Raw genomic sequence first — 57671 nt, 5'->3', positions numbered from 1 at the left:
CGGCGGTCGCCGCGACCTGAAGCGTCAGGTCTTGGCGCGGTCGGCGATGTCGAAGCGCAGGCCGCTGGAGCCTTCGCCCCGTCCAGGCTGCTTTCGCCGTCCCATCCACAGATAGGGCGTCCCGTCGAGGCCACGGGCGAACTGCCAACTGCGCGTGACCCGGGCGCCGGCGCGAGGGATCTCCTCCTCGTGCACGTCCAGCCGGCGGCCAGGCTCGAGCATGAGACCGAGCGGCGGCGTCGCCTTGCCGTCCGGTCCGGGAAGAGCGCCGCGCCGGAGACGGTATGACCTGGGCGCGACCTGGGCGGGGGTCATCGGAATCCAGTAGTCCGGCGGTTCCGAACCCACCTTGTAGACCAGCGCCGAGGCGGCGCCGGCGTCCAGCCGGCCAGGCGCGGCGCCTTGCGGACGGCTCTGCCGGTAGGCTTCGTAGCGGTCCATGCGGCGGCCGGTTTCGCTTTGGACGACGCGCTCCACCGCCCAGGCCATGTTGGCCATCTCGTCGCGAAGAAACAGCACCTCTTCGACGGGCGCGCTCTCCATCGGCGACAGCAGGGTCGGCGCCAGAAAGAACAGGGGCTTTGCGACATCGGTCGCCTGCTGGGGCGACAGGCCGAACAGGTTCCAGCCGGCCGTCGCGCCGTCCAGCGCCGTATGATGGCGGATCTGGGTCGTCACGCCGAAGGTGTCGACGACGGTCAGCGCCTTGGGGGCGCAGACCGTTCCGGCATCCAGTTCCACGGGCATGACGAACCAGTCGTCGCTGCCGACCAGCGCGAACTCCAGCAGGGCGAGCATGGCCAGGTCGGTTTCGCCGGCCTTGACCTGGCCCCAGTCCACCTGGCCGTCCTCGAACTGCCAGTAGCGCGGAGCGGGCATGCCGCGATAGCTCACCGGCGCCGGAATGGCCTCGGCGACCACGGTCCTGCCGCCGCTCGCGCCGGGTTGCAGGCGAGCGTCGAACGCATGCCAGTCGAGGGCTCCGCCGGGATAGTCGCGGGCGGCCAGATCCACCCGGCCGGCGGACGTGGTCGCTGAGACCGCGAAGGCGTATTCCATCCGCTCCGGCCGCCAGGCGGGCGCGGCGCCGGCTTCGGTTTCGGCAAGGCCGCCTTGCCAGGCCAGCCAGGCTTCCGCGGCGGCGCGCAGGGCGGCGTCGTCGACGGCGCTCACGGCCAACGCGGCGGGAAGGGCGGGGGCTGACAGCTTCAGCGCGGCGCGCAGCTTGCGCCCGTCCGGCGTCCGGCCCGACATCAGGCGGGCGAACCGGCGGCTGGCGGCGTCTCGGCGGGGGCCGCCGGGGCCTTCTTCCAGCCGATAGGCCGCAGTCACGGCCGGACCGTACTTGCCAAGGCCGCGGCTGGAGAGGATCCGCAGGAAGTGAAGGCCGCTTTCGGCGGCCGCCCGCACGTCGTCGTCGGCCTGAGCCCGTTCGCGCTCGACCAGCGCCTCCAGCGGCGTGCGGACTCCGTCCAGCGGTTGCTCGGCGCCCAGTCGATAGGGGACCGGCTCGACGGGCGCGCCGTCCTGCAGGGTGACGACGCCGATCTCCTCGATCAGCTTCTCGCCGCTGAAGCTGACCTGCAGCCAGTCGGGAAAACTGCCCGCCGTGGCGTCGTTCCAGCCCCCGCCCTGGGCCCAGGCCGCGCCGGTCCGGTCGCCGTTGTTGGCGCCGGTGACCGGATACGCCGCGCTGTGGGTCGAGGAGGCGAACACTCGCCCGCCGTTGGCTGCCAGGGCGACGTTTCTGGACGCAACCGCATAGGACGGCGGCGGGTAGAGCTGGGTTTGCGGAACGACCTGCTTGGGCTGGCGCGGGCTCGACCACATCAGCCGGCATTCCGCGACGCTGACGCTGTCATAGTATTCAAGCCGTATGGCGTACTTGCGCCCGGCCTGCAGGGTGACCGTGCCGCTGTATTCGGTCGCCGCCTGGTTCATCCAGGCGTTGATGATCATCTTGCCGTCGATCCACAGGCGCACGCCGTCATCGCCTGTGACATGGAAGGTGCAGGGTTCGGAGAACCGGGGCGTGATCTCGCCCGTCCATCGGACCGAGAACCTGTCGGCGGGTATGGAGGGAAGGGGGGCGGCCGCCCCCCAGGCGAAATCCACCACGGGGTCGATCCGGGTCGCCGCGGTTCCCGTCAGGTCTACGCTCGGGAAGTATTCGGCGAACAGGCCCGAGCCCGGCGGGAACGCACGGGTCTTGCCGGCCGAACCCCAGGTCGAGAGGCCGCCGAACTGGGTGAAGGCCATGCCCCTGAGGGTGCGGCCCTCCAGTCCGATGAGCTTGGCGGGGATCTCCAGGCGGGTCCAGGTCCCTGGCGTCGGCAGGTCGCCCATCCGCCGGCGGCTCACCTGGCCCTCGACGCCCCACTCGATGCGGCTTTCGCCCCAGTAGGCGCGATGGTCCCAGGTCCCGTCGAACCCTTGCAGCATGATCTGCTTGGGCGGGTTCTTCGGATCGAGCCACACATGGACGAACAGGCTCTCACCCTCGTGGATCGGCAGGTGCTCGGCGCAATCCTCGAAATAGTGCTGCTTGACGCCGTCGGCGTTGGGGGTGCTGTGGACCTTGCCGCCGCCGGCCGGCGCGGTGGCGTCCATGGCCCATGACCAGCCGTCGCCGCGCGCCACGGCGCCGGCCGGCGCCGCGTCGCTCACCCAGGTGACGTCGCGGTCGGAGGGCTGGGCGATCGCCTGCATCGCCTCCAGTTCGACGATGCGGCTGAATTGTTCGAGCGCGCCTCGCACCACCACCCGCACACGATCGGTGCGGATCGGCGAGAACCGGGCTCGAACATGAACCTTGTTGTTGCCTCGAACCTGTCCGCCGGGGATCTGCGCCCAGGCCGCGCCGGTCCAGTATTCCAGGTCGAAGTCGGTCAGGCCGAACTTGGAGAAGGTGGTCGGAACGCGGTCCGGATCGTAGTCCGGCAGGAACCGGTCCAGTCGTCCGCAGTCCGCCTCGAAGCGGGCCAGGGCAGGCGAACCCGCGTCGGTCCCGAGGAACTCGCCAAACTGCCACTGGCGCGCCAGCAGCCACAACGGATCGTGGACAGCGGCGTTCAGTCCGCCGGTCATGTTGGGATCACGGCCGACCGGTTCGATGCGGGTCCAGGTGGTGATGGAGGGCATGGGGCTCGCCTTGGTCGCTTGGGTCAGGCCGGAACGGTCGCCGCTTGGGCGAAGTCGGTGGAGATGGCGTCGCCTTCGGCGTTGATCGCGAAGGCCAGCGCCGGCAGCAAATGGCCGGCCAGGCCCACCTTGGTGGTCTCGGCCGTTTGCAGCGCCGCCAGGTCGAGAACCCGTAGCTTCGCCAACTCCAGGGTCTCCAGCAGGATGGCCTCGAGGGTTTCGGGCCGCCAGGCGGCCTCGGCGTTGGGCGGGGTCGCCAGCAGCACGGCCTGGGGCGCGCGGGCGCCCGGCTGGTCGTAGTGGAAGGCCAGGCCGGTCGTTTCCTTGGCGTTGGGGATGGCTTCGACCCACTCGTCGACCATCAGGCCGCAGACCGGCGCCGGCCGTCCCGCGGCGTCCACGAACAGGCCGCTGGGGGCGGCCTGGGGCGAGACCCGGCCCGCCAGGTGAGCGACCAGGGACAGTCGGCCCGGCGAGGGCGCCGCGCCGGCGGGCAGCGGCAGCGCCGTCCAGCGGTCGTTCGGTACATGGGGCAGCTGACCGACCTCGAAGTGCAGGGCGACATCGCCGCGCAGGGCTTCGGCGAAGGTAAGGGTTTCGTCGAGCCGCCGGGCGCCGTCCCGCATCCGCGCCGCGCGCTGCACCCAGGTCACGGCGGGCAGGGGATCGGCTTTGCCCGTACCGCGCGCCTGGAGCTGGTGACTGGCGGCGAAGGTCCGTTCCAGCTCCGCGGCGTTGGGCGCGGACCAGCGGGGCAGGACCTTGAACGCATCCCCAAACAGGACCGCCAGCCGCGAGAGCTGATGGGCAGCCGTGTCCCGATCGGCGGCGGCGTCCAGCGCTTGCAACTGCGCCAGCCGCTTGCCGACCTCGGTTCCGACGCTTCTGGACTGTTCGAGCAGCGCGGCTCGCCCCTCGGCCAGACCTTCGAACGGCGCGGCGGGCGCGGCGCCGGCTATGCCGAAGGCCGCGAGCGCCAGCAGGGTCTCGCGCATCGCTTCCAGGTCCAGTGATCGCAGGTAGGCCAGGGTCTCCTCGGCGCTCGCGCCTTCGGCGGGCGGAGCGGGGATGCGGCTCGCCGCCGCCTTCAGCAGGGCCGCGGCGCCGTCGGCGCGTCGGCGCAGGTCGGCCACGTCGATCACGGCCGAGGACGTGGACTCGGCTTGGGCCAGGTCTGCGGCGGTCAGGGGGCGCGCGTTGACGAGCAGGTCGCGCACCGAGCGGACCGCCTCCAGAAATTCCGCGGCGCCCAGCCGGTCGGCGCTCCACGCCGGATCGCGCTCGAAGTCGAGGCGGACGCCGGCCGTGGCGGGAACGTCCGCGGGTCGCGCTGCGGCGAGCAGGTGATCGACCAGCCGTTGCTCAAGCTCCGAGAGCACGCCGCCGCCGCTCGCGTCGCTCATATGGACATAGTCCAGCGGCGCCAGCTTCAGCGCGGCCAGCGACAGCGTCACCGGCGGCTTCAGCGCCGCGCCGGTCGCGGTGTCGAAATACTCCCCACGGCAGAACACCCGGCTCGGGCTGCCAAGCAGGTGGCCCGCCCAGGCGTCCAATTGAGGTTCGGCGGCGGCGCGGGCCTGCGTGGGGGCGACCTCCCAGCCGGTCCGTTCGAGCGGCGCGCCGGCCAGCAGGACGAGCAGCCGATGCGTGGTCGCCACCCCGGTTCTTGGGGTGCGGATCACGTCGAAATCCGGGGGCGGAAGCTCGCCGCGTCCCACCGCCTCCAGGGCCGCGCCGGACCGCATTGGATTGCCCTGGACCACCTGGTGCACGCTCTCGGCCAGGATCAGGTCGCTGGCGGCGTCCATCAGGTCGGCCAGACCGTCCAGTTCGGCGGCGATGGCGCGCCAGGCGGCCGCATCCGCGCCGTTCTGGCTAGGCAGGCGGACGCCGGACAGTTCGGCGCCGAACGGGATGGTCTGCGGGTCCCAGCGGCCTTCGGCCTTGCCCGTCTTCCAGCGTTGAAGCAGCGCCAGTCCGTCGACGACCTTGCCGGCCGGCAGGGTCTCGTGGGCCTTGGCCCAGAGCGCGTCGTAGGCGGCGAGGCAAGTCTTGCTCGAGGTGTCGACCAGGGCCTGAGCCGAGGTGATGGCGTTCGCGGCGGTGGTTCGTTGGCCCTCCAGTCCGGCCTTGAGGCCCTGGGCCGTGTTCCCCGCCGTGATCGCCTGATTGAGCTGATTTGTCAGGTTCGTCAGAGCCGTCGCCCAGGTTTTCGCCTGCTCGACCAGCCCCGGCAGCGTCGGCGCTATCTGGCCGCGCTCGGCCTCCAGCGCCCAGATCTCCTGCTGTAGCGCATCGATCTCGGCGCTGTTGTCGATCGGCGGCTTGCCGTACGGGCGTTCATGGCGCTCGGCGTCCAGGAGGTCGCTGATGCTCGCCTGCATGGCCTCGATATCGGCCGCGATCGCCGCCAGCCGGTTGCGAACCCTGTCACGCGCCTCCGCCGCCAGCCGGGCGCTGGTGGTCGTTTGCGATAGGGCGGATTTGGGGTCGTTCTTCTGGGCGTTGGCCCGGGCGCCGGCGTCGATCAGGTCCTTGTTGGCCAGTACGGCCGCCGCGGCGCTCGCCAGTAGACCTCTCGCGGTATCCAGCGCCACGCGTGCGTCGGCCAACGCCTTTTCGGCCACGCGAACCGCTTCGGCTTCCGGCGCCTGGGAGGTGTCGCCCTGAAAACCCTCGAGTTCGCGGAACAGCCGGATGTATTTGTCGAGTTCCTGGCCGGGGTGGTTCTCGTGCAGGCCGCGCTCGAAACGATAACCCAGCAGCGCCGCCATCGGTTGGCCCTGGCGTACGCCGTCCAGCAGCCACAGCGCCGATCGCACCCGCGCCGACGACAGGTCCACGGCGAAGCTGTTCTCGGCCTTGTCCGCGTGGGCCAGATAGCCGCTGCGCAGGACCGCGGCGGTCGCCGCGTGGGCCAGCGACGGCGCCTGCACATAGCCCCCGTCCCGCCTGGGGGCGGCGGCGTCATCGGCGGCGAGGTTCTCGATCCAGCCGTAGCCGCCCAGGTGCACGCCCGCGGGCTTTGCCGCGCGCATCGCGGCCAGCCGGCTGCTCGCCAGCGAGGTTATCCAGGCGTCCAGCCGGTGCGAGGCCAGGTCGAAGGTCTCCGTCAGCGCGCCTTCGAGCGCCGGGGCGGGCCGCTTGGCCATGTGGCCGAGGCTTTGGCGGAACTCGGCCAGTTCCGGCAGGGCGTCGACGTTGGTGAGCGTCGCCAGGCGGTCCCAGGGCCTGGGGCGGTCGGCCTCCACGATTTCGGCCTCAAGGCGCGCATCGGCGGTCGCCTGGCCGGCGGCGACCAGAAGGCGGGTGGCGGCCGTATCGTATTCCGTCAGGGCGGCGTGGCGCAGCGCCAGCAGCAGCAGGTCGGACAACTGGCTCGGCGGCTGTTCGCCGGGCTCCTGCGACGGGGGGAAGACCGCTTGGCGAAGCTGCTCGGCGGTCAGGGAAAGCAGCCAATGCACGGCGGCGCCGGTGTCGGCCAGATTGCGGGAGCCGCGGTCGGCGCTGAACACGTCGCGCGCCAGCGTACCCGATGTGGCGTCGGCCAGTCGCGCGTGGCCCGGCAGGCCGTTCGCCTCCAGCAAGCCGCGCACCCGGCCGGCCTGCGCCTCGAGCTGCTCGATCTGAGGCGTCTGCCCCAACAGCTCCAGCAATCGTCGGCCGTACTGCCCGCCGATCAGGCTGCGCAGGTCGAAGCGGCTCGAGCGCGCTTCCATGCCCAGGATCTGCAGGAGGGTGTCGTTCTTGTCGCCGGGGGCTCCGATGTGCGGCGCGCGGGAGAGCACGGCCCGCCAGATCGACCTGGCGGTCCGCAGCAGCGGGGCAAGGTCGGGCGCCGGCTCGTTCGGCCGCATCGTCCACAGGTCCAGCGAGGTCGCCGGCAGCAGCCCGTAGGGTTGCCGGCCGATACGCAGGGCGGGCGCCGGGCCGCGTCCCCGGACGTGGTCGATGAAGTGCCGGCGAGCCTTGCCCCGGGCCGTTTCGGAGAGCGGTTGCGCCATGCCCTGTTCGAGGTAGTAGCCCCAGGTCGCGGGCCAGAGCGCCGCGTTCATCGCCTGGGCGTCGGCCTGCTCCTGGCCGTCGGCGCCCGCCACGCCGGCGAAGACATCGCGGCCGAGGCCCAGCAGGCTCGCGGCCGCCGCGCCGTCGCTTCCGTCCGTCGGCGTCGGGGCGGGCCCCACGTCGAGGCGAGCGGCGCCGTCGCGGCCCTGATCAGAGGTCGGGGTCCCGGTGGCGTTGCTGGCCGAGCCCTGGTCCAGGAAGGCGAGGCCGTCGGTGAAATGGTGGGCGTCCAGCAGGCCGCGCAGGCGCCCGGCCGAGGCCGCCGCGTCGCCGGTGGTCCGCACCCCGAACACCAGCAGGCGGTCGAGGCGCTCGGGCTCGTTCCGGGGCCATGGGGCCCGGATGGCCATTCCGCAGTCGAGCGCCGCCTGGAAGTCGACGAGCCAGCGGCTTCCGGCGTCGAGCAGCTCCTGGGCGCCGCTTTCCGGCGCGGGATCGGATGGCGCCTTGTCGGGGGCGGCCGCCACGGCCAGCGGTGCGCCGTCGGCGCCGCCCGGCGGTTTCACCGGGGCCGATTGGGCGACGATAACCCGCCTGCCGTCGCGATAGCCCACCGCCAGCCAGCGGTCCGGCAGGGCGGCCGCGTGTGGCGCTCGGGTCCATGACGCCGTGCGCGAGCCCGTCTTGGGGAACACCAGCGCCTTGGGCAGAGGGGCGTCTTCGGCCAGGGCGGCGGCGGGAGCATCGGCGGGGTTGCCGGGGGTGAGCGCTCGCGCGATCCAGGCCGCGCGGGGCTCGCCGAACCGCTGGGCCAGTTGCGCTCTGGCCGCCTCCAGCCGCGCGGTGTCGTCGCCGGCGCGCCAGGCATGCTCCCAGAAGTGCCTGCCCCACAGGTCTTCCTCGGGCGTCAGTTCCGGCTCATGCGTATCGACGTGGATGGTGTCGGGATAGACCCGCACCAGCAACTCGCGGCCCGCGCCAGCGGCCACGAACCGCGTCTCCAGGCGCACGGGAAGGAGCGCGATCGGGGTGTCCGTCGGCAGCGATCCGAAAATGGCCTGCGGCAGCGATGCGCGTTGCTCGGCGAGGCGCTGGTCCAGTTCGGCCTGGACCTGGACGATCCGCGCCTGAGCGCTCGTTAGGGCCGTGGCGGCCAGCTGGGCCTCGGCTCCGCGCTGCGCGGCGGCGGCGTCCGCCGTCTGGGATTGGCCGCGTGCTTCCGGCAGCGGCGCGGCGGCGCGGTCCAGTTCGGTGGCCCGGGCGCGGGCGGTCTGGGCTTCGACGCGCGTGGTCGCGACAAGCTGGGTGTTCGTGGCGATCCGCCGGTCGGCCTCGGCCAGCGCCTGGCTCGCGGCGTTGGCCTCGGCTTGCGCCTGTGCGGCCTGGGCGGGGATGGGCGCCAGCTGGGCGAGCCGCGCCTGCGCCGCCGCCAGCCGCGCGGCGGCGGCGTCGCGGGCCTGGGTGGCCGCGTTCACCTGCGCCTGCCAGGCCTCCATCACTTCGGCGTAGTCTATCCCGGTGTCCAAACCGGGCTTCCTGATCGGAGGCTTGGGTTTGGCGTTCTTGATCCGTGTCAGCTCGGCGCCGAGGCGCGAGGTCTCGGCCTGGTGCGCTGAAACCTCGGCCTGCACCCCCGGGATCTGGGCGGCCTGCTGGTTCAGCGCGGCGGCGCGCGCGGCCAGGGTGTTGTACCGGGCCGCCGCCTGGTCGCGGACGGGGCGGGCGGCGTCCAGATCCTGGACCGCGACGGCGGCCCGCCGATCCGCGGCGTCGGCCAGGCCGCGCGCCTGGACAGCCTGGGCGGCGACGGCCTCCAGCTCGGCGACGCGCTGGCGCAGCCGGGCCTGCTCGGTCTGGGCCGCGGCCAGGGCCTGGCCGGCGCCGACGGACCGGGTCGCCGCCTCTTCGGCCGAGCGCTTGGCGGCGGCCAGTTCGGCGGTGAGCCGAAGGATCTCTGCGTTCAGGTCCACGGTGTGCTTCTTCAATCTTTGGGCAAGGCGAGCATCGCCTCGGCATGGATGGCGATGCGGTAGGTGCGCTGCAGGGTGATGCGGGCCATGTGGCCGGCGTTCTTGCCCCAGGTGACCGGGGCTCGTTCCGGTCCGATGGACTTGCCGGCCAACGGGCCGGCGACGGGCGCGTGGGTCAGGGCGGCCAACGCCTCCGGTGTCGAGACCACATGACCCCAGGAGACGTCGCGCCAGGCCTTCAGGTCCGAAGCCGTCTGGGGCCCGGCGGCGGGGTCCAGCCCGAAACGCGGTGCGGCGGGTTGCTCCTGCAGCACGAAGTACCAGCCGCCCGCGTCCGTCCTGGCCTGGGTTTCGGTCAGGTCGAAGCCGACGAAGGCGATCTCGGGCTCCCTCGCGCCGGTGAAGCGCGGCAGTTTCACCTGGGCGGGCTGGTCCTGGGGGAAGGCTCCGTCGGGCAGGGCCTTCACCGCATAGATCAGCGCGTCCGGATAGCGTCGCAGAAGGTCGCCCCGGATCAGCAGGACGAGGTCGTCCTCGGCGTCGCCCACGCCCAGATGGCCGCCGAGTGCGCTGCCATCGGACCAGTCGTGGATGGGGGACAGGTCGGGTCCCGCGAACTCGGCGGCGCGAACGTCCCAGAACTGCCGGAAGTAGGTTCCACGCTGGTCGGTGGGATACTCGCGCCATAGCAGCTCCCGGGCGAACTCGTGGTTCAGCCCGACCATGAACGCCTCGATGAACCGCGGATTGGTCTTCAGCAGCGCCAGGGTGTTGGGCGGGGTGTTCTCCAGCCCCGGCAGCAGCATGTCGTGCATTTCCTGCAGCGCGCGATACATCGGCGTGGGGAAGTTCGGCGCGGCCATGACGGGGCTCAGAGGGGCGGCTGCGCCGGTCGCCGCCGCCCGGGCGGACTTGGCGACCGGAGCGTTGCGCACCCGCTCACCCACGGCCTCGGGAATGCGCTGGGCCGGATCCAGCCTCGCCTTGAGTTCGGCGGCGACGTGCTCAAGCGGCAGTTGGGCGGCCGTCCTGGTCTCGCCCGCGCCGCTGAGCTCGGCCAGCTTGGCCTGCTGGATGGCCGCGGCCTGGCCAAGCGCCGCCCCGCCGCTCGGATCCATCCGGGCGCTCTTGGCCGCCGCCGGAGCGTCGGCCATCGCGCCCAGGATCAGCATTTCGATAGTGGGCCTGGAGGCCTCGTCTCCAGGCGGCGCGGCGCCGCCGCGAAGGGACGAGGCCAGGGTGTCGAGCGACAGCAGGGCGACGCGTTCCGGGCGTTCCGGGGCGGCGGCCGTCGGCGCGGCGATCAGCCGGTCCAGCGGGTTCTGCGGTTCGGCCCCGGGCGCCGCGCGGCGAGCGATCGGGCCACGTCCTCGCGTCATCCGGCGAAAGCCGGCGGACAAGGCGTTCGAGGGCAGGGCGCTGCGGCGCACCTGGTCGCCGACGCTGTTTTCCGCCTGCGCGGAACGGGCTTTCGCTCCTCCCGCCGCCGAGTTCCCGACGCGGTCGTGAGCGGGCGCAGTGACCTGCAGCAGGGCGCCGGGGTCGAGTGCGGTCAGCCGCGCATGGAGGTTCGAGCCGATCTCGACCGCGAGCTGCGCCTGCCGACGCACCTGGTTGTCGCGTTCGATCTCCTCCACCTGCTCCCAGGCGGCGGCCATCAGTTCGTCCTGGCGGGCTCGGACGGTCAGTCCCCCAAGCCCGGCCGCGACGCGGTGGCGAGGGTCCAGGTTCAATTCGCCCAGCCAGTTCGGCGCCTGGCCCGGCGTGGGCACGACGCCGCGGCCGGCGTGCTGCTGGCCGTAGATGGGTGGGGCCACCAGGGCCTCGCCGCTTGTCGCCGGCGCGTTCAGCAGCTGGCGCAGGGCGGCCTGGAACGTGTCCCGGTGCGTCGAAGGCCAGGGCGTGGGCGCGGTGGTCCGCGGCGGAACCAGGGCGCCGTCCAGGGCGAGCCGCGTCCCGGGGGCGGCCGGCAAGCCCCATCCGGGCGCGCCGACGTCGAGGCTGAGCACCCCCACGCCGGGCAGGTCGTTGCGCCGTTCCAGGCGCCGCACGAGGGTTTCGAAGCTCTCGGCGCCGGCTCCGGTGCTGAAGCGCCAGTGATGGTAGACCGGCAAGGTCACCGTCCCGCGTTCCGCCGCTTGTGGCGCCGGCCAGGCCGGCGTGAGGTCGGCGAGGCACTGCGGCGTGACCGGCAGGCCAAGACCCGCCAGGCGTCCCGCCTCGAAGGCGGGAACCACGCAGGCGATGTAGGCCGTGTTGGGGACGAGCCGCCGGGGGCACAGCAGCCGCGACAGGTTTCGCCCGGGTACGCCGGTGATGACGTCGTGCACGGCCTGGCGCGCGGCGTCCTCGTCCTCGCCGGCCGGCGCCTCGCGCAGCACCTGGGCATGCGCCCAGGCGTAGGTCTCGGCGAGGTCGGGCAGTTCGCGCAGCTCGCATTCCAGGCTCGCCACCGGGCGGTCCGGGCCGGCGGACAACAGGTTGGGCGCGCGGTCGCGAACCACCACCAGGCACAGCCAGGGGCGCAGCACGCCCTCGCTCGCCGCCTCGGGGCTGAACATCCACGGCAGGCCGGGCGTGTCGAACTCGACCGCCGGGAAGTATTGGGGATCGAAGTCGGGAGTCTGGTGGCGCGGCTCGGTGCGGATCACCTCGGCCGGATCGATGCCGATCACGTCGCCCGGGCCATAAAGGCGTAGCGGCAGGTCGACGGTCTCTTCTACCCCGCCGCCTTGCAGCTTCAGCCGGACGGGCATCTGGAGACGGCCGTCCTCGGCGTCGCCGGCCAGCACGGCGGCTAGACCTCGCCGGACGTAGGGCAGGAAGGTGTACTTGGCTTGGGCGGTGTCGGACATCGTCTTTCCGGATGCTCTGTTAGGCCGCGGCCGTGAGTGCGCTGGCCAGGCGTCCACGGGCCTTGGCCGCCGCGCCGGCGTCGGCGGCGGCTTCCATCAGCCGCCCGGACAGGGGGATGGCGGCGATCCGCTCGGCCGCCCCGTCTTGCAGGGTGCGGTAGACGGCGGTTTCGAAACTGATGTCGAGGTCGAGGGCGGCGTCGTACGGCGCCTCCACCGCGTGCGAGGCGAGGGCCAGCCCCGACTGCATCTGCTCGAAGGCCGGCGCGCCCAGTTTCTCGGCGTCGCTCATGGCGCGGAACTGCGCAGGGGCGAAGGCGTCCTGCACCGGCGTGACCTCGACGCGGCCATCGATCGCTCCCCCGTCGGGGGCGACCATCTCCAGGGTGTAGCGCCCGCCGTCGCCGGGGGTGTTGGCGCCAAAGCGAGTGATGTCCCGATCCAGCGGCGCAACCCGCTGGCTGACGTTGAGGGCGGCCAGGGGATGTAGCAGGAGCTCGCCCTCGGCCTTGCCCGGGTCGCGCAGGCGCACCAGCGGGTGGCTGACCGTCAGCCCGCTCCAGTTGCGGGGGTCGCGCAGGGCCTCCAGAAGCAGGGGGCGGATGTAGGTGACGGCCGGCGTCGCGGGCGCCTGGCGGCGGCCGAAGGTGTGATCGAAGTCCACCGTGACGTCGAAGAACAGGACCTCGATCGAGGCCTTGCCGCGGACATGCCACGGCGAGGGGCCGCTGAGGTTCATGTCGAACTTCACGCCGACCAGGTTGCGGCCCTTGTATTTCAGGGCCGCCATCGCCCCCAGGTCGACCACGAAGGCGAAGGGCTCGAACTGGAAGAGCGCGTCGAAGTAGAGATAGGCGTCGACGGTGAAGCCGGCGGCCGCGACGTGCAGGTCCGCGCGGGCGCCGAACTGGGCGGTGTTGGAAGTCAACGCCAGATAGGTCTCGAGCCTCAGCTTGAGGTTCGACCCCTGGTCCAGGCTGAGGGCCACGCGGTTGAGCTTGGGGAAGGCGGCCGGCGGCCGGTAACGCGGGTTGAAGCCGCCGACGGCCAGCAGGAAGTTCGGATTGGCGCCCCAGCTGGCGCGCAGCGCCATGTCGCCGGTCAGGGCGAATTCCAGCAGCTTGGAGTCGTAGAGCGTCGCGTCGAGAGAGACCTCGCGGCGCTCGAAATCCAGCACGCCGAGCGCATCCATCTGCAGGCGCACCAGGGGCTTGTCCTCGCTGGGAAGGATCGCGCGCAGGCGGCCCAGCAGCAGCAGGCGCACCGGCGATGGCATTTCCAGCACCAGCCCCAGGTCGAGCGTCAGGATCCTGGGCGTACCCCAGCCGAGCTTGGCCATGGGTCCGATCAGCACCCGGTCGGCCGCGGCCGGGAACGCGGCGTTCAGGTTGGAGATGATCTGCGGCGCGTTCCTGGCCGGGTCCTTGGGGAACAGCACAGAGCCGAGACCGCCGGTGCGGATGCCGGCGCGCAGGACGTCGGTGTTGGCGGTCCGGTTGACCCCGATCAGCCCGCCCACGCCATTGAGCGTGAAGCCGTAGCCGAGCTGCATCGGCGGGAACTCCGCCGAGATCAGCACGAACAGCGAAAAGCCCTTCTCGCCATCGGGCATCCTGGTGGTGAGCAGGCCCACCGCGCCCAGGGCGATCTTGCCGCCCAGCTCCAGTTGCAGCGCGCCGGCGTATTGCGCCTTGGCGGGGTCGAAGAACAGGTAGCCGCCGCCGGTGACCGGCCCGGCCTTGATGTCCAGGCCCACCCCCGCGGGCGGCTTGAAGTTGATGTCCACGTCGAGCGGGCCGAGCGCGCCGACCTGTCCGGCGGGGGCAGGGGTCAACCGGGCCTCGACGCCGATCTGCTCCACCACGGCGGTGATCGGACCGATGTGCGCCTTGGCGCTGACCGACGCCTGCGCCGAAAGGCCGGTCTCGTCCGCCCGCATCCCGAAGTGCAGGGTGTCGATGTCCAGAACCCCGCCGAACGACTTCTTGATCGCTAGATTGGTCTCCAGCCCCGCGCCGCCCTTCAGCCGCAGCCCGCCGGCGCGCGACCATTCCACGCCGAGGGCGAAAGGCACGCGAATCTCGTCGGGCAGCACCTCTTGCAGGAAGCCGTCGCCATCGCCGGCGCACAGCACCAGGGCCGCTTCGCCGGCTTCCGCGCTGATCGAGATATCGGGATCCTCGCCAAAGCCGACAGCGAAAGCGGCGCCGACGCTGAGGTGGTTGGCTTCCAGCCGCGTGCCCTTGACGCTGCCGATCAACAGGGGCGCTTCCTCGTCCTCGTACCGGGTCTTCTGAAGCCTGGCCGCCACCTTCAGGCCGGCTCCGTCGTTGGCCATCGCCACGCCCTCGGGGCCGAAGACGAAGCTGCCCGGCGTCCCTTCCGTCGTCAGCTCCAGATCCCAGCCGGAGAGCTTGGCGTTGAAGCTCGCAGCCCCTCGGGGAGACACCGCCAGCCCGGGACCGCCTTCTTCCTTCGAGAGCATCAGGAGCGAGGCGCCCAGCGCGGCCGACGGCCCGACCGGGGCGCGGGTGGAGACGAAGAGCAGGCGGCGGATCAGGTCGGGGTCGGCCTGGCCGAGATCCACCTCCGCCCCCGGCGCGACGCCGTAGACGGCCCGCATCCCGATTTCCTGGAGGACGCGCGCCAGCATCGGGAAGATCAGGCCGGAGGCCGCGGCGACGTCCTCCTTGGTCGCCAGGCCGTTGGGCAGATAGTGCTCGCCGAGCACCGCGGCGGGATCGCTGAACAGCGGACCCAGCCTGTCGAAGCGCACTCGCCTGGGCTGGTGCGGCGCGATGATCACCTGGCCTTCGCCGTTCTTGACCTGCTGCGGCGGCTCGAAGGTGGGCGAGACCTCGATCAGCGTCAGCAGGTCCGCCGCCTGATACAGGCGAGGGCGCCAACGCTGCAGATAGATCAGCAGCAACTGGTGCAGCAGCTCTTCGAGAAGGTCGTCCAGATGGGGCGCGACCGCCACCACCTCGTCGAACGCGGTCTTCAGGGACCTGGCCGCGGCGATCAGCGGTTTCAGCGCCTCGAAGGTCGCCTTCAGTTCCGGCAGGCTTTCGGGCGGGTCGTTGATCAGCGTGGAGATGGTGGCGTGCGCCTCGACCAGAACCTCAAGCTTTTGCGCCAGGCCCTCCTCGACGCCGGGCAGTGCGGCGAGGTTCCAGCCCACTTCCCCGAATAGGGCGCGCCGGTAGCCGACGTTGCCGGCGGCCGTGACCAGCGGCTCGAACAGGCGCGAGATCTCCTCGAGGAGCAGCTTCTGAAAATTGGCTTCCATCACTGTTCACCGGGGTAGGCAGGTTTGGGGAAGGCGGGCTCCTGGAAGCCGAACGGCACGCGATACTCGGTCAGGGGCTGGGGAACCGCGCCGTCGACCAGCCGCCACCAGAGCTTCTGGACGAGCGCCTTTTTGTCGCTGGCCGGCCACTCGAAGCGGATCTCGCCGATGTTGTTGCGCCCCACGAGGATGCGGCCGGCGCCTTTGTCGGCGTACTTGACGTGGGCTTCGGTCAGGGCGTCCATCTGGAACGCGCGCGCCTGGTCGGCCTGCGTGGCCGGCGGGATCGAGGCGTCCTTCAGCGAGGGCGTTTCATCCATGATGAAGTCGAGCCGGTAGGCCCAGTCCGGCGCCTTGCGGACCACGGATCCTTCGGGAAGGCCGTCCAGCCGTAGCAGCGCCGGCTTCTTCACCAGGAGCTCCTGGCGCCGGCGCGCGCGGTACTTGCGCACCTCGGCCATCAGCTTTTTCCACGCGGGGATCGGGAACAACTGATCCAGGCTCGAAGGCTGCTCCGGCTTGATGTCCAGGTCGGCGGCCCTCGGCGGCTTGCGCCATCCGATCCAGGAGGCGCTCATCAGGCTTCTGAGGAGCTGCACGTCCGCGACCGTGCCGAAGGCGTAGTTGTGCAGCTTGTCGGTCTTGTCGTCCTGATTGTGGAAGGGGCTGGCGGTGAACTCCGCGAAGACCATCTCCAGTTGGCCGCCGTCGTTCCACGGTGCGTCGGCGGGGCGATAGCCGCCCTTTTCGGCCCAATACTGTCCCCGAACGGCGAAGCCGTAGTGGATGTCGCCCGTGGCGATCGCGAAATGGGCCCTGCGGTGCGTTTCGGACGCGGACGCGGGCGCCGTCCGGTAGGCCAGCTCGACCAGCAGCCGCTCGAAGGCCGGGGTCTGGCCGGTCCAGGCGTCGCCGCGATCGGCCAGCACAGAGTGGAGTTTGCCCGCGATTTCCACAGCCGCTTCGGTCAGCGGTTCGCTGATGACGTTCGTGGTGGCCACGATCATCGTCATGTCGGCCGGCGGAGATGGACGGCGCGCCCCGCGGATCTGCCGCTCGAAGCCGAGGTCGTCGAGCATGTCCGGCGAGTCGTCGGGCCCGCCCGGAAATCCGCGCATGGTGCGCGTGTCCAGGACCAGGCACTGGAAGCCCGGAGTCTGGATGTCGTAGTGCCAGTGCAGGGTGTCCTCGTAGGCCGGGATGGGCGCACGCCGAGGACCGTCATAGACGGGTATGTTGAGGCAGGCGCCGATCGTCGCCTCGTGCGCCTCGCCGGGATGACCGCGCCAAAGCGCCAGCGCCTTGAGCAGCTTGCCGCCCGGCGTCTCTGAGCCCTTGGTCTCGAACTGTTCGGGGGTGTTTCCCCAAGCCTGGAACAGGGCGTAGGCGAGCAGGCCGTTCAGTACGTGACGCTGTCCGCCGACATTGTCCCGCTGGTAGACCTGCCGTTCCCAATGGCGGGTCAGGTTCCAGTCGTCGGTCACCTCGTGGTCGTCGAAGATCATGTAGGTGGGCGTGTTGGCCAGCGCCCGGCGCACCTTCGGAAGGGTGGCGCGATAGCCCAGGAGACTTTCACGCTCCTTCGTGAACAGCTCGGCTCTTTCCTCCCGCTGCTTGGCGGTAAGATTGGCGAACACCTGCTCCAGGGTGGGCGTCTGGTCGGCGGCAGGCCAGAGCACGTCGGACCAGGCGAAGAGATACATCGCCGCGAACTCGCTGAAGCGCATCAGGTGGCTCTTGGCCGCCGTCCAGCCGTCGAGGCTCAGACCCTTCATGGCGGTAAGGCCAATGGCCTTGGCGAAATCCGACCTGAACCCCGGTCCGGGAAGGGTCTTGTTCTCGGCCTCGACCGGCCATCCCACCAGCGTCCGGCCAGCGTCGATCAGCAGCGCCAGCAGGGCGTCGGCGACGTCGTCGGCATAGATCTGGTCCCCAGTGAGCAGCAGCATGTGAGGGCGCGGCGCTGCGGCGCCGGACCCCAGCGAGGCCTGGATCATGTCGTCCAGGGTCGGCAGGGCGTCCTCGCCCTGGCCGTGGGCCTTGCGGCACGAGCCGTGGACGATCCGCAGGCCGTTCAGTGGGTGAGGGTCGTCCGCGCCGGACGGGCCCGGCGGCAGGACGAAGCTGGGCAGGCTCGGGCCGTCCGGGGCGTAGGTGAGCATCGCCTTGGCCGTGGCGGCCGACGCGGCGACGACGCCGGTTCGTCCGCCGTATGCCGGTGCGAACAGTTCGCCGACACCAGCGTCGTCTGGCGCCGCGTCCGCGATTTCCGCGAAGAACAGATTGTAGGCGTATCGCTTGCCCCAGGAGAGAGGGCCGCCCTTGGCGGTGATCGCCAGGATGTGCAGGTTGTCGCCGACCCTGGCGGTGTTGGCCTCGCCGTGCAGGACCGTGTCGTTCCAGCCGCCGCCCTGCGTTTCCGCATAGACCTCGAGCCGGACCGTGCGCGCCTTCCTCAGGGCGACCCAGACGGTCACCGACTGGTCGTCGGTGCGGCGGAGGATTGGACCGCACACGACCAGCGGCAGGCTTTCCAGGCGGGCACTCAGCATCAATCGCGTTCCAGCTCGGGAAGGACGCGGCCAGGCCGCATGCCGACAAAGAATGTGATCGCGAGCGGGCCGCGGATCGTCCGATCCAGGCAGCTCGCTCGTCTTAGGGATGCAATTCTGCCGGTGGCGATAAGGCCCTGCTAGCGGCGGGCGCCGCCGTTGGTCGCGCCATTGGCGAAGTTCGTCGCAAGGGCGGAAAGGCTCGACAGCGCCGAAAACCGGGGGCCGCAATCCAAGCCTTGGTCCACCGACCGGCGCCGCAAGAGGGCGGCCAGGGCGCTGGTCCGTTCACAATCCTTGGTTGACAAGGGGCTTGGCCGCCCGGCCTCTCAAGGGGGGCGAGCGGCTGGATCCGCCGCCGGAGGCCAATTCCGCGAGGAGCAATGGGGTTGGCGCCGCCTGCGTCGAGTTTGCGACCAATGCAGCCGTCGGTCTCAGTTGTCGCGGCGGTGGAGTGCTATTTGAATCTCGAACTTCGGGTAGTCGGCGCGCGGATGCGCCGTGGACAGCGAGCCGTGTCATTGGCGATGACCTTCACGCCTTGCAGCGCAAGCGGCGCTAGCGAGACTTTCGCTTGGCGAAAGACGACCGGCGATGCGAGCCGGACCTCGCGGTCTGACGACGCCGGGCCAGCCGGAAGGCGCCGATAATGCCGGAAAGGGCCGCCGCCGAAGCTTTCCGGGGAACCAGGATCACCACGGTGCACCTGACCCTCGGCATGTGGTTCTTCTGCCTGCTGACCTTCACCGCGTCGCTGCTGGTGGCCTATGGCGGCGTCCTGCCCCGGTGGCTGCCGGTCTGGTTGGGACTGATCACCACGACCGGTATGCTGGGATCGCTGGCCGTCTGGGCGGCGGTCAAGCGCCTGGAGCGATCCAGATCGATGTCCACGCGCTGGGCGATCCTGGCCGTCGTGGCGACCGCCGTGGCGATGTTGCAGAGCCTGATCGATACACGGCTCGGCAATCTGGCCCCCGCGATGTTCGGGGGGCATGTCTCGACGTTCAGGCTCGAGGCCTTCGCCTTGAACTGCCTGATCTATGTCTGGCTGTTCGGCTTCTACGCCGCCGCGCTGGAGCTGTTTTCCATGCACGAGAAGGCCAGCATCCACGCCAGGCGTTCCGCCGACTATGCGCGGCAGTTGGCGGAGGCGCGCGAACTGGCGCGAGACGCCCAGTTGCAGATGCTTCGCTTCCAGCTCAATCCGCATTTCCTGTTCAACACGCTCAACAACATCTCGTCCCTGGTCGTCTCGGGCGAGGGGCGACGGGCCGAGCTGATGATCGCGGGACTTTGTCGCTTCCTCCGCGCCTCGCTTACGCCGGCCCAAGACGAGTTGATTGCGCTCCGCCATGAGTTGACGCTCATCGAGGCCTATCTCGACGTCGAGGGCGTCCGGTTCCCTTACGCGCTGGATGTCGAGATCGATTGCCCCAACAGCCTGGAGAGCGCGCTGGTGCCCAGCCTCATCCTGCAACCGCTGGTCGAGAACGCCGTCAAGTACGCCCTGACCCCGTCCTTGGGCCGCAGCAGCCTGCGGATCGTGGCTCGGGAGCAGGACGAGGCGCTCGTGGTGAGCATCATCGATGGCGGCGCGAATGGCGCGACGCCGGTCGGCGCCGTCGTCGGGCCGGGGATTGGATTGCAGAACGTCGCGCGGCGTATCGAGGTGATCTATGGCGCGAGCGGTCGCCTCGAGGTTCATCGCTTGGGCGAGGGCTTCAGCGCGCGCCTGCATATTCCCTTGCGTCGAGGCGATCTGGAAGCGGCGGCCTGATCATGAAACTCCTGCTTGCCGACGATGAGCCCCTGGCCCTTGTGCGCTTGCGGACCTTGCTGGCCGATCTTCCAGGCATAGAGGTCGTCGGAGAGGCGCGCGACGGTGAGGAGGCGGCCGCGCTGATCGAGGCGTTGCGGCCTGACCTGGCCCTGCTGGATATCCGCATGCCCAGGCAGAGCGGGATGTCGCTGGCGCGAGCGCTCAGCCGGGATCCGGAGGTCGAGGTGATCTTCGTCACCGCCTTCGATCATTTCGCGCTGCAGGCTTTCGAGGTCGATGCGGTCGACTATCTGCTCAAGCCCGTCGAGATCGACCGGCTGGCCACGGCGCTGGACCGTGCGCGCCGCAGGCGAAGCGGGGATGGGCAGGCGCCGCAACCGGCCGTCGACAACGAAGAGGCCGTAGCGGAGGCTTTCGACTGCATCTGGGCGCCGCACCGTGACGGCCTGGTCCGCGTGCCGATCTCGACGATCGACTGGATCGAAGCCTCCCGGGACTATGTGCTTCTGCACACGCCGACCCGCTCGCATATCCTTCGCGCGACCATGGACAGCCTGGCTGGACAACTGGGCGAGGGGGCCATGGTGCGGGTGAGCCGGTCGGCGTTCGTGCGGCGCACGGCGGTCGCGCAGATCAACAGGCAGGGGCGCGCCGGTTCCGTCGTCATCCTCAAGGACGGCACCGCCGTCAGGGTCGGCGTCACCTATGCTCGCGCCGTGGCGGCGGTTTTCCGCGGGCTGGGCGGGGGTCTGGCCAGTCCAGGCGGGGAGGCGGCCGAAAGCCGCGCCTGAGACCAGCATCGTGTCGTCGCCTAGCGGGCGGCGGCGCTGGCCAGGGGGAGATGAGCGATCGTACGGCTAGGCGCCTGCTGCTGCGTCGCCTGCGGCAGAAGGGGCAGGACCAGCGTGACGCGCCACTGGTCGGGGCTGGACTCGGCGACCATCGCGGCGCGGTCCTGAAAATAGCTGCGCAGCCGGCTGCGGACGTTGCTCAGCCCGATGCCGGCGCCATCCGTATCCGGATACTCCGAAAGATGGTTCTCGATCGCGATCCGTAGGGTGTCGCCTTGCGACCTGACCCGAAGGCGAATGGGCGTCGGCTCGGAGGCCCCGGTCACGCCGTACTTGATGGCGTTCTCAACGAGCGGCTGAAGGATCAGCACGGGCACCCTCGCTTCAGCCAAGGCGTCTGGACAGTCGACCTCGAGGACCAGGCGGTCAAGCCGGAGCTTTTCGAGGTCGACATAGGCCTCCAGCGCCTCGATCTCTTCTTCCAATGCCACCAGACCAGCTTCGCCGGCCGCGAGATTGCCGCGATAGAACCGCGCCAGGCCCAGGGTCATGACCTCGGCTCGCCTGTGGTCGCCTTGAAGGATCAAGGCGGAGATCGAGTTCAAGCTGTTGAACAACAGGTGAGGATTGACCTGCAGGCGCAGGGCCTCGATCTCGGCCTGGTCGGCCTTCAAGCGGGCCGCGTAGGTCTCCGCCGCGGAGCCCATCAGGGCCAGGGCCGCGGCGTAGAAGCCGAAGATCCACAGATAGACCCGCAGGTTCAGCTTGAAGGTGAAATCGAAGGCGACGCCGACGGGCGAGACCACGACGCCCGGCGGCCCCTGGACGCCGCCAAGCAACAGCGGTCCGACCATCTGGGTGGCCAGCATGTCGAGCGCCGTCTGCAACACCGCGAACGCCGCCGGCGCGGCCATGAACAGGGCGATCCGCCGCCATCCCGTCTCTCGCGGGGCGCGGTCGAGCAGGGCCTTCATCGCCAGCATCAGCGCCAGTCCGTGGAAAGCCCAGAGGCTGGCCATCCAGAATGCGCCCGAGGCTATCCAGGTCTCCAGCGTCGCGTAGGCGAGCCAGATCAAACCAGCGAGCGTCAAGGCGGGATGACGGCGGAGCCCTTCCATTCGTCATTTCTACCAGAAGCTGCGCTCGCGTCTTGGTTGTTGAAATTAAAAACTCGTCATGTCTCGACGTCAAAAGTCTTCGGCTTTCGTCATGCCGGGACATGGCTGGCTGCCGGCGTCGCCATGAAACCGACATCGAACCTCATCGGATCCGTCACGGAGGACTCCTATAGCCACGCTCCGTCGAGGAGGCGTGGCGGGTGATCGGTAACGAGCAGGAGGTGGGGCGGGCGCTGGCGACGCAGAACCGGATCCTGCTGGCCTATGTTCGCCGCCGCCTGGCTACGGCGGTCGACGCCGAGGACGTCGCCCAGGAGGCGATCCTGCGCGTCCTGGCGCGGGCGCGCGATACGCTGATCGCCGATCCCCTGTTCTACGCCATGCGCGCGGCGCGCAACATCCTGGTCGATCGGGCGCGGCGTGCGGCCAACGTCCAGATCGACGACCTGGAAGCGGCGGAACTTTCCATTCATGGCGAAGCCACGCCGCTGGAGGCGCTGGACATGAGCGAGCGGTCGAGGCTGTGCCAGAGGGCCTTGGAGGCCATGCCGCCGTTGCGGCGCGAGGTCTTCGTTCGGCGACGCGCCGGCGAGGAATCCTACGAAGCGATCGCCCGGGACCTCAAGCTGTCGATCGAGGCGGTGCAGAAACATTACAGCCGCGCGGCCCAGACGCTGCGTCGGACGGCGGAGGGCCGCCATGTCGACTAGGCCGATGAACCCCAAGGACGATCGCGAGGCCGCGCTGTGGGCCGATGCGCGGCGCGACGCGGCCTGGTCGCCCGACCGTCAGGCGCTGCTCGAACGGTGGCTGGACGGGCGCCCCGATCGCCAGGACCTGCTGCGCCGCCACGAGGCGTTGCTCGACGACGCCGCCGTGATCTGGGCCGCCCGGCGGCTTGTCCATGCGCGGCCCGCGCCGCGATGGCGGGCCCGACCGCTCGGCGCGCTGGCCGGCGCGGGTTTCGCGGTGGTGGCGGGGGCGCTCTTCGTGCTTGGCGGCGGTCTCGCGCCCCGTGGAGAGCTGATCGAGGGAAGCCGGGGCGTGCCGAAGCCGATCGCGTTGGCCGACGGCTCGCAGGTCCGGCTGAACGGGCAGAGCCAGGTGCGGGTCGAGTTGCGCGAACACGAGCGTCGCCTGCGGCTGAAGGGGGAGGGCTTCTTCGAGGTGGCTCCCGACAAGAGCCGGCCGTTCTCGGTCGAGGTCGACGGCGTGCGGGTCACGGCCGTCGGCACCCGCTTCAACGTCGACCAGCGGCAGACGGCCGCCGGGACGGTCGTGGAGGTCGAGGTCTTCGAGGGGATCGTGAAGGTCGTGGGGAAGGGGGCTCCAGTCCACATTCACGCCGGCGAGCAGGCCCGCGTCTCAGGCGGCGTCGTCCAGCGCATCGCAATGGCCCGACCTGAGCTTGAAACCGATGTGCCGCCCTGGGCCAAGGGCTGGTTGGAGTTCAACGAGGCGACCCTCGCCAGCGTTGTCGAGGATCTGGAACGGGCGAGCGGCGTGGAGGTCAGGCTGGCCGATCCCTCGGTCGGACGAGTGCTGGTCAGCGGGCGCTTCGCCTATGACGATCCCGAAGACGCCCTGGCCGCGATGGCGAGGCTGCACGGCTTCAAGCTCACTCGTCAGGGGGCGGATCAATATGTGATTTCAGGCGGTTAGCGCCGTCTGGAACAAGTTTTTATGACAGCTGTCAGGACCTCGTCGGCCGCCGTCTAACCCCGTGACGATCAGTTCGATCGGAGGGGATTGTTCGAATGCGTATCCATAAAAGCGGCCTGCTCACAGCGGCGGCCGTCGCCGTGCTGGGCTCCATCGCCGCGCCCGCCCATGCCTGGCAGGCGACCCGAAATGTCGAGGCGCGGGTCACCATCGCCATTCCGGCCCAGGACCTGGGCCAGGCGTTGCGGACGCTGTCGCGTGACACGGGCCTGTCGATCGTCTTCGATCCGGGCCTGACCCGCGGGCGGACGTCCAACGCGGTTTCGGGCGCGATGACCCCGCGCGAGGCGCTGCGCAAGATGATCGCCGGCTCGGGCATCGAGGCCCGCGAGGTGCGCGGCGTGCTGACCCTCGAGCGCCAGACGGCGCAGGCCGAGGCCGTCGCGCCCGAATCCGTAGAGGTCGACGGCGTCGTCGTCGGTTATGCGGCGGGTCTGCGTCGGTCGCTGGATTCCAAGCGCAAGGCCGACTTCATCTCGGACGTCATCAGCGCCGACGACATGGGCGATCTGCCGGCCAACAACGTGGCCGAGTCGCTGTCGCGCCTGCCGGGCGTGAACGCCGTGCGCAACCACACGACGGGCGAAGGCGACCGCATCACCATCCGCGGCCTGTCGACCGAGCTGAACAACTACACCATGAACGGCGTGCGCATGGGCGGGACCGGCTCGCGCGACGACAACTTCTATCGCGGCGTCCGCCTCAGCTTTCTGCCGCCGGAAGGCATCGACTCGATCACCGTCATCAAGAGCCTGACGCCGGACCGCGACGGCGACGCCCTGGGCGGCTCGATCGACATCCGCACGCCCACGGCCTTCGACCACGGCAAGACCTACGGCGTGCTGTCGGTCTCGGCAGGCATGCTCGACAAGTTCGACAACAAGAAGTCGGGCGAGGTCGCCGGCTCGTTCGGGCGCCAGTTCAACGACAACTGGGGCGTCTTCGTCACCGGCAGCTGGTCGCGCCGCAAGTCGCAGTTCGAGCAGAACGGCGTGGATGGCGATAACCAGCCTTCGGTCTGGTACGCCGACAGCGAGACCCTCGGCTGGGACCCCGAGACCTTCGTCATGCGCGGCATGGACCTGGCGCTCGGCGAGACCGAGGTCGAGCGGCGGGGCGTGAACACCAGCCTCGACTACCGCGGCGACAAGCACGACTTTCACCTGCGCGGGCAGTTCAACGAGTACGCCAAGGACGAGTTCAGCAACCGTCTGAACTTTCGCAACGACACCGGCAAGAACTCGACCCGCCTGACCCAGGTCGACAAGACCATGACGGGCCTGGCTTCGCCCGAGGCCTCGATCATCGGCTCCGACTCCAAGCTGGGCCGGATCTACAGCTACACCACGGCCCAGATCGTCGACCGCGACCGCGACGGCCGCATCACCGACGCCGACCGCTCGACCCGCTCGTACTACACGCTGGACGGCGCCTCGGGGACCTGGGATCCGCAGGGCTTCCGCCTGCGCCGCTTCTGGGAAGGCTCGCGCGAGACCGGTTCGCTGATGTCGCTGAACTTCGGCGGCGTCAGCCGCTGGGGCGACTTCAAGGCCGATTACGACCTGTCCTACGCCAAGTCGGAAGACAATATCGACGACAGCTACGAGATGGAGTTCCGCAGCGACAAGTACGGCTGGCTGGGCAACAAGGGCGTCAAGGTCACCAATTTCGGCGACAGCCGCTTTCCCAAGTGGGTGCTGAACGACGCCGGCATGGCGGCGATCCACGACAACAGCCAGTACGACTTCGCGGGCTTGTCGGGCGAGATCGGCGGCGCGCAGGAGCGGCTGTGGCAGGGCCAGGTCAATCTCGAATGGCGTCCGGCCTCGGACTGGCTGGAAGCGGTCAAGACCGGCGGCAAGGTCTACAGCTCCAAGCGCTCGACCTATAGCGGCGAGTTCATGGACCTGGACGCCGAAGGCACGCTGGCGGACTTCTCGCGCTTCTACGGCAAGGAAGTGACCAGCCTGTTCGATGGCGAATATTCCGGCCTCTACCGGCTGGGCACGGTCATCGACAACAAGGCCATGCTGGCCGAGTTGCAGCGCGCCATGGCGGGGAACAGCACCTTCTTCGAAGGCTTCGCCACCGATCCGGGCAACGCCGAACTGAGCGGTGAGGACAGCTTCACCTTCAAGGAGGACATCTTCGCCGGCTACCTGATGGCGACCGCGCGGCTCGGCAAGGCCCAGGTCATCGGCGGGGTCCGCGTCGAGAGCACCAACAACACCATCGACGCCTACATCCTCGACGAGGTCCAGGGCGGCCACTACTCGACCGACAAGAGCGACTTCACCAACGTCCTGCCGTCGATCCACCTGAACTACAGCCTGGATGACCGCACCAAGGTCCGCGCCGCGATCTGGACCAGCTTCGCGCGCCCCGACATCGCCCGCATGTCATCGGCGCGGGAGTACGGCTACGACGTCGACCCGGACGGCGATGGCGACGAGAACCCGACCAGCGAGTGGGTCCTGGTCTCGATCGAGCAGGGCAATCCGGACCTCAAGCCGATGAAGGCGGTCAATTACGACCTGTCGATCGAGCGCTACAACGGCGACACCGGCGCCTATTCGCTGGGTCTCTTCTACAAGGACATCAAGAACTTCCTGTACCGCTCCTCGTCGTCGAACATCCGCGACGGGACGGCCGGGACCAATATCGGCCCGGATGGCGTGAACGTCTCGATGCCCAACAACGGCAAGTGGGCGCGGGTCTACGGCATGGAGTTGAGCGCCCAGCAGGTGTTCCACTGGTTGCCCGGTCCGCTGTCGAAGCTCGGCGCCAGCGTGAACCTGACCCTGCAGAAGTCGGAGGCCGAGACCGGCATCTCCTGGCACCCGGCCGGCTACACCCTGCCGCTGATGGAGACGCCCGAACGGGTCGCCAACGTGCAGCTGTTCTGGGAATACAAGGGCTGGGAAGCCTACGCCGCCTACAGCTACCAGTCGGAGTTCCTCGAGGGCATCCAGGACTTCGGCAACAACCCCTACGAACAGGACTACGAGTTCGTGGACCTGAACGTCCGGCGCAAGCTGTGGAAGGGCGCGACGGCCTCGATGCAGGTCCAGAACCTCTTCGACAACCATACCTACTGGTACACGGCCGGCGACAGCACCAGCTCGAGCCGCGCCTACATCAAGAACGGGCGGTCGATCTCGTTCGGCCTGAACTACGTCTTCTGATCGGGGCGAGCATGAAAACCATCCAAACCCTGATGCTCGGGGCCGCGCTCGCGGCCCTGGGCGGCCAGGCGCTCGCCCAGAAGGTCGAGCGCCCGCTGCGTCCCGAGCCCGCGCCGGTGCAGTCTTCGGACCTGCCGGCGGTTCCGGCGACGGCCCAGCCCGAACGGATCGTCCTGAACCTCACCGCCGACCCCGCGCACGAGATGGCGGTGACCTGGCGCACCGCGCCGGGCCTGGCCGGCCATGTCGAGTACGCGCAAGCCGAAGACGGTCCGGACTTCATCCAGAAGGCGGTGCGTGTCGCGGCCCTCACCGACGACGCCACCATCGCCGTGCGCGAGGATCCGGCCTTCAAGGCGGCCTATCATTCGGTGGTGCTCAAGGGGCTGAAGCCCGAGACGGTCTACGCCTATCGCGTCGGCGACGGCGAGCGGTGGTCCGAATGGCTGCAATTCCGCACCGCCGCCGCGACCGCCAAGCCGTTCACGTTCCTCTACATGGGGGACATGCAGAACAACATCCTCAGCGAGGCCTCGCGCACGATGAGGATGGCGTTCCGCAAGGCCGGCGACGCGGCCTTCGTCATCCACGCCGGCGACCTGATCAATCGCCACGACAGCGACAACGAGTGGGGCGAGTGGTTCGCGGCCGGCGGCTTCCTCTACGCCCAGACGCCGCAGATGCCGACACCGGGGAACCACGAGTACGGCCGCGGCCCGGTGCTGAACCCGCAGTGGCGGCGCCAGTATACCTTGCCGGAGACGGGGCCCAAGGGCGTCGAGAAGCTGAAGGAGACGGCCTGGACGGTCGACTACCAGGGCCTGCGCCTGATCTCGGTCGACGCGCCGCTGTTCCACGGCGACGAGGCCATGCGCGGGGAGATGGTGCGCTGGCTGGACGGCCTGCTGGCCAACAACCCCAACCGCTGGACGGCGCTGTTCCTGCACTTCCCGCTGTTCTCGATCGATCCCGATCGCGACAACCAGCGGGTGCGCGACGCGCTCAAGCCGCTGATCGACAAATACGGTGTCGACCTGGTTCTTCAGGCTCATGACCACGGCTATGCGCGCGGCGCCATCGGCGCCGGGGTGATGACCAACGCCGGGCCGGGCCACCCGTCCGACAAGGGCTCGACCTATGTCGTCTCGGTGGCGGGACCCAAGATGTATCCGGTCGCTCCGCTCAGTTGGGCGACCCGCTCGGCCTCGCGCACCCAGACCTTCCAGACGCTGGATGTGTCGCCCGAGGCGGTGACCTATCGCGCCTTCACCGCGACGGGCCGCCAACTGGACGCCTTCCGCCTGACCAAGAACGCCAAGGGCGTCACGCGGGTGGAGACGCTCGACACGGCGGCCCGATAGGTAGCATCGACTGGATGGCTCGAGGCAAGGCGGGCGCCGTGCTGGCGCCCGCCTTGTCGCGTCCTACGGCAGGGCCGCGACGATCTTGCCGGCGTCGACCGTGGTCGTTTGACGTGGGCAGCCTTCGCCCTGGCAGGCGGGGCCCTCGGTCTGGAGGTTGGGTTCGGGGTCCCAATCGAGGGTGAAGTCGGGGGACTGGGTCACATGCTTGAGCAGGATGGAGCCTTCCTGCTCGATCACCGGGAACCGCTGGATCGTGAAGATCGCGCCGGTGAAGGTCAGGTCGTAGTTCGACGACAGGCTGAGGCTTCCACGCGAGACGACATAGTCGCCCGGCGCTTCACCCGCGCCCCTCAGGAGCAGGCCGCTGAACGCGTCGCCGGTCGCCAGCGAGCCCGAACTGATGCGATAGGTCAGGACAGGGTCGCCCTGGCCGAAGGGCTTGGACAGGCTGTCGGCCGACACTGTCACCTGCCGGCGCAGGATGTCGGCCAGGTCGCTGCTCACCGCGCCGAGGTGGTAGTTGGCGGCGTCGGCGCCGGCCAGGGCCGCGCCTGACACGGTCACCGTCTTGCCCGCGCCGGCGTTCCTGTCGCCGAAGGCATAGGTTCCCGAGGCCGAGACCGTTTCACCGGCGAGCACGCCGGTCAGGACGATCGAACCCGTGGCGGTGGTCGCGCCGTCATAGGTCTTGTCGTTGGCGATCAGGGCGCCGGTCAGCGCCCTCTTTAAGATGTCGGCGACATCGGAGGACACCCCGGCAAGGCTGTAGTTGGCGGCGTCGGCCCCGGACAGGGTCACGCCCGAAGCTGTCACGGTCTTGCCCACGCCGGCGTTCTTGTCGCTGAAGGCGTAGGTCCCGCCGGCCGAGACGGTGTCGCCGGCGACCACGCCGGTCAGGCCGACCGAACCGGTGGCGATGGTCGCGCCGTCATAGGTCTTGTCGTTGGCGATCAGGGCGCCGGTGAGGGTCTTCCTGAAGATGTCGGCGACGTCGGAGGAGACCCCGGCAAGGCTGTAGTTGCCGGCGTCGGCGCCTGACAGGGTCACGCCCGAAGCCGTCACGGTCTTGCCCACGCCGGCGTTCTTGTCGCCGAAGGCGTAGGTTCCGCCGGCCGAGACGGTGTCGCCGGCGACCACGCCCGTCAGGCCGACCAAACCCGTGGCGATGGTCGCGCCGTCATAGGTCTTGTCGTTGGCGGTCAGGGCGCCGGTGAGGGTCTTCCTGAAAATGTCGGCGACGTCGGAAGACACCCCGGCAAGGCTGTAGTTGCCCGCATCGGCGCCCGACAGGATCATGCCCGAAGCCGTCACCGTCTTGCCAGCGGCGGCGCTCTTGTCGGCGAAGGCGTAGGTTCCCGAGGCCGAGACTGTGTCGCCGGCGACCACGCCGGTCAGGCCGACGGAACCGGTGGCTCCGGTCGCGCTGTCATAGGTCTTGTCGTTGGCGGTCAGGGCGCCGCTGAGCGTCTTTCTGAAGATGTCGGCGACGTCGGAGGACACTCCGGCAAGGCTGTAGTTGGCGGCGTCGGCGCCGGACAGGGTCACGCCCGAAGCCGTCACGGTCTTGCCGTCGGCGGCGTTTCTGTCGGCGAAGGCGTAGGTCCCGCCGGCCGAGACGGTGTCGCCGGCGACCACGCCGGTCAGGCCGACTAAACCAGTGGCTCCGGTCGCGCCGTCATAGATCTTGTCGTCGGCGATGAGGGCGCCGGTGAGGGTCTTTCTGAAGATGTCGGCGACGTCGGAGGACACCCCGGAAATGCTGTAGTTGCCGGCGTCGGCTCCGGACAGGGTCACGCCCGAAGCCGTCACCGTCTTGCCGTCGGCGGCGTTCTTGTCGGCGAAGGCGTAGGTTCCGCTGGCCGAGACGGTGTCGCCCGAGATCACGCCAGTCAGGCCGACCAAACCCGTGGCGACGGTCGCGCCGTCATAGGTCTTGTCATTGGCGGTGAGGGCGCCGGTCAGAACCTTCCTGAAGATGTCGGCCTGGGCCGAGGCTAGCGGCGACAGCACGTAGTTGCTTGCGTCGGTCCCCGACAGGACAACGCTGGAAGCCGTGACCGCCTTGCCCGCGCCGGCGTTCCAGTCGGCGAAGGCGTAGCTCCCGGCGGCGGAGACGTCGTCGCCCGTGACCACGCCGCTCAGGGTGATCGCACCGGTGGCGGTGGTGCTGCGGTCATAGGTCTTGCTGTCGGCGGTCAGCAGGCCGCCGAGGGTCTTGGGATCGATCCGCAGGGAGCCCACGCCGTAGCTGAAGCCGTAGTTCAGCTCCGAGGTCAGGCTGCCGCTGGCGGTCAGGGCATAGGTCCCCGCGTTCTCGCTGGTCGCGCCCGAGACAACAGGCGTGCCCGACCAGGCGTCGAAGGCCGTGTCGCCGTTCATCAGGCCGGTGATCGCGGCGGAGACCGACGGGATGGCCCCGTTGTAGGTCACGACCTGGCTGACGGGGGTTACCGCCAGGATCGGCTGGTAGGCGTAGACGAAGCGATTGCCGGCGTTGGGCGTCAGCGCGAAGGTCTCGGCCCCGAAGTCGTAGGTCGAGCCGTAGAAGGACTTGCCGGCCAGACCGTTGAAGCTGTTGCCGGCAGTGGAGCCCGTCGGGTCGCCGAACGCCTGGGTGTAGATCAGCCAGCGGCCGGCGGCGTTGGTCGCGGTCACCGCGTCGGCGCCGCGTCCATTGGTGAATACGCCGTCGGAGGCCAGGATCACCGCGTCGCCCGCGCCGCCGGCCACGACCCTGCCGTTGGCCGAGAACGCCATGCCGCCGTGGGAGGCCAGGGAGACGCCGCCGGTGCTGTGGGCCGTCCCGTCGATGATCAGGGACCGGTTGTCGATCAGCCGGAAAAGCCCGCCGGTATTGGTGAAGTCGCCGAGCTGGACCACCTGGTTGGCCGCGCCGAAATCGGCCCCGCCGACCGACGAGCCCGTCAGCCGCTGGGCGGTGATGGCGCCGCCCGCGTTCTGGGTGATGGCTCCGCTTGAGCGCAGGTCCACCGTCTGGCCCGCGGCGGCGACGGGGCCGCGCAGGTCGAAGGCGATCGTGGCGTTGAAGGCGAAGCCGCCGGCGGCGACGCTGATCGTGTCCAGATGGGCCACTTCGTTGGCGCCCAGCAGCACGACGCCGGTTCCAGAAACGACGCCCAGAGAGTTGCTCCGCAGCACGCCTTGCTGGGCGATGTCGGCGGCGGCGTTCAGGGACAGCGCGCCGCTGACTTCGATGACCCGGCCGGGCGTGGCGTCGCCGAAGCGCAGAGCGCCGGCGGTCGAGCTCGCCGAAAGGTCGCCGTCTATATCGGCGGTGACCAGCCGGGTCTCGCCGCCGCCCTTGACCTCGGATGTGGCGCCGGCCGTCAGCTGGCCGATCGTCAGAGGGCCGTTGACGACGGCCACCTTGATCGCGTCCTGCGCCGAAAGGGCCGTGAGCGTGGTGTCGGTGCGGTCCAGATAGACGTCGACGCCGCCGGTCGTGCTGGAAGCCTCGACGACAGTGCTGGCGCCCGCCGAGGTGACGATATTGGCGGCCGTGATCGCGCTCGGCGTCCCCGCGCCCAGGGTCACGTCGCCGCCGGAAGACCGAACCAGCAAGCTATTGCTTCCGGTCCCCGTCAGAACTCCCGATCCAAGTCTGGCGGCGCCGGTCGTGGCGGTGACCTCGATCAGGTCCGCGGCCGTGGCCGAGGCGAGCGCCATGCCGCCGGCGCTGGCGTTGGCCCTGACCTGTCCGGTAGCGGCGCTCAGGGCGCCCAACTGGCCGCTCGTGGCGGTGACGCGAGTGTCGCCGCTGTCGCTGGTTATGTCGCCGCCGATGGCGCCGCCCACGGTCGTGATGGTGATGCTGCCGCCGTAGAGCAGGGGCGTGCCGGTGAAGTCGAAGTCGCCGACCTTGTCGTCGATGGTCCAGGCGCCGGTCTTGGCGCCCAGCGGCGACAGGGCCGCCGCCGAGAAGCCGCCGCCGGTCAGGGTGTAGTCGCCGCCGACCGTGACGCTGGTCGCCACGTTCACGAGGCCTGTCCCGCCGTCCAGGGACACCGACCCGTCGCCGGCGACGCTGTCGAGGGCGATGGCCTGGCCGGTCACGCCGATGTCGCCGTCGCCCAGGCCCGCGCCGGCGCTGAGCTGGGCCAGGCCCAGCACCGCGCCGTTCTGGGCGGTGATGGTCAGCCTGCGATCGGCGTGGATGGCCGCTGCGCCCAGGTCGAGGTCGCCGAGCGTGTCGGTGATCGTGACGTCGCGGATCACGCCGTTGAACAGGGTGGGGGTCAGGGCGTCGCCGAGGAAATCCTGGGCGGTGATCGTGTAGTCGCCGCCGCTGGTGACGGTGGCGCCGGTCTCCAGCGAGCCGCCCATGGCTTCGATCGTGATGTTGTAGGCGGCGATCTCGTCGATCTTCAGGTCGCCGGTCTTCTGCACGACGGTCGCGCTGCCGCCGATCGCCGCGCCGACCAGGGCCACGCCATTGGTGGCCGAGTCGATGTTCACCACGGCGTCGCCGTTGAAGGACATCACCTGCAACCCGCCCAGGCCGCCGCTGGCGGCGTCGGTGTCGACGTAGTTGGCCGCGGTGATCGAAGCCTTGTCGTCGGCCCCGAAGGTCGCGGTGTTGGCGGCGAGCAAGGCCACGCCGTCCGGTGCGGAGGCGCCGCGCAGGGTCGCATTCCCATAGAGCGAAGCCACCACGACGGTCTGGCCGGCCTCGGCCAACCGCACCGTGACGTCGGTGTCCATGGCCGACGCCTCAAGCATCCCGCCGGCCGTGACATGGTCCAGCTGGACGGCGCCGCCGATGAGTTCGAGATCGCCGTCGCTGGAGATCAGGCTGGCCAGGCCGCCATCCAGAAGGCCATCGGTCTCGACATGGACCAGGCCCGCGCCATGCACGGATCCTGTGATCGTCAGGTCGCCGCCGGCGTCGTACAGGCTGACGTCGCCATTGTTGGCCGTGACGGTTCCGACGATCATCGCACCGTCCAGCACCTCGGCATAGACGTCGCCGGCCGTGGCCGTCAGTGTTCCGAAGGTTCCCGGACCGCTGGCGATCGTGATGTCCACGTCAACGCCCCTGACGGTGTCGAGCGCCGCGCTGGTGTCGAGGTGGACCATGGCCGAGCCGCCGGCCGACTTGACCTCGGCCGTGCCCGTGCTTCCGCCAGAGCGGGCGAACACGTTGCTGGCGGTGATCGCGGTGTAGTCGGGATCACCCAGCACGGCGTTGTTGGCGGCCGATACACTGAGGTCGCGGCCCGCGCCGGCGCCGGTCAGGTCGGCCTTGCGCAGTATGGCCTGGCCACCGGTGGAGTTGACGGTGATGTCGTCGCCGGCCGTGGCCGACAGCAGGTCGATGTCGCCCGCCGCCGTGACTTTTACGTCGCCGTCGGCGGTCAGGTCGTAGGCGCTGGTCAGCACATCGAAGGATTCCAGCGTCAGGTCGCCCGTCGCGGCCAGGGCGTTGGTCAGCACCAGGCCGCCGTCGGTGTCGGTGATCGACAGGTTGCGGATCGTGCCGCCGGGGTTCAGCGCCGCGCCGCCCCAGTCACGGGCCTTGGCGGTGTAGTCGCCTCCGTTCACCGTGACGTTGGTGGCGTTGGCCGTGCCGTTCGACGCATCGAGCCAGACGCTGTAGCCGCTGACCGTGCCGACGTTGAAGCCGCCGTCGACGCCGATCGAGGCCGTGCCGCCGGCGTTGTCGGCGGTGACCGAGGTCAGGCCGGTGTTCAGGCTGTTGAGGAAGACACGGGCGTCGCCGCCGGTGGAGGTGACGTTGGTGGCGCCGACGCCGCCCGTGCGGCTGACGGAGTTGCCGGCCCCGATTCCGGCCAGGCTGTCCGCGCCGAGGGTGGCCGCGCCCGTAGCGACGACCGAGAGGGAGCCCGTGCCCGTGATCGTGGCCTTGCGCAGGGCCGCCGAGCCATCCAGGGCCCGCACCAGGATCGTGCCGTTGGACGAGGCCGTGGCCACCGTGGCGTCGCCGGTCGTGGCGGTGACCGTGACGCTGTTGGCGCCGGAGAACAGGCCGCCGGCCCCGGTGTTGGCGGTGACGCCCGTAGCGCCGGTCAGGGTCAGGTTGCGCGTCGCGACGACCTGGGTCGCCGAATTGGCCGTCAGGTCGCCGGCCGTGGTGGTGACGGTGACGTCGCGCCCGCCGACATTGCCGGTGATCACCAGCGCCTTGGCGTTGTTCAGGATCACGTCGTTGGCCGTGGCCTGCACGCTGATCGCGCGGTCGATCTGATTGTCGCCGCTCAGGTCCACGCCCGTGGCGCCCGACGCTGAGAGAGAGTTGGCGGTGACCACGCCGGCCGTCTGGCTCAGCGCGCCGCCGCTCGACACCAGGGTGACCTGCCCAGCGGCGCTGTAGTTTCCGGTCAGGGCCAGGCTGTCGCCGCCGGTCCAGATCAGGTGCTTGGTCGAGGAAGCCGACCCCAGGGTCGAGCCGGTGCTCCCGGAGATCCAGACGTCGCCCGCCGCTACGCCGCTGCCTTCGGTGATGGCCGAGCCGACATTGACCGCGCCGGTCGTGGAGCGAGCCGTGACATGGCCGTCGTCGGCGGCGCCCACGCCGGTCGACTTCAGGGTCGCGCCGCTGGCCAGGAGATCGCCGCCGGTGGCGACGACTTCCACATCGTCGCCGGCCGTGGCCGAGGTGGTGATCGTCGCCGAGCCGTTGGAGGCCGTCAGGGTGATGTCGCGCGCGGCGGTCGCGTTGTTCACGCTGACGCTCTCGCCGCTCATCGTCAGGTCGCGGCTGGAAACGCCGGTGGTCAGGGTCGTCGAGGTGGCGCCGCTGATGGTGATGTCGCCGGCCTTGGCGCCCGTTCCTTGCGTCAGTAGCGTGCCGCCCGAAGCCGAGCCGTTGGTCGAGCGGATCAGGATGTGGTTGTCGTCGGCGCCCGTGCCGCTCGTCTTGATGTAGGCCCCGCCGGCCGTGACATTGCCGTCGGCGGTGATTTCGACGTCGTCGCCGGCGAAGATCCGGTTGGTCACATAGGCCTGGGTCGTGCCGGTGACGTAGACGCTGCGCACGGCGTCAACGGTGCTCATGAACACCTGCGGCGCGCTCAGCGTGAGGTCGCGCGCCGAATTGCCCAGGGTCAGCGACGCCGACCCGTTGCTGGTGATCAGGATGTCGCCGGAGGTCGTGGTGGTGGCCGCGCCGACCGAGCTGTTGTTGGCCGACGAGACCGTGACGCCGGTGGCGCCGGTGATCTGGGTGACGGTCGCGCCTGGGCCGCCGGCCGTTACCGTGGCCGCGCCGCTGGTGGCGGTGACCTCGGAGGCGGTGATTGAACCGCTGGTCGTGCTCACCAGAGCCGTCGCGCCGTACACCGTCTGGGCGCTTAGGGCGCCGCTGGACGCGCTGAGCAGAACGTTGCCGGCCGCGTCGATCGAGGCGCTGGTCGCCGAACTCACCGTGCTCATCCGGATCATGGCGTTCGACGCGGCGCGCAGGACGGCGGTCGGATCGGCGGCGCTGACGAAGTTGGCGTCGATCAGGCCCGTGCCGCCGGCGAATACGAACCCGCCGGCGCTCATGGTCGCGCCCGGCGAGACGATCACGCCCTGCGGCGAATAGAACCAGATGTTGCCGCCGGTGGCCGCGCCGACCTTGCCGGTGATCACTGCGCCGTTGTCGATGGCGATCTGGCTGGTGGTCTTGTTCAGTACGATGTCGCTGGCGGAGTCGAACAGGAAGTCCATCGTGTCGCCGCTGCTGACGTGCAGGCTGGACCAGTTGATCACCGTCCGCGGCGCGTTCAGGTCGATCTGCAGGGTGATCGCGTCGGGAAAGGTTATCAGCGGTTGCGAGCCGCCCGAGGAGACGGTGATGTTGCCGGCCCCCGGGATCCCCGGAAGGGTTCCCGCCAGAGCCGGCTGGACCAGCATGGCGGCCACGCCGCACAGGGCCGAAGCGGCGAGCAGGCTGGTCCGGCGCGGCGAACGCGAACCGGTGCGGGAAAGGATCGGGGACTGGGTCATGGAGAGCGCTCCGGAGACTTCAGCGAACTAGAACAGGGCGGCGGACAGCGAGACCAGCACGCGCGAGGACGGTGCGTCGCCGACGCCGAACGGGCTGTCGAAGGGCTTGGCCCAGGTCAGGTCGAGCGCCACCCGGGAGGTCAGCTGCGCGCGCGCGCCTACCCCGGCCGAGGTCAAATCCAGCTTGCCGGCGCCGACGCCCAGGTTGGTCAGTTCGGCCAGGTCGTAGAAGGCGTAGGGACGCCAGGCCGCGCGGCCGCCGTTGAAGGGCAGGGGAACGGTGCTGAACTCCAGCGAAGCCGCCAGGGCGCGATCGCCCGACGCCGACGACGGATCGTAGCCGCGTCCGATCGTCAGGTTGCCGACCCCGTACTCTTCGTAGGACAGCAGCGGGTCGTCGGTGTGCTGCCAGACGACGTTCAGCTTGCCGATCACTGGCCCGGCCAGGCGGCCGCCGATCTCGCCCTCGGTCCGCAAAACGGTGGCCTTGGGCTTGCCCAGGAAGCGCGAGGCCGACAGGTCGCCATAGCGGCTGGCGCCCAGGCCGTTGCTGCCCTGGCGCACCTCGAACACGCCGGTCAGGGCCACTGAGTGCGACGCCAGGCTGGCCGGGGCGTAGTGGCCGTCCAGCCGCAGGAAGAACACCCGCAGGTGATCCTCGGTCAGGGTGGCCAGGCCGCCGCCGAACTCGACCTTCTGGTCGATCCAGTCGAGGCCGACGCCGATGTTGAGGTTGCGGTTGCGATGGCGGGTCAGCGGATAGGTCAGGCGCAGGCTGCCGGCGAAGGAGTCGCCTTCCAGGTCCAGCGGCTTGAGAACGTCGCCCGGCTTGGTCCAGCCCCAGGCGCCCGACAGGTCGGCGGTGAGGCCGTCGGCGCCGATATAGAACCGCTCGGCCACCTGGATGACCCGTTGCTCGTCGCTGGACAGCGTGCCGTAGCCGAGGATCGAGGTGCGTTCGCCCAGCGGCGTGAAGCCGTTGAGGTCCAGGCGCGCCAGGGTCAGGTCGCGGCCGACGGTCTTGGATCCGTAGTTCTGGGCGACCACCGAGCCGTCGACGGCGTCGCGGGCGATGGCGATCTCCAGGTCCAGGGCGCCGTCGCCGGACGCCGAGGGCTTCAGCGCCGACTGGATGCGCACGCCCGGCACGTCGGAGGCCAGCAGCAGGTAGCGCTGGGCGACGTCGAGGTCGAACGGCGCCATGCCGCGCAGCTGGTTGAGGAACCGCACGACCTGCTTCTGCGCTGGGCCCGCGTCGCCGTGATAGTTCACCGCGCCGATCCGGGCCTCGACGACCCTCAGGGTCAGGCGGCCGTCGGCGATGCGCTGCTCGGGAATGACGACATTGGCCAGCACGCCGCGCCGCAGATACAGCGCCGCGACCCGGTCGCGGATGTCGCAGACCGCGCTGAGCGGAGCTTCACGGCCCAGGAACTCGGCATAGGTCGAGGCCAGGGCCTGGTCCGGCACGGCCAGGGCGCCGGAGGTTCCGCCCTGGAAGTCCACGGCCTTCAGCGTGACCTTGATGGGGCTGTCTCGGAAGGCGCAGGGGCCGGCCTCGACACCCTTGAACAGGTCGCCGCGCGGGGCGGCGGCGATGGGGGCGGCGTTGGCCGGGTCGAGCTCCTGGCGCGAGGGCAGGGCGACCTGGGCGAACGCGGGAACGGCGAACAGCAGAGGCGCGCCAACGCACATGGCAGCGCCCGCGCCGACGAGGGCGCGCCGCATACGGAACAAGACTTTCAAGCCCCCAACCCTCCGGCCTGCGAGCGCGACATCGCCCTCAACCTAGACATTACTATGATGCAAAACCGTGCAAGATAACACCGGTCAGCGTACCTGGAGCGTCGTGGTGGGTAACGTCGCGGTCCGAACGGCCCGAAGCGAAACGGCGTAGGCGACGCCTCGTGCGGCCTTGCCTGCGAGTCCGGCGCGGGCGGCGCTCGGATCGCTGTAACAGTCATTTCACACGAATCTCGCGGCGCAGCCGCTAGAAGGCGCATCCGTCGGAGCGAAGTTCGCTTGAGGATGCAGATGCTTAAACACCTTTTCGCCGCCGCTTCGCTGTCGTTGGTGATGTCGTCCACGGCCCTGGCGCAGGGCGCGTCGCCGCCGTCCGCCGCGCCGAAGGCTGAGGCGCCGCGCCAGGCCAGGAACGTCATCGTCTTCCTCGCCGACGCGGGCGGCGTGCCGTCGGTCAACGCCGCCAGCCTGCTTGGCTACGGCGAACCCCTGAAGCTGCATATCCAGAAGTGGCCGAACCTGGGCCTCAGCGAGACCTCGCCGGTCGACCAGTTCGTTTCGGACTCGGCCAACGGCATGTCCTCGATCATGACGGGGGTGAAGACCCGCAACGGCGTGATCAGCCAGTCGCCGGCCGCCGTGCGCGGCAAGGTCGACGGCGCGCCGACCAAGACCCTGCTGGAATATGCCGAGCAGCGGGGCCTGCGGACCGGCGTCGTGACCTCCGAACCGATCACCGACGCCACGCCGGCGGCGACCTACGCCCACTCGAACGACCGCGAGAAGTGGGGAGAGATCTTCCAGCAGGCCTTCTCGCCGCGTTTCGGCGATGGCGTCGACGTGATGTTCGGCGCCGGCCGCCGCAAGATCGGCGAGCAACTCGCCGCGCGCGGAAGCGGCTTCGATCAGCTGGCCAAGGCGCACGACCGGCCCATCTACGCCCAGCTCGAGGACGCGTCTCAGGCCAACACCCGGCCCGTGGTCGTCGCCGACCAGATCGACGTCCGCGCGGCCGCCCTGCGCGCGCTCGACCTGCTGCAGTCCTCGCCCAAGGGCTACCTGCTGGTGATCGAGTGGGACGCCCACACCGACGATCCCCGCAAGGGCCTGCAGAACATCGTCGACCTGGACAAGCTGATCGCCGAGATCGAGGGCCGGGTCGACCTGAAGGACACCCTGCTGCTGTTCACGGCCGACCACTCGTTCGGCCTGCAGGTGGACGGCGGTCGTCGTGGCGAGCCGGTGCTCGAGGGTTATGACGCCTGGAAGGCGGCCGGGAAGGACGAGGACGTCGTCCGCCTGAAGAACGTCATGGTCAACCGCAGCCACACCGGCGAAGAGGTCGTGGCCCTGGCGACCGGCGCGGGCGCCGAGCGCGTGCGCGGCTACTTCCCCAACACCCACTTGTTCCAGATCATGATGGACGCCTGGGGCTGGAAGCCGGACGCGGCCAACTAGGACAACGTCCAGCTTCGTCCGTCGGTTTTGACGGACACCTTGTGCAGGCGACCGACCGCCCTTGCGAAGGCGGCCGTGTCGCCGGCCTCGAACACGCCGTCGACCTGCAGGCGACCCAGCGACGGCGTCGCTATGCGCATGGGCGTGCGGCTGTAGCGGTTCATCTCGGCGACGGCATCGGCTAGCGAGGCGCCGACGAAGCTGATCCGGCCATGATACCAGTCGTCGATCCGCGCGGCCTGGGCGGCCAAGATCGGACCTGGCCGGCCCGACGGCGACAGGCGAACGGCCTGGCCGGGGGCGAGCCGGACCGCAGCCTCGGAACCGTCTTCGGCCGGCCCGGCCGTCACGCCGCCCTCCAGCAGATCGACCTGGGTGAAACCGGCCTTGCGATAGACGTTGAAGCGGGTGCCGGTGACGCGGATGCGTCCGCCCTGGCTCAGCACGTCGAACGGGGCGCCGTCCCGGTGAGCCACGGCGAACAGGGCTTCTCCCGCCTCGAGGACGACTTCACGCCGGTCGCCATCGAACCGCGCCACCAGGCGCGTGGCGGTGTTCAGCGTGACCCGCGAGCCGTCGGGCAGGGCGATCGTCCGCCGTTCGCCGACGGCGGTCTCGTAGGCGATGGGGCGCTGGTTCCAGAGCAGGACGCCGCCGACGGCGAAGCCCGCGGCGAGGGCGCCACCGGCGATCAGGCCGCGACGGCTGACCAGGGCGCCGTTGGTCTTGCGCTCGTCCAGGCCGAAGTCGGCGGCGTCCAGTTGGCCCAGCGCATCCCAGACCTCGCCGACCTCGCCCTGTTCGGCGGTTGGCGAAACGGGACGCCCCTGCTCCTCGCGCAGGCGATCGGCGACGAAGGCGTCGGCCTCGTCGTCGCGCGGCGGGCGGTTAAACGGGATTACAGCTCGAACCATCCACAATCCTTCAGCCTGTGCCGGCAGCGGGCGAGCGCGTCGGACATCAGGCGCTGGGTCGTCCGCAGCGGCGTGCGCGTGCGGGCGGCGATTTCTACCAGGGTCAGCCCCTCGACGCGGTGCATCATCAGCACCAGGCGCTGTTCGCGGGGCAGGGCGGCGATGGCGCGGCGCAGCAGGACGGCGTTCTGCTGCCAGCGCACCTCGTCGAACGGCGAGGGGCCCTCGTGCGCCAGATCCTCGGGCAGCTCGACATGCCGGTCGCCGCCGCGACCCAGCCGTCGCCGGCGCAGATCGCGCGCGACGCTGTCGGCGGTCTTGAACACGTAGGTGGCGTTGAATTCGGGCGGCGGGATCCCCGCCGCCAGCCGCGTCAGCCGCAGATAGATGTCCTGCAGCGCGTCCTCGACATCGGCGGGGACGAGAAAGCGACCAAGATACCGGCGCAGCCGCGCGTCGAACCGCTGCACGAGGTCGACCATGATCGCGGTGGTCGGTGCGGCCGGCTCGGGGGCTCTCATCGGTGGGTCGACGCCGTCAAACATTCGCACTCGGTCACGCCTCTACTTCAAGAAACGCAGCGCTGTCGACAGGCCGCCAAATGCGATGAGCCGATGTCATCATTCCATTGCAGGGCGCCCATAGAAGCCGCCCAGTCGCGGGGTTCATTCACGGATCGTCCCACATGGGCGGTGACGGTCGTCACGCTTTTCTTCGGTCCCTGGGAGGCGTGGCGCTGTTGGTCGCGATCGCGCCGACCGGAGCCTGGGCGGGCGATCGCACCCCGAGTTTCGACGTTGCCGCCCAGCCCCTGTCGTCGGCGCTGCGCGAGCTGGCGCGCCAGGGCAGGGTGCAGGTCCTGTTTTCGGCCAGGGACATGGAAGGCCGGCGCAGCCGCGCCGTCGTCGGGCGCATCGAGGTCTGGCGCGCGTTCGACATGGCCCTGGCCGACGCGGGCTTCGAAGCGCGCCGCATCGACGCCCGCACCTTCGTCATCGCCGCCCAGGCCCGGCCGCCCCGCATGGCCCTGGCGCTGGCGCCTCAGGTCTCGGCCACGGAACTGGAGCCGCTCCTTGTGCTGAGCGCGCGGTCGAGCGTCGACACCGTGGCGCGTCGCCTGGCGGCGGACCTGGCCGAGGCCACTCCGCTGCGTCGCCTGACCCGGGACGACATGGAGCGCGGGGCGGCCCAGAACCTCTCCGAGGCCCTCGGCGACCTGCCGGGCATGACGGTGATCAACACCGGGAGGTCCTTCATCGGCGGCATCGACTCGGCCTCGCGGGGAGAGGGGCTGTACGCGGGCTATCGCGGCCTGAACGCCGAATACAATCTCACCATGATCAACGGCGTTTCCGTGGCCCAGGGCCTGCCGTACTCGCGCGGCGTTCAGCTGAACCTCCTGCCGCCCGACGCCTTCCAGGCGGTGGTGGCGCACAAGACCGGGCGGGCCGACCTGGACGGCGACTTCATCGGCGCGGCGCTCGACTTCCAGACCCCGGGACCAGGGGACCGCTCGCGCTCTCCACAGACGGTCGTCACCCTTGGCGGCCGGGTCGAGACGCGGGCGCGCGACTACGGCGCTTCCGGCCTGGGCGGGCATTTGCAGGTCGAGCACAGCCGCCGTTTCGGCGCCGAAGGGCAGGTAGGGCTCTATGTCGCCGCCGCCTACGAGGACCGCGGTTTCCTGAACTCCGAACTGGCCGGGGTGATGGCGGCTCAGAACGACCGGGGCTGGGCCTACGGCGTTTCCGGCTCGGCCGCTGGCGGTCCGGTCGACCCGAACCGGCCGCAGGACAACCTCGTCCAGACCAGCCTCAATGTCGGGGTGTCCAGCGGCGGCAGCCGCCTGCGGAACTACGCGCTGGCGCTGGACTGGAGCGTCCGGCCGGGCCTGGATGTGCGGCTGAACGCCACCCACGCTCGCGCCGACACCGAGCAGAACTCGACCTTCAGCCAGGTGGTCAGCGGCGCCCAGGCCTGGCTCGACGACGGGACCGGGGCTTTCCGATTGTCGGTTCAGGACCTGTCGACGCGCGTCTGGTACGAGACCAATCCCGACAGCGTTGCGCTGTCGACGGCGAGCCTCGCCGCCGACCTCGTCTCCGGCCGCTGGCGTCTGTCGCCCTACCTTTTCGCCAGCCACGGCGAGAGCGCGCGACCGGACCACCTGGAAGCCTCGGCCTGGATCAACCAGAACGACGGCTACAACATCGGCCAGTCGCCGCGCGCGTTCGGCGGGGTGACGGTGACCTATCGCGACGGCCTGCCGGTTCCGCAGTGGCCCCGGAGCGTGGTCGACGACCTTAACGGCGCCGGGCGGGTCCTTCTGGCCCGACGCGCCGGCCAGCGCACCGAGCAGTTCAGCGACCAGACGCGATATGGCGGGGGCTTTGGCCTGACCTTCACCCCGCCGACCGGCCCGTGGCGCAGCATCCGGGCGGGGGGCAAGATCAGCCGCAGCCATCGAAGCCTCACCGACCGCAATTGGACCAACGCCTTCTTCGCCGACATCTATCGAAAGGCGGGGCTGACCTGGGAGGCGCTGGGCATCGCCGACGGGACCTACGCCCGGGTCTTTCCAGGTCTCTACGACTGGTCGATTCCGCGGATCGATCACGACCGGCTCGCGGCCTATTTCCAGGCCAACCGCACGGCCGAAAGCTTCGACAGCTGCGGCGCGCTCTACGTCAACAACCTCAACTGCAACAGCCAGTCGGGCAGCGAGACGGTGGGCGCGCTCTACGCCATGGCGACATACGCGCCGGGCCCCTGGGAGGCCCAGTTCGGCTTGCGTCACGAGCACGCCCTGATCCGCAACCGCTTCTGGGTGATGCCCGACGCGAGCAGCGGCGAGACGGCGGGGGACTGGGGGCGCAGCCGTAGCCGTTATGACAAGCTGCTGCCCAGCGTGAACCTGTCCTACCGCGCGGACGACCGCAGCGTCTGGCGGGCCTCGGCCTGGCGCGCCTACAGCCGCCCGGCCTTCATGCAGTTGGCCGGCGGCGAGCGGACCGCGACCGTCGACGGCGTGACCACCGTGACGCGCGGCAATCCAGACCTGAAGAGCGCCGACGCCTGGAACCTCGACCTGTCGCACCAGCGCTGGCTGCCGGGCGGCGGGGTGCTGGGCGTCTCGGCCTACGCCAAGTTCATCGACCACTACCTGTTCGAGAGCGGTTCGAGCCTGGATTTGGGCGCTATCCCGGATGACGGAGCCGTCCGGGTGGTCATGCCGCGCAACGGCGGACACGGCCGCACGCGCGGCCTCGAGGTCGAGTGGTATCAGCCCCTGGGCGATCCGCTTGGGCTGGGCGGCCGGGCCAGCCTGGACATGAACGCCAGCCGCCAGTGGACCCGCGTCGATCTCGGCCCGAGCCTGGGTCGCGCCCAGCCGATGCTGAGCGCTCCCGAATGGTTGGGCAACGCCGAGCTGGCCTACAGCCAGGGCCGGGCCTCGCTCTATCTGAGCCTGAACTACACGGGCGCCTATCTGTCGGCCTATGACATCCTCGGCGCGCAGGGCGACTGGGACAATCAGTGGGTTAGGCCCGTGACGCGCCTGGACGCACGGGTGCGCTGGCGCTTCGACGAGCGTACGCGGCTGGACGTGATCGCGACCAACCTGACTGGCGCCTACAGCTACTGGGCCCATGTGGGGCGCGACACGACCGCGCTTTCCGACGTGGTGGATTCTGGGCGGCGCGTCGTCGTCAGTCTGCGGCGGGTGTTCTAGAACCCGGCCGAGCGGAGCGCCCGGTCGAGCCCCGTGTCGCCTTCGGCGTCCAGCAGCGCCTTGATCTGGTCAGCGCCCAGCCGCTCCAGCGCCGGATTGCGCAGGCGGGTCCGGTAGGCCGCGCCGTCCGCGACGGGATGGCCGAAGCGCGGCGCCAGGCGGGCCAGGCCCGCATCGGCGGCGTGGACGGCCGCCTCGGCGTGAATCCAGTTGTCGTCGGCGGCGTTGCTGATCAGGCATTCGCGCGTCGGGCGGACGGGATATGTCCATTCGACGCGGGCGATGATCGCCGCCGCGCGCAGCCAGCCCGCGACCTTCCGTTGGTCTCCGTCGACAGGGGCCGCATGGGCGCAGGCCTGGGCCAGGATCGTCGTCGGCGGCAGGCCGCGCGCCATGGCCTCGGCCAGGCCCAGAACGTGATGGGCTCCCGCGCCCGCGATCGCGCCTTCCGGACCCAGGGTCCCGTCTTCGCGCCATGTGAAGACCAGGGCCTTGGCCCAGTCGTGCCACAGGATCGCGGCGGTCAGGACGTCCCGATCGACGGGAACGCCGCTCTCGGCTTCGTAGAGGTCGGCAAGCGCCATGCCGGCGCGCAGGTTGAAGGCCTCGTGGGCGACCAGGCCGCCGGGCCAGTCGTGGTGCGAGCCGGCGTTGCCGCCCGGCGCGGCGGAGATCGGCTGCGGCAGGGAGGGGCAGCCCTCGCCATCGCTCAGGGGCGGGAAGACTGTGCGGCGCTGCTGTTCGGCCTGGGAGGCGTCGACGGGCGGGAGCAACAGGCCCTCGTCGCGGAGCTGCTGCAGGATCGATGTCTCGCCGGCGTGCGTCAGGCCCATGCGGTGGCGCACGCAAGGCTGCGGCTGAAGAGCCGCCACGGTCTCGTTTCGCAGGTGATCCTGCGTCAGGCCGTCCGCCGCGGCGCGCAGTTGTTCGAGAGCGGCAGTGGTGCGCGGAGCCGGGGGCGAGGCCTCGCCAGGCGCGGCGAGCAGCAGGGCGGTCAGCAAGCCGATCATCGGGATCTCGTCGGAAGTCCGGGAAAGCGAAAGGCCCGGTTCGCGAGGGGAGGGCGAACCGGGCCTTGGCCGACGCTTAGAAGTCGTACTTCAGCGTCAGCAGGGTGGTGCGGCCGGAATTGACCACGTCGGAGATGGCCAGGCTGTTCTCGCCGACATGGGCCCAGTAGCTGTAGTTCTTGAACAGGTTGGAGACCGACAGGTCGAGCACCACGCCGTTGCCGAAGTCATAGCCGGCGTGCAGGTCGGTGCGGCGGGTCGGGCGGGTCCAGTAGTCGAGGCCGGCCACGCGGTTGTAGGCCATGACCGTCTCGCCGGCGTAATTCCAGTTCAGGTCGACCGTCAGGTTCCCGAGCACGTAGTTGAGCTTCAGATTGGCCAGTTCGTCGGGAGCGTTCTGCATGCGCTTCTTCTCGCCGCCGCCGATGTCGACCTGCGTCCACTGGCGGGTGTAGTTGGCGCCGGCGCCGAAGCCCGACAGCCAGCCCGGCAGCATGTCGAACTTCTGGTAGAGCTGGATCTCCAGGCCCTTGACGTGGCCCTCGCCGCCGTTGGTCGGCGAGACGATGGTCACGCGGTCGAAGGTCTCGCCGTTGTATTGCGTGCCGCCTGAGGACTGGCCGCCGTTCACTGTGGTGGAGCCGTTGTCGTACATGTAGTCCGACAGGCGCTTGTAGTAGACGCCGACCATCGCATAGCCGCCGGCGCTGTTGCGCCATTCACCCGAGGCGTCGAAGTTCCAGGACTTCAACGTCTTCAGGTCGGGGTTGCCGCGGGTGACGGTGATCGAGTTGTCGCCGCGCGTGGTCGTCTCCGACCCGCCCAACTGCACCAGGGCCGGCCGCATGTAGGCGCGGGTGATCGAGGCGCGATAGACCGCGTCGTCGGTCGGACGGTAGTTGGCGAACAGGCTGGGCAGCCACTCGCTATATTTGGTCGAGTTCGTCTCGAAGCGCCGGGCCTTGCTATCGTTGTTCCAGTAGGTGTTCTCGATGCTGGTGTGCTCGTAGCGCAGGCCGGGGATGACCTCGAGCGCGCCCATGTCCCACTTGCCGGTGACGTAGGCGGCCGCGACGTTCTCGTCGCCCTTGAGCGTGTTGCAGTTCAGGTAGCAGAGGTCGGCCGCGGCGGCGTTGGCGTCGAAATACTGGCGGAACAGCGAGACCAGGCGGTCGTGGTTCACCTTCGGCGCGCGGATGTCGTACAGGCCCGGATAGACGGAGTCGAAGTAGCCGGAGATCAGGCCCAGCTCGTTCCACGTCACGCCCGGCTTGCCCAGCAGGTTGGCGAAGTGGTCGTTGGTCCAGTCGTGGCTGGTGACGCGGCGGTGGCTCTGCACGTACTTCACGCCGGTCTTGATGTAGGACAGCGCGCCGCCGTCGAAGTCGCGCTGGGCGTCGAAGCGGCCGCCGAACTTCTGCTGGTTCGAGAACTGCTCGGTCAGCTGGCCCGCCCGGCGCGCCAGCAGCGCGGTCCCGGAATTGTTGATCAGGTCGCGCTGGGCCTGGGTCAGGAGCGGCATCGGATAGCCGTCCTTGTTGTAGCCGATGAACAGGCCGCTGTAGGGCGTCAGGAAGCCGGTGTTGAAGCGGTCGGACTGGTTGTTGCGGACCGAGGCCTCGATGTGGTCGGGACGGTCGTTGCCGCCTTCGGAGTAGAAGACCGACGGCGACAGGGTCCAGGCGCCCTGACGCTTGACGCCGCCCAGGGTCACGGTGCTCAGGTCCGCGTCCTCGGGGTTGGTCGTGTACCACATGCGGACCGACGAGTTGGTCAGGTTCAGGTCATAGAGGCCGGTCGCGGCGTTGAAGACCCGGGCGCGGTTCTGGACGAACTGGTTCAGGGTCGAGTTCTGCTCGGTCTCGGCGAAGGCGTAGGAGCCGCGCAGATAGAGGTCCAGGCTGTCGTCCGGACGCCAGTCCAGCGAGAAGTTGCCGCCATAGCGCTTGGTGTGGCCGGTGGAGACGCCGACGTTCAGGCCGGTCAGGGCGAGGTTGGCTTCCTTGTCCATGCCGGCCGGATTGACGCCTTCGCCAGAGTCCGTCGCCGAATGCAGATAGGCCCAGCCGCCGTCGTTCTGGGCGTTCATCAGGGCCGCGACCATCGAGTTGGCGAAGGTGCGCTTGTCGTAGAAGGCGCTGACATAGACCCCGAACTGGTCGTTTCGGCCGAAGCGACGGGCGATCTCGCCGCTGACGCCGCCGCCCAGGCCGTCCTCGTCATAGGTGCGCGCGCGGCTCTCGACGCGGCCCGCGACCGACAGCGAGGCGTAGCCGTCGCGGAAGCTGAAGGCCGAGGGCGTGATGAAGTCGATGGTGCCGCCGATGGCGTCGCCGTCCATGTCGGCGGTCGAGTTCTTGTTGACCACGATGGTCTTCAGGCCCGACGGCGGCAGCAGCGACAGCTGCACCTGGCGCGAGTAGGGCATGCCCTGGGCGACGTTGACGCCGTTGATCAGGGCCAGGGTGAACTCGGAGTTCATGCCGCGCACGCCGACGAACATGCCTTCGCCGCGCGAGGCCCCGTCGACGCCGCCGAAGAACGAGTTGCCGGTGTTCTGCACGCTGATCCCGGGCAGCAGGGCCAGGGCTTCGGCGACGTTGTGGACGGCGGTGTGCTCAAGGTCGTCGGCCGACATCACGCTGACGGCGTTGTCGCTGGCCATCTGGGTGCGCATGGCGTCGTTGCGGGTGGCGACCACGGTCACGGCGGCGACCTCGGCGGCGTCCGGGGCGGAGGCGGGCGCGTCCTCCGCGAAGGCCTGGCCCGCGCCGAGCAGCGAGAAGAGCGCCATCGAGGACGCGAGAAGCTTGGTTTTGAACGATAGCGTTTTCATCGACCGCAGGCCCTGAACCGGAGCAGAGATGCTCCCAAGCTCAAGGGACGCGGCCGATCGGCAGGCGCGCCGGAATTTTATGAATACTTCACAGTCGCCGGGCGGCGGCCCCGTTCAGGAGCGCTTGGCGCCGATCTCGTCGAGATAGTTGTAGATCGTGAACTTGGTGACCCCCAGGCGCGCGGCGACCCGTTCGACCGAGCCGCGGATCACGAACAGGCCGCGCTCGTGCATGATCGCGACGGCGGCCTTCTTCTCGGTTTTCGACATGCGGTCGACCGGCGCGCCGGCGGCTTCGAGCGCCGAGACGATGATCTCCTCGATCAGGCCTTCGATATTGCCTTCCGACCGGGGGGCGGGCAGGGGCGGCAGGACGCTCGGGACCAGGGCCGCCTGCACCTCGCGCTGGATGCGCTCGATCGCGCCCATGTCGACGTTCAGGCACAGGGCGGCTGCGGGTACGCCCTCCTCGTCGAACAGCACCACCGACGACGAGCGCAGGGCGCGTCCGTCGCCGGTCCGGGAGGTGTAGTTGGAGACCACGCGCACCTCGTTGGGATGAGCGGCCGCCTTGCTGGCGACAAGGGTGTCGAAGGCCTTGTCCTCGGCGGGGCCGGAGATGATCGCCGAGCCCACGCTGCGGCCGCTGACGTGGCCGTTGACGATCTCGATGATCGAGGATTCCGGCTCGCGCAGGTTATGGACCACCACCTCGGTGTGCTGGTTCACGGCGCATTCCAGCGCCTTGGCCACGCCCTGAAGCACGCCCAGCAGGGCCTTTTCGTCTTGCACGGCGGTCTGGTCTTTCATGCGGGGCGGCGAGCCGGGAACGAAGCGGCGTCATTCAACAGAGCGTTGATATTCCGGCCTTGTCCTGTGCGCAACACGATCGCCGTTCGGCTTCGATACGCGGTCCGGCGCCCGCCGTTTGATCAGCAATGGCCTGGAATGCATGCGAAATTTCGCACGCATCAACACGTAGTCGATGTTTTCAACAAAATGTTGAAGGTGTCTTCGTTCTGTTGCAAAGCTGTTGGCGAACATGGGTCTTGGGTCGGCGGGGGACGCCGGGCCCGACGAATTGGGGACTGCGATGCGCAACGGTTTGAAGGCTTTTCTGCTGGCGGGTTCGGGCGGCGCGTGCCTCCTGGCCGGTTCCCTGGCCCACGCCCAGGACGCGGCCGGCGACACGACGATCGGCGAGATCGTGGTGACGGCGCAGAAGAAGTCCGAGCGCCTGCTGGACGTGCCGGTGTCGGTGGCGGCGGTTACGGGTGACAACCTCTCGCGGCAGAACCTCGTGCAGGTGCGCGACTTCTACAACCGCGTGCCCGGCGTCTCGCTGAGCGGCGGCGGGACCGAGCAGCGCGCCAACGGCGTGGCCATCCGCGGCGTCACCACCGGCGGCGGCACGGCGGCCACCGTGGCCTTCGCCCTCGACGATGTGCCGCTGACCTCGGGCGCGGCCTCGGCCCAGTCGCCGCTGATCGACATCGATCCGTCCGACCTGCAGCGCGTCGAGATCCTGCGCGGCCCGCAGGGCACGCTGTACGGCGCCTCCAGCCTGGGCGGCCTGGTGAAGTACGTGACGATCGCCCCCGACACCGAACGGTTCAGCGGCCGCATCGAGGCCGGCGCCAACACCGTTTCCGGCGGCGGCGAGGGCTGGTCGCTGCGCGGTTCGGTCAACCTGCCGATCGTCAGCGAGAAGCTGGCCCTGCGCGTCAGCGGCTTCACCCGCCACGATCCGCCGTATCTCGACAACATCAACGCCAAGGCCGCGGGCGAGGACGTCAACGACAACCGTGTCGAGGGCGGCCGCGCCGCGCTGCTGTTCAAGCCGACCGACGCCCTGACCATCGACCTGTCGGTGCTGCGCCAGGAAGCCAAGTTCGTCGGCAGCCCGCAGATCCGGATCTGCCCCTCGTGCGGCACGGGCGCCTTCACCGGCGGTGTCGACTTCACGCCCTATTACGGCGACATGACGCTGAACATCGCGCCGACCAAGCGCGACGTCGACGTGACCCTGTACCAGGGCCGCGCCACCTACGATCTAGGCTTCGCCGACCTGACCTCGGTCAGCGCCTACAACCGCATCAAGTCGGCTTCCGACCTCGACCAGACCAACACCTTCGGCTTCCTGCTGTCAGCCTTCTCGGCGCCGACCGGTTCCAGCGTGTCGCTGATCAACGCCGACCAGACCAAGAAATTCAGCCAGGAGATCCGCCTGGCCTCGAAGTCGGACGGTCCGCTCGAATGGCTGGTCGGCGGCTTCTACACCCATGAGAAGATCGCGGTGGACCAGACGCTGGTCGTGCGTCCGACCACGGGCTCGGACTCGACCGCCTACGCCTCGGTGGGGCCGGCGAAGTTCGAGGAGAAGGCGGCGTTCGCCGACGTCACCTACCACTTCACCCCGGTCTTCGACGTGCAGGCCGGCGTGCGCTACTCGTCCAACGACCAGGACAGCGCCTCGACCACGACCATCGCCCCGCAGGCCGTGCGCTTCTTCGGCCCGACCTCGTCGGTGCCGCAGGCCAAGTCGTCGGACGACGCGGTCACCTGGCTGCTGACGCCGCGCTACAAGATCTCGCCCGACACCATGGCCTATCTGCGCATCGCCACCGGCTATCGCCCGGGCGGTCCCAACAGCTCGGGCGTCTCGGGCATTCCGCTGTCGTTCCAGTCCGACAGCGTGGTCAGCTACGAAGCCGGACTGAAAGGCGTGATCCGGGCGGCGCGCTTCACCTACGAGGCCGCGCTGTTCCGGGTGGATTGGGACGACATCCAGCTCCTGACCACCGACGTGGCCTCGCAGTTCACCTACTACACCAACGGCTCCACCGCCCGCAGCCAGGGCCTGGAGTTGTCGGGCCGCTGGGCGCCGATCGGCGGCCTGTCGTTCGACGGGGCCCTGACCCTGCTGGACGCCAAGCTGTCGGACGACCTGAAGGCGCCGGCCGGCGCCTCGCCGATCTATGGCGACAAGGGCGACCGCCTGCCGGGCTCGGCCAAGGTCTCGGCCAGCCTGTCCAGCGACTACGACTGGTCGATCGGCCACGGCTTCTCGGCCACGGTCGGCGCCAGCGTGGCCTATGTCGGCGAGCGCTACGGCGACTTCGCCAACGTCCTGTCGACGACGACGGGCAACACCGCCTACGGTTCGCGTATCAAGCTGCCGTCCTACACCACGTTCGATGTACGCGGGGGGATCTACAACGCCGACTGGCGCTTCACCGCCTACATCAAGAACCTGGGCGACGAGCGCGGCGTCGTGGAAGCGACCACCCGTGGCGGAACCAGCGCGCCGCAGGCCATCTTCCTGCAGCCGCGCACCGCGGGCGTCTCGCTGAGCCGCAGCTTCTAGGCATGCGGTTCTTCGACGAAGCCGCCGTCCTGCAACGCCTCGATCTCGATGGCTGCCGGACGGCGGTGCGTGAGGCGATGGTGGCCCTGTCGGCGGGGCAAACCCGGCAACTGCCCCGCTCGATCATCCCGATCGGCGCGGGGCGGCTGTTCGGCCAGATGCCGGGCGCGCTGCTCAACGGCGGCTATTTCGGCGCCAAGCTGATCAGCGTGTTCGCCGAGCCCGACCGTCCGGGGCGCAGCGCCCACCAGGGCGTGGTGGTGCTGTTCGACGCGCAGAGCGGCCAGGCGGTCTGCGTCGCCGACGCCGGCGCCATCACCCAGATCCGCACCGCCGCCGGCACGGCGGCGGCCACCGACGCCCTGGCTCTGCCGGACGCCGAACGCCTGACCCTGATGGGCCACGGTCACCAGGCCAGCGCTCACATCGAGGCCCTGGCGCGGGTGCGAGCGCTGAGGGAAGTCCGCGTCTGGGGGCGATCGCTCGAACGCGCCCAAGCCTTCTGCGAACAGATGTCGGCGGCGACGGGCCTGTCCGTTGTCGCCGTCGAGGACGCCCGCGAGGCCGTCGCCGACGCCCAGATCGTCTGCACCGTGACCGGCGCGGTCGAGCCGGTGCTGATGGCCGAATGGCTGACGCCGGGAACCCATGTGAACCTGGTCGGCGCCAGTGTCGCCTCGGCCGCCGAGGCCGAGGCCGCCGTGGTGTCGGTCGGGCGCTACTTCGTCGAGAGCCGCGAGTCGGCGCGAAACGGAGCAGGGGAGTTCCTGCGCGCCATCGCCGCCGGCCTCGTCTCTGAGGACTGCATCCAGGCCGAGATCGGCGAGGTCTTCGCCGATCCGGCGGTAGGGCGGCGGTCGCCTTCGGACATTACCGTGTACAAGTCGATCGGCCACGCCGTGCAGGACCTGGCGGCGGCGGCCTATCTCTACGAGCAGGTGCGATGACCTTGAGAACCCGTCTGCTGGCCGGGCTGGCCGCCGCCTTCATCCTGGCGCCCGCCGGGGCCAGCCTGGCCCAGCCTGCGCCGTCGCTGGACGTACGCCTGACGCCGAGCCGCATGGACGAAGCCAAGGGCGCAGGCGGCCTGGCGGTGGAACTGCGGTTCTCGGATCTCTCGGTCCAGGCCGGGGCGCCGCTGCTGACCCTGCCGCTGGTGATCGCCAACACCGCGACCGTCGCCGACACCCTGACCGGCCTCACGGCCACCGACGCCGACGGCGAGGTTCCGCTGACCGTGCGGGACGATCCGCCCAAGGGCATGGTCTGGTCGCGCCACTGGCTGGCCGGACGCGCGACGCGCGGTCCCGTCGTTGTCCGCTACCTGGCTCCCGTCGACAACACTCCGCCCACGCGCGGCTCGGGTCCGCCCTACGCCCTGCGCACCGAAGGCGGCGGTGTCTCGGGCGTCGGCAACACCTTCGTCCTGCTGCCGGAAGATCAGGTCGCGCGCCGCATCCGCCTCAGCTGGGACCTCGGCGCCCTGCCCAAGGGCTCGACGGCGACCTCCAGCTTTGGCGAGGGCGACGTCGCCCTGCCGGACGGTCCGGCCAGCCAACTGGCCTCGACGGTGTTCATGGCCGGGCTGATGAAACGCGAGCCGGCGGTGGTGTCCGAGACCGGTTTTTCGGCCGCCTGGATGGGGACCCCGCCGTTCGATCCGGCGCCGCTGATGGCCTGGACCAACCAGTTGCACGGCTGGATGAGCGGCTTCTTCCACGACAAGGCCGTCCCGCCGTACCGCGTCTTCCTGCGCTACAACCCGATCAACGCCGGCGGCGGCACGGCCCTGACCCGCTCGTTCCTGACCACCTACGGCGCGGACACCAAGGGCGACAGCCTCAAGGGCACGCTCTCGCACGAGATGGTTCACACCTGGACCGACTCCGACGCCGGCCAATGGTACGGCGAGGGGATCGCCGTTCACTACCAGGGCCTGCTGCCGTTCCGCGCCGGCCTGCTGTCGGCCGACGAATTCCTGGAAGACCTCAACGACACCGCGCGGCGCTACTACGCCAATCCGCTGAACGGCACGCCCGACCACGAGATCATGCCGCGCTTCTGGGAGGACAGCCGCATCCGCGTGCTGCCCTATGACAGGGGCGGGCTCTATTTCGCGGTGCTGGACGGCAAGATCCGTCGCGCCAGCGGCGGCAAGCGCTCGGTCGACGATCTGGTGCTGGAGATGAACCGCCGCTTCGCCGCCGGAGAGAAGGCCGACGACGCGGCCTGGGTCGCGCTGCTGGCTGGCGAGCTGGGCGAGGACGGCCGCAGGCTGCACGAGGCCATGCTGGCCGGCGGCCTGATGCTGCCGCAGGCCGAGGACTTCGGACCCTGCTTCACCCGCACGACTGCCAAGGCCCGCCGGTTCGAGCTGGGCTTCGAGCCCCGGTCGCTGGTCGGCACGACCAAGACCATTCGCGGCCTGATCCCGGGCTCGGAAGCGGCCAAGGCCGGGCTCCGGGACGGCGACGTCGTCACCTATGCGGTGGCGCTGGATGGCGTGCAGGGCGATCCGGCCGCGACCCTGACCTTGAAGGTCACGCGCGACGGCAAGATCTTCCCGCTGACCTACCTGCCGCGCGGCGAGACGGTCGAGGTCTATCAATGGGTCCGCAAGCCTGGGACCGAGGGGATGAAATGCGTCTACTGATCACCGCGCTCCTGGCCGCCTCCGTCGCCGGTGCGGCGGCGGCTCAAGCGCCCGCCACCGTCAAGGACGGCTTCTTGCTGGCCGTGACCGGCGACCTGATCGGGCCCGAGCATCCGATCACCGGCCTTGGCGATCCCGGCACGCTGCGGATCGAGCGCTTGCTCTCCGGCGCCGATGCGGCCTTCGGCAACCAGGAAGGCGCGATCTTCGACTTCGACAAGTTCCCTGGCTGGCCTGCCGCCCAGAATGGCGGCGGCACGCCGGTCAATGACGCGGCCGTCGCCTTCGACCTGAAGGCCATGGGCTTCAAGCTGATGTCGATGGCCAACAACCACGCCACCGACTTCGGCGTGGAGGGCATGGCGCTGACTCAAGGGGCGCTCGACGCGGCCGGCGTCGTCCATGCCGGCACGGGCGACAGCCTGAGCGCGGCGCGCAAGCCCGCCTACGCCAGGACCGCGCGCGGCACGGTGGCGCTGGTCTCGTTCGCCGGCAGCTATACCGACATCTCCCTGGCCGCCGACGCCAATCCGGCTCGCGGCTTTCGCGCTCGCCCAGGCCTGGCGCCGCTGCGCTCGCGCGAGCTGCAGCGCGTCACGCCCGAGCAGATGAAGACCCTGCGCGAGGTCGCCGCCCGCTCGGCGACGCCCGACGCGACCAAGAACCCGGAAGTGTTCAGCGCCGCCAAGACCGGCGACGAGCTGACCATCGGCCGCACCACCTTCCGCGTCGACGGGCGTCCGGGCCTCAGTTACGACCTAGACGCTGGCGACCGGGCCGCCGCCCTGGCCAGCGTCAAGGAGGCGCGGGGCAAGGCGGACTTGGTGCTGTTCTCGATCCACGCCCACGAGACCGCCTCGTCCGACCCCGAAGACATCCGCCCGGCCGACTACATGCCGGCGCTGTTCCACGAACTGATCGACGCCGGCGCTGATGCGGTGGTGCGCCACGGTCCCCACGCCCTGCTGGGGGTCGAGATCTACAAGGGCCGGCCGATCTTCTACGGCATGGGCAGCCTGATGTTCCAGGTCGGCGACAAGAACCGCCAATTCCGCGGCTTCACCCTGCCGGCCGAGTGGTACGACGGCGCCGTGGCGGTCAGCGAGTATCGCAATGGCCGCGTCGCCGTGATCCGCATCCATCCCTTTATCCAGAACCTCTCGGACGAGCGCCTGCAAGGGACGCCCAAGTCGCCGTCGCGCGAGGACGCCCAGCGGATTCTCAAGCGGATCCAGGCCGCCTCGGTGCAGTTCGGCACGCGCATCGACATCGAGGACGACGTCGGCGTGATCCGCGTGCCGGCTGAGCGCTGAGATGAGGCTGGCGCGGCGGCAGGCCCTGGCCGGTCTTGGCGCGCTGGCTCTGGCCCCGAAGGCGCTGGCCCGCGAGGCGCCGGTTCCCGATCTCGCCCTCTACCAGGCGATCCGCGATGAGGGTCTGACGCGCGGCCAGGCGATGACCTTCGCCACCAGCCTGGTCGACGAGGTCGGCGCCCGGCTGATGGGATCGCCCAGTATGCGCCGGGCCTATGACTGGGCGCTGGCGCGGATGCGGGCGCTGGGCCTTGGCGACCCCCGGCTCGAGCCGATCGGCCCGTTCGGCCTTTCCTGGCGCCAGACCCTGGCCTGGGCGCGGATGACCGCGCCCGACGCCGTCCAGTTCACCGCCGTGGCCAGCCCCTGGTCGGTGGCGACCAAGGGCGCGGTCGCCGGTCAAGCGGTCGCCGTGCGTCTGGACAGCGACGAAGACCTCGAACGGGCGAAGGGAACGCTCGCCGGCCGGATCGTGCTGCTGGGGGCGCCCAAGTCTGCTTCCGCCGAAGGTTCGGCCATCGTCCGCTACAGCGACGAGCAGGTCGTGAAGGGCGACGCTGCGCAGGCCGTGCGCGCCTACTACCGCACCGTGGTCGAGCGACGCGCGCGCCAGGGATGGGAAGGGTTGTTCAAGGCCCGCCGCAACGCCTTCCTGGCGGCCGAGGGCGTGGTGGCCGTGCTGATCGACGGCGGCGGCGCCGAGCCGGGCGCCATGGTCGTCGACGGCTCCGAACTCGGCGGACGTCCCTGGCTGGCGGCCGAGCGGCCGTTCTTTCCCGCGCTCTATGTCGATGGAGCGTCCTATGCGCGCTGCTGGCGCCTGGCGAAGGCTGGCGCGGCGCCGCGCCTGGAACTGGAAATCGCCACCGAGGAAGGCGATCCCGCCGAGCCCGGCTACAACGTCGTGGCCGAGTTGCCGGGACAGGATCCGGCCCTGAAGGCCCAGGTGGTCCTGGCGGGCGCGCATCTCGACAGCTGGGCGGCAGGCGCTGGCGCGGCCGACAACGGGGCGGGCGTGGCCGCGACCCTGGAGGCGATCCGCATCCTGCGCGCGGTCGGGGCCCGGCCGCGCCGCACCATCCGTGTCGTACTCTACGGCGGCGAGGAGCAGGGGCTCTACGGGTCCGAAGGCTATGCCAGGCAGCGGCTGGGCTGGATCCCGCGCTCCACCGCGCCCGAGCAGATGGCCCTGCCGGTCGAGGGGCGACGGGCCAAGATCGGTCCGCTTCGCAAGGGGGCGGAGTACGAGGACTTCAGCGTCGCCTTCAACCTGGATGGCGGTTCGGGTCGCGTTCGGGGCGTGTTCACCGGCGGCAATCCGGCCCTTGCCGAACTCTATCGCGCCTGGACCGCGCCGCTGAAGGATCTGGGCGTGCTGGCCGTCTATGACGGGCCGCACTGGCCCGCCGACCAGTCGACCTTCACCGAGATCGGCCTGCCGGGGATCTCGTTCCTGCAGGATCCGCTCGACTACGACGGCCGGGCCCACCACACTAGCCTCGACACGCTGGAGCGCCTCTCGCCGGGCGACCTGGCGCAGGCCGCGACCGTGCTGGCGATCTTCCTGATCAACAGCGCAAACAGCGACGCGCGGGCGCCGCGTCCCGCGCCGACCTAGCCCCGCCCGTCGATCCAGGTCCTGACGACGTTGCGCTGGTCGTCGAGCAGGACGAGGTCGGCGGCCATGCCGGGGGCGATGGTTCCGCGCTGGGCGGCAAGGCCCAGGAAGGCGGCGGGGGCGGCCGAGGCGATCATGACGGCGTCCTGCAGCGACAGGCCCAGCATGTCGACGGCGTTGCGGACGGCGCCGATCATGTCGAGGTCCGAGCCGGCCAGGGTGCCGCCGGGGCCGACGCAGACGCCGTCCTGGACGGTGATGGCCTGGCCTTGCAGGACGAAGCGCTTGTCGGCCATGCCGACGGTGGGCATGGCGTCGGTGACCAGCATGAAGCGGTCGAGCGGCCGGGTGCGCAGGGCGATGCGGAGCGTGGCCGGGTCGACGTGGCGGCCGTCGACGATGATCCCGCACCAGGCCCGCTGGTTCTCCAGGGCCGCGCCGACGGTTCCGGGCGCGCGGCTGGTCAGCGGCGACATGGCGTTGAAGAGGTGGGTGAAGCCGGTCAGGCCGGCCTCGAGCGCGGCCTTGACGGTCTCGTAAGCTGCGTTGGTGTGGCCGGCGGCCACCACCACCCCGGCGTCGGCCAGGCGGCGCACCATGTCGGGGGTGGTCGTCTCGGGGGCCAGGGTGACCAGGGTCTTGCCGCGTTTCAGCGAAGAGAGCAGCCTGATCGCCGCCTCGTCGAGGACGCGGAACTTGTCGGCGTCGTGGATGCCCTTGCGCTGGGCGTTGAGGAACGGCCCCTCGATATGCACGCCCAGCACGCCGGGAACGCCGGCCTCGATGGCGGCTTCGGTGGCCCGCATGGCCGCGTCGACGACCTCGAGGTCGTCGCTGATCAGGGTGGGCAGGAAGCCGGTCGTGCCGAACGGGCGGTGGGCCGCGCCGATGGCGGCGATGGTCTCGACGGTGGGCGCGTCGTTGAACAGCACCCCGCCGCCGCCGTTGACCTGGGTGTCGATGAAGCCGGGAACCAGCAGGCCGCCCGCCAGGTCCTCGACCAGGGCCCCGGCCGGAATCTCGGCGCGGTCGACGAGGCTAAGGATGATCCCGTCCTCGACCAGCAGGGCCTGGCCGTCGACGACGCCGGCGGGCGTCATGACGGCGGCGTTGATGAGCGCGGTGACGGGCATCAGACGGTCTTGGTCACCTTGTTGAGGTGGGGCGGGCGGTCGGGATCGTAGCCGCGCGCCACCGACAGCCCCGCGGCCATGCGGTAGAAGCTCTGCACGGCCAGGATCGGCTCCAGCACCGGATGGCCCGTCCCAGTGGGCAGGGTGGTG

The 57671-nt window shown here is 69.9% G+C and carries 27 protein-coding genes and 1 pseudogene; 13 read left to right on the top strand and 15 right to left on the bottom strand.

The window, feature by feature from the left end; translation table 11 throughout:
• Positions 1 to 24: 24 nt before the first annotated feature.
• From DDF62_RS25375 to DDF62_RS08890, 5 genes are read right to left on the bottom strand one after another with little or no spacing between them, the layout of a single operon-like run.
• Complete coding sequence (locus DDF62_RS25375; protein WP_133244904.1) at positions 25 to 3141, bottom strand: PA14 domain-containing protein; 3117 nt, start codon at positions 3139 to 3141, stop codon at positions 25 to 27.
• 23 nt (positions 3142 to 3164) lie between these two features.
• Positions 3165 to 9116 carry a hypothetical protein gene (locus DDF62_RS08905; protein WP_133244903.1) on the bottom strand — a complete coding sequence of 1984 codons (5952 nt, stop codon included), beginning with the start codon at positions 9114 to 9116 and terminating at the stop codon, positions 3165 to 3167.
• 11 nt (positions 9117 to 9127) lie between these two features.
• A complete protein-coding gene (locus tag DDF62_RS08900) occupies positions 9128 to 11971 on the bottom strand; it encodes a hypothetical protein (protein WP_116488794.1) in 2844 nt (947 codons plus the stop codon).
• Positions 11972 to 11990: 19 nt separating this feature from the next.
• A complete protein-coding gene (locus DDF62_RS08895; protein ID WP_116488793.1) occupies positions 11991 to 15260 on the bottom strand; it encodes a DUF6603 domain-containing protein in 3270 nt (1089 codons plus the stop codon).
• On the bottom strand, positions 15260 to 17812 hold the full coding sequence (locus DDF62_RS08890) for an alkaline phosphatase D family protein (protein ID WP_116488792.1): 2553 nt from the start codon (positions 17810 to 17812) through the stop codon (positions 15260 to 15262). Before DDF62_RS08890 ends, DDF62_RS08895 begins: the two co-directional genes overlap by 1 nt.
• Before the next feature lie 700 nt (positions 17813 to 18512).
• Here DDF62_RS08890 and DDF62_RS08885 point away from each other — a divergent pair.
• A complete protein-coding gene (locus DDF62_RS08885; RefSeq protein ID WP_165832214.1) occupies positions 18513 to 19589 on the top strand; it encodes a sensor histidine kinase in 1077 nt (358 codons plus the stop codon).
• Positions 19590 to 19591: 2 nt separating this feature from the next.
• Positions 19592 to 20383, top strand: coding sequence for a LytR/AlgR family response regulator transcription factor (locus tag DDF62_RS08880; RefSeq protein ID WP_116488790.1), 792 nt, complete (start codon positions 19592 to 19594; stop codon positions 20381 to 20383).
• 20 nt (positions 20384 to 20403) lie between these two features.
• On the opposite strand, the gene DDF62_RS08875 is transcribed toward DDF62_RS08880, so the two are convergent.
• The gene (locus DDF62_RS08875; protein ID WP_165832213.1) at positions 20404 to 21402 is read right to left on the bottom strand and encodes a sensor histidine kinase; all 999 of its coding nucleotides are present in this window, start codon (positions 21400 to 21402) and stop codon (positions 20404 to 20406) included.
• 299 nt (positions 21403 to 21701) lie between these two features.
• Here DDF62_RS08875 and DDF62_RS08870 point away from each other — a divergent pair, with 299 nt between their 5' ends.
• The 4 genes from DDF62_RS08870 to DDF62_RS08855 all read left to right on the top strand — a co-directional run bounded on the left by DDF62_RS08870 (position 21702) and on the right by DDF62_RS08855 (position 27769).
• Positions 21702 to 22211, top strand: a complete 510-nt coding sequence (locus DDF62_RS08870; RefSeq protein WP_116488788.1) for an RNA polymerase sigma factor — start codon at positions 21702 to 21704, stop codon at positions 22209 to 22211.
• A 4-nt stretch (positions 22212 to 22215) separates the two neighbouring features.
• Positions 22216 to 23163 carry a FecR family protein gene (locus tag DDF62_RS08865; RefSeq protein WP_165832212.1) on the top strand — a complete coding sequence of 316 codons (948 nt, stop codon included), beginning with the start codon at positions 22216 to 22218 and terminating at the stop codon, positions 23161 to 23163.
• Positions 23164 to 23258: 95 nt separating this feature from the next.
• Positions 23259 to 26408, top strand: coding sequence for a TonB-dependent receptor (locus tag DDF62_RS08860; protein WP_116488786.1), 3150 nt, complete (start codon positions 23259 to 23261; stop codon positions 26406 to 26408).
• Between the two features lie 11 nt (positions 26409 to 26419).
• The gene (locus DDF62_RS08855; protein ID WP_244286770.1) at positions 26420 to 27769 is read left to right on the top strand and encodes a purple acid phosphatase family protein; all 1350 of its coding nucleotides are present in this window, start codon (positions 26420 to 26422) and stop codon (positions 27767 to 27769) included.
• A 63-nt stretch (positions 27770 to 27832) separates the two neighbouring features.
• Here DDF62_RS08855 and DDF62_RS08850 read toward each other — a convergent pair whose 3' ends face one another.
• Positions 27833 to 35743 (bottom strand): beta strand repeat-containing protein, encoded by a 7911-nt coding sequence (locus DDF62_RS08850; RefSeq protein WP_116488785.1) that lies wholly within the window; start codon positions 35741 to 35743, stop codon positions 27833 to 27835.
• A 27-nt stretch (positions 35744 to 35770) separates the two neighbouring features.
• Positions 35771 to 37471: a ShlB/FhaC/HecB family hemolysin secretion/activation protein gene (locus DDF62_RS08845; RefSeq protein ID WP_244286769.1), complete on the bottom strand. Its 1701-nt coding sequence runs from the start codon at positions 37469 to 37471 to the stop codon at positions 35771 to 35773.
• A 306-nt stretch (positions 37472 to 37777) separates the two neighbouring features.
• Here DDF62_RS08845 and DDF62_RS08840 point away from each other — a divergent pair, with 306 nt between their 5' ends.
• Complete coding sequence (locus tag DDF62_RS08840) at positions 37778 to 38944, top strand: alkaline phosphatase (protein ID WP_244286768.1); 1167 nt, start codon at positions 37778 to 37780, stop codon at positions 38942 to 38944.
• Here DDF62_RS08840 and DDF62_RS08835 read toward each other — a convergent pair.
• Together DDF62_RS08835 and DDF62_RS08830 are read right to left on the bottom strand one after the other, a co-directional pair.
• Positions 38941 to 39858, bottom strand: coding sequence for a FecR family protein (locus tag DDF62_RS08835; RefSeq protein WP_116488782.1), 918 nt, complete (start codon positions 39856 to 39858; stop codon positions 38941 to 38943). The genes DDF62_RS08840 and DDF62_RS08835 overlap by 4 nt on opposite strands.
• Positions 39843 to 40379: an RNA polymerase sigma factor gene (locus tag DDF62_RS08830; RefSeq protein WP_244286767.1), complete on the bottom strand. Its 537-nt coding sequence runs from the start codon at positions 40377 to 40379 to the stop codon at positions 39843 to 39845. Before DDF62_RS08830 ends, DDF62_RS08835 begins: the two co-directional genes overlap by 16 nt.
• Positions 40380 to 40588: 209 nt before the next feature.
• On the opposite strand from DDF62_RS08830, the gene DDF62_RS08825 reads away from it, so the two are divergent.
• On the top strand, positions 40589 to 43591 hold the full coding sequence (locus DDF62_RS08825; protein ID WP_165832211.1) for a TonB-dependent receptor: 3003 nt from the start codon (positions 40589 to 40591) through the stop codon (positions 43589 to 43591).
• On the opposite strand, the gene DDF62_RS08820 is transcribed toward DDF62_RS08825, so the two are convergent.
• The 3 genes from DDF62_RS08820 to DDF62_RS08810 all read right to left on the bottom strand — a co-directional run bounded on the left by DDF62_RS08820 (position 43588) and on the right by DDF62_RS08810 (position 48247).
• The gene (locus tag DDF62_RS08820) at positions 43588 to 44601 is read right to left on the bottom strand and encodes a hypothetical protein (protein ID WP_116488779.1); all 1014 of its coding nucleotides are present in this window, start codon (positions 44599 to 44601) and stop codon (positions 43588 to 43590) included. The two genes, DDF62_RS08825 and DDF62_RS08820, sit on opposite strands and share 4 nt — an antisense overlap.
• 76 nt (positions 44602 to 44677) lie before the next feature.
• Positions 44678 to 47395, bottom strand: coding sequence for a TonB-dependent receptor (locus DDF62_RS08815; protein ID WP_244286766.1), 2718 nt, complete (start codon positions 47393 to 47395; stop codon positions 44678 to 44680).
• A gap of 156 nt (positions 47396 to 47551) precedes the next feature.
• A complete protein-coding gene (locus DDF62_RS08810) occupies positions 47552 to 48247 on the bottom strand; it encodes a helix-turn-helix transcriptional regulator (protein WP_116488777.1) in 696 nt (231 codons plus the stop codon).
• A 283-nt stretch (positions 48248 to 48530) separates the two neighbouring features.
• Here DDF62_RS08810 and DDF62_RS08805 point away from each other — a divergent pair, with 283 nt between their 5' ends.
• The 5 genes from DDF62_RS08805 to DDF62_RS26475 are packed head-to-tail and all read left to right on the top strand — an operon-like array spanning position 48531 to position 56388.
• Complete coding sequence (locus DDF62_RS08805) at positions 48531 to 50804, top strand: TonB-dependent receptor (protein ID WP_165832210.1); 2274 nt, start codon at positions 48531 to 48533, stop codon at positions 50802 to 50804.
• 2 nt (positions 50805 to 50806) lie between these two features.
• Positions 50807 to 51751: an ornithine cyclodeaminase family protein gene (locus DDF62_RS08800; RefSeq protein WP_116488775.1), complete on the top strand. Its 945-nt coding sequence runs from the start codon at positions 50807 to 50809 to the stop codon at positions 51749 to 51751.
• Complete coding sequence (locus DDF62_RS08795) at positions 51748 to 53457, top strand: M61 metallopeptidase family protein (protein WP_116488774.1); 1710 nt, start codon at positions 51748 to 51750, stop codon at positions 53455 to 53457. The genes DDF62_RS08800 and DDF62_RS08795 overlap by 4 nt, the downstream gene beginning before the upstream one ends.
• Complete coding sequence (locus tag DDF62_RS08790) at positions 53445 to 54770, top strand: CapA family protein (protein ID WP_165832209.1); 1326 nt, start codon at positions 53445 to 53447, stop codon at positions 54768 to 54770. Before DDF62_RS08795 ends, DDF62_RS08790 begins: the two co-directional genes overlap by 13 nt.
• 1 nt (position 54771) lies before the next feature.
• Entirely contained in the window at positions 54772 to 56388 is a 1617-nt protein-coding gene (locus DDF62_RS26475) for a M20/M25/M40 family metallo-hydrolase (RefSeq protein WP_116488772.1), read from the top strand.
• Here the strand turns inward: DDF62_RS26475 and nagA are convergent.
• Together nagA and DDF62_RS08775 are read right to left on the bottom strand one after the other, a co-directional pair.
• Positions 56385 to 57521: an N-acetylglucosamine-6-phosphate deacetylase gene (gene nagA / locus DDF62_RS08780; protein WP_116488771.1), complete on the bottom strand. Its 1137-nt coding sequence runs from the start codon at positions 57519 to 57521 to the stop codon at positions 56385 to 56387. The genes DDF62_RS26475 and nagA overlap by 4 nt on opposite strands.
• A pseudogene (locus DDF62_RS08775) lies at positions 57521 to 57671 on the bottom strand (SIS domain-containing protein); the annotation flags it as partial. The gene nagA and the pseudogene DDF62_RS08775, both read right to left, overlap by 1 nt.

This window comes from Caulobacter radicis, from assembly GCF_003094615.1.
Classification (GTDB): domain Bacteria; phylum Pseudomonadota; class Alphaproteobacteria; order Caulobacterales; family Caulobacteraceae; genus Caulobacter; species Caulobacter radicis.
Note: the sequence above shows the minus strand (reverse complement) of the source record. Positions and strands in the feature narration are given on the sequence as shown.

What these genes read in the sequence shown, in the direction of transcription:
- DDF62_RS25375 (WP_133244904.1), bottom strand. Translation starts at nt 3,141, where the DNA reads ATGCCCTCCATCACCACCTGGACCCGCATCGAACCGGTCGGCCGTGAT.
- DDF62_RS08900 (WP_116488794.1), bottom strand. Translation starts at nt 11,971, where the DNA reads ATGTCCGACACCGCCCAAGCCAAGTACACCTTCCTGCCCTACGTCCGG.
- DDF62_RS08895 (WP_116488793.1), bottom strand. Translation starts at nt 15,260, where the DNA reads ATGGAAGCCAATTTTCAGAAGCTGCTCCTCGAGGAGATCTCGCGCCTG.
- DDF62_RS08890 (WP_116488792.1), bottom strand. Translation starts at nt 17,812, where the DNA reads ATGCTGAGTGCCCGCCTGGAAAGCCTGCCGCTGGTCGTGTGCGGTCCA.
- DDF62_RS08880 (WP_116488790.1), top strand. Translation starts at nt 19,592, where the DNA reads ATGAAACTCCTGCTTGCCGACGATGAGCCCCTGGCCCTTGTGCGCTTG.
- DDF62_RS08875 (WP_165832213.1), bottom strand. Translation starts at nt 21,402, where the DNA reads ATGGCCAGCCTCTGGGCTTTCCACGGACTGGCGCTGATGCTGGCGATG.
- DDF62_RS08865 (WP_165832212.1), top strand. Translation starts at nt 22,216, where the DNA reads ATGAACCCCAAGGACGATCGCGAGGCCGCGCTGTGGGCCGATGCGCGG.
- DDF62_RS08860 (WP_116488786.1), top strand. Translation starts at nt 23,259, where the DNA reads ATGCGTATCCATAAAAGCGGCCTGCTCACAGCGGCGGCCGTCGCCGTG.
- DDF62_RS08855 (WP_244286770.1), top strand. Translation starts at nt 26,420, where the DNA reads ATGAAAACCATCCAAACCCTGATGCTCGGGGCCGCGCTCGCGGCCCTG.
- DDF62_RS08850 (WP_116488785.1), bottom strand. Translation starts at nt 35,743, where the DNA reads ATGACCCAGTCCCCGATCCTTTCCCGCACCGGTTCGCGTTCGCCGCGC.
- DDF62_RS08845 (WP_244286769.1), bottom strand. Translation starts at nt 37,471, where the DNA reads ATGCGGCGCGCCCTCGTCGGCGCGGGCGCTGCCATGTGCGTTGGCGCG.
- DDF62_RS08840 (WP_244286768.1), top strand. Translation starts at nt 37,778, where the DNA reads ATGCTTAAACACCTTTTCGCCGCCGCTTCGCTGTCGTTGGTGATGTCG.
- DDF62_RS08835 (WP_116488782.1), bottom strand. Translation starts at nt 39,858, where the DNA reads ATGGTTCGAGCTGTAATCCCGTTTAACCGCCCGCCGCGCGACGACGAG.
- DDF62_RS08830 (WP_244286767.1), bottom strand. Translation starts at nt 40,379, where the DNA reads ATGAGAGCCCCCGAGCCGGCCGCACCGACCACCGCGATCATGGTCGAC.
- DDF62_RS08820 (WP_116488779.1), bottom strand. Translation starts at nt 44,601, where the DNA reads ATGATCGGCTTGCTGACCGCCCTGCTGCTCGCCGCGCCTGGCGAGGCC.
- DDF62_RS08815 (WP_244286766.1), bottom strand. Translation starts at nt 47,395, where the DNA reads ATGGCGCTCTTCTCGCTGCTCGGCGCGGGCCAGGCCTTCGCGGAGGAC.
- DDF62_RS08810 (WP_116488777.1), bottom strand. Translation starts at nt 48,247, where the DNA reads ATGAAAGACCAGACCGCCGTGCAAGACGAAAAGGCCCTGCTGGGCGTG.
- DDF62_RS08805 (WP_165832210.1), top strand. Translation starts at nt 48,531, where the DNA reads ATGCGCAACGGTTTGAAGGCTTTTCTGCTGGCGGGTTCGGGCGGCGCG.
- DDF62_RS08800 (WP_116488775.1), top strand. Translation starts at nt 50,807, where the DNA reads ATGCGGTTCTTCGACGAAGCCGCCGTCCTGCAACGCCTCGATCTCGAT.
- DDF62_RS08795 (WP_116488774.1), top strand. Translation starts at nt 51,748, where the DNA reads ATGACCTTGAGAACCCGTCTGCTGGCCGGGCTGGCCGCCGCCTTCATC.
- DDF62_RS08790 (WP_165832209.1), top strand. Translation starts at nt 53,445, where the DNA reads ATGCGTCTACTGATCACCGCGCTCCTGGCCGCCTCCGTCGCCGGTGCG.
- DDF62_RS26475 (WP_116488772.1), top strand. Translation starts at nt 54,772, where the DNA reads ATGAGGCTGGCGCGGCGGCAGGCCCTGGCCGGTCTTGGCGCGCTGGCT.
- nagA (WP_116488771.1), bottom strand. Translation starts at nt 57,521, where the DNA reads ATGCCCGTCACCGCGCTCATCAACGCCGCCGTCATGACGCCCGCCGGC.